We start from the raw sequence: 54,952 nt of genomic DNA, 5'->3' as shown, positions 1-54,952 counted from the left end.
TCCACCTCGCTGACGAACAGGTCGCTGTCGCCGACCAGGGCGCTTGCGAACGGTGCTTCGTCGGTAATGAAATTCTTCATCACCGCGCCGTTCATCACCGTCGGCTTGCGGCCGCACGCATGGAGGATCCAGCCGATCATGCCGGTAACCGTCGACTTGCCGCTGGTCCCGCCGACAGCGACGCTGTGTCCCGCCTGATTGAGGAGCTTTGCGAGCAGCTCCGGGCGGCGCATTTGTGCAAGGCCGAGATCATTGGCCCGAACGACATCCGGCACGGTGTCCTCGACTGCCGCGGAGGTCACCAAGGTCTCTCCCGGCCTCAGGCCCGATCCGTCCTGCGGAAACAGGTCGATGTCGAGCGAGCGGAGATAATCGAACTTGGGGGCGGTGCGGCCAGCGTCGAGCGACCGGTCGGAACCGGCGACCTTGGCCCCGGAAGCCCGGAGGATCGACGCTAGCGGAAGCATTCCGCTGCCACCGATTCCGCAGAAGAAGTAAGCCTGTCTGTCCATGCCCGCGCCCTATTGGGCGAAGCCGCCGATGGCTAGTGGCAAGCCCCGCCGTCGGGCCATCCGGTCCATCCCGGGCCATGGACGACACGCCCCGGCTTCGCTCCGGTGTGCGTGCCGTCCTTGAGCACCTGGACTCCATTGACGAACACGTCGTTCACGCCGGTGGCGAGCTGGTGCGGCTTGGCATAGGTCGCATTCTCCTTGATCGTCGCGGGATCGAAGACGACCACGTCGGCATAATAGCCGCGCCTCAGCGCGCCGCGGCCGCGGATCCCCAGGTTGGTCGCCGGAAGCCACGACAGTCGGTGGATCGCGTCCTGCAGGGTCGCAGCCTTTTCGTCGCGGACGTAGTGGCCGAGCAGGTGCGCGACATTCCCGTATGCGCGTGGGTGCGTGCTCGACTTTAGGAACACGCCCTCCGGAGCAGGCGCTTCCGCGTCGGAGCCGAAGCTCATCCACGGCAGGCCGACCTCGCGCTTCACATTGTCCTCGCTCATCAGGAAATAGATGGTCCCGACGCGGCTGTTGTCTTCGCTGACCAGCTCGATGGCCGTCTCCTCGGGGCTCTTGCCGCGCATCTTGGCGACTTCAGCGAGCGTCTTGCCGGTCAGTGGCTTGAGCTTGGGGTTCTTGAACGACACCAGCAGCACGTTCTCCGCTCCGCCGGAGAGGATCAGGAGGTTCTCCCACTCGTTCGTGGGGGTGCGCATCTCCTCGATCACTCGGGCGCGGACCTTCGGGTCCTTCATCCGCTTGATCCACGCTTCAAGGCCGCCGCTCTGGACCCAAGTCGGCATTGCCGCATCGAGGCCGGTTGCTCCCGCGGTGTAGGTATACATGTCGGCGGTAATGCGCTGCCCCGAGGCTCGGGCCGCTTCGACTCGGGCGATAGCAGCGTCGAGCTTGTTCCAGTTTGGCTTTCCTGCCTGCTTGAAGTGATAGATTTCCGCCGGAGCGCCGGAATCGCGGCTGATCTGGATCAGTTCGTCGATCGCCTCGATGAGCTTGTTAGCCTCGGACCTCATGTGGCTGATGTACATCCCGCCGCACTTGCCAGCCTCGGTCGTGATCGCCGTCAGCTCCGGAGTCTCCGCATAGGTGGCCGGCGCGTAGATCAGCGACGATCCGACGCCCAGGGCTCCGTCCTTCATCGCCTGCCGCACAAGCGCCCGCATCCGCTCGAGCTGCGCCGGCGTCGGGTCGACGTCCTTTTCGCCAAGCTCGTGAACCCGGACAGTCGTCGCGCCGATGAAAGAGGCGACGTTGGGCGAGATTCCGCGTTTGGTGATCCAGTCGAGATATTGGGCGAGGGTGGTCCACCGGATCGGATATTTTATGTCGCCTTGGCGCTTGAGCGCATTGGCCTTCATTTCGGGCGTGAGAGGACCCATCGAATCGCCTTCGCCGAAAACCTCCAGGGTCACACCCTGGTCGATGTCGCTGAGCGCCCTTCCATCTTCGATCAGGCTCTCAACTGCCCAGCTCAACATGTTGATGAAGCCGGGAGAAACAGCTTCACCGGTAGCGTCGACGACCTTCGCCGCGCTGCCGGGCGCGCTGGGCCCGACGTAAACGATCTTGTCGTCCTTGATCGCGACGTCACCGACGAAAGGCTGTCCTCCCGACCCGTCGTAGATCGTGCCTCCGCGGATCAGCACGCTGTAATCGCTGCCCGCGGGCTGCGGCTGTGCCGCCGACGCCAGGAGCAATGCTGCGAACCCAATTCCCGTTGCTGCTGCTTTCTTCACTTGTGTCGCCTCCCCAACTCGGGCGAAGCTGCACTATCTGGCGAGGCAACGCCACCGGGTTCGGGGGGTCAATGAGAATTGCGGTCGTAGCGCCAAGCAACCAGCTCAGCCGGGAGGCGGCGGCCAAGGTGGAGGCGTTGGTTAGGGAGCGCGGCGATTCCGAACTGTTCGTCCACCCGCAATGCTTTCTCAGCGCCGGCCATTTTGCTGGGACGGATGACCAGCGGCTCCAGGCACTTCGCGAAGTCATGGCCGATCCCGCGATCGACGCGATCTGGTTCGCTCGCGGCGGCTACGGCTCGAACCGCATCGCCGAAGCGGCGGCCCGCGACTTTCCGGACACGGCGCGATCCAAGCTGTTCATGGGTTACAGCGACACCGGCTTCCTGCTCGCCGCCTTCCACAAGGCCGGACTGCGGGTCGCTCACGGCCCGATGCCGCAGGATTCGCTTCGCAAAGGCGGCGAGCAGGCGGTGAGCCGGGCGCTCGACTGGCTAGTTCGCCGCGACTCTTCGGCGCTTGAACCTCGCCTCCAGCCGCCGGCGATGGCCTTCAACCTGACGGTCCTGTCGAAGCTGCTCGGAACGGTGCTCGAGCCTGAATTCGCCGGTGTCGAGCTGCTCATCGAGGAAGTGAGTGAGCATCACTACCGGATCGACCGCCTGATGTTCCACATAACCTCGAACCCGAACGTTCGCCGGGTTGCCCGGATTCGCCTCGGCAGGGCCTCGGACATCCCCGAAAACGATCCGCCATTCGCGCATGACGAGCAGGCGATCGTCGCTGACTGGTGCAGACGTTCGGGCATCGAATTGGGGGAGCCGGCGGACATCGGCCACGACAGCGCAAACAGGGTCGTTCCGTTCGGCCGTTTCGCCGACTGACTACAGAGTGGGAATCGCCATTGCCAAGAGGGGCGCTTTGCGCTCTACAAATAGCAGAACAACAGGAGGGCCACATGGCACAAGGGACTGGTCGTAAAGCAGGGGGCGGGTTGGCCCGTCCGGTTCAACCTTCGGCGGATCTCGCGAAGATTACCGGCAACGATCCGCTGCCGCGCAGCCAGGTCGTTTCGAAGGTGTGGGATCACATCCGCAAGAACAACCTGCAAAACCCTCAAAACAAGAGGGAAATCGTTGCGGACGCGACGCTGAAGCCGATTTTCGGGGGCAAGGATCGGGTCAGCATGTTCGAGATGAACAAGCACCTGTCGAACCATCTCAAATAAGCTTCAGACCCACTGGAGCATGAGGGACTCGCGAGCGATCGCGGGTCCCTTTTTCTTTGGAGGCGACAGCGACTCGGCTTGGCCGATCAGCCTCTCCATAGGCCGTCGAGCCTTTCTCGGGTCACCGGATAGCCGATTCCCTCCGGAATCGTGATGAAATTCTCACCGCCAATCTCCTCGACCCAGGGGGTGATCGGCTCGATCGCGTGAGCCTGCGCGTCCGCGCGGAGGGCCTCGAAGCTTTCGTGCAGCGCGATCCGCTCCAGGTTGCGGCGGGTAGGGAAAATCAGCCTGGCATCGCCCACCCTGTCGCGCTCAAGCGCCTCGGCTGCGGTGATCCACGAGGCTCCGCTGCATTCGCCTTCCACTACTCGCGGTTCGCGAAGGGGAGCGGGCGCGCTGGCAAGGAAGAAGAGCGTGTCGAAGCGCCGCGTTGAGTGGAATTTCGGAACCCATCGGGCGAAGGGGATGAGCGAATCCAGCTCCAGCCTTAGTCCGTGGCGCTGAAGAAGCGCGCCGAACGGGTCGTCGGCGAGAAGTTCGCGCTGCAGCTGGATCGACAGCGTTTGGTCGGGAACCGGATCGAGCCCGGCCGGGATGGCTGTCTCCTCGACCGTTTCGCGAATTGCTGCGACAGCCGCGGCGGAGGCTTCGTCGGCGGCCAGGGAGCGGTCGCCGTCGTCGATCCTTCCTCCCGGAAACACCAGCGCTCCGCCGGCAAAGGCCATGCCCTGCGCTCGCTCGACCATGAGCAGCTCGGGCGCACTGTCTGGCCGCTCGCGCACGAGCACTAGCGTTGCGGCTGGTATTGCGGGGCTTTGGGTCAAGCGCCCGCGCTACATTCCCTGGATATTCTCGTCCGCGGGCGTTTCCGGTCCGGTAGCGTTGTCGAGCGCCTTGGCTTCCTGGTTGAGCTGCTCCGCTTGGTTCTCGAGCGCGGCGGCCTCGGACGCGACATTTGCGGCGTCGTTGGACAACTCGTCGAGGTTCTGCGCGTCGGTCGCCTGAGCCTCGTTGAGCTGGTCCTGGTTGCCGCGGTTGCAGGCGCCAAGCGCGAGCAGGCTGCAGGTGAGGGCGAGCAGAGTGGCTTTCTTCATTACTTTCCTCGTGCGTGAAGGTCTGGTGGACAGATAACAGCACGCGCCCGCCGATTGCCAGACCGCAACGCAAAATCGGTGGAATTCTTGTGATTTGCCTCCCGAATCCCTATCTCAGGGGGGTCGGGGCAACCCGGCTATGTCGGTAGACTGCTACGTGGAATAGGCATTTCGGACCCGGGGGGCAGTACCCCGGCGCCTCCACCACCAGCGGCACCTCTCGGAACGAGGGGCTGTTGCTGATGGGGGCGAAATAGGATCGACGAGTGTAATAAAGACGTGGTTGCCGATCGGATTGAGTCACCGTGACGGCTCATTTTCACAAGTGCCAACGACAACGAGGCACTCGCGATTGCCGCGTAACTGACGTCCTAACGGACTGACGTTACAAAGCTTAAGCGCGGTCGGACCCCACCGGGCAACAGAAGGGGATTCCAGCGGTTCGGAGGGCACCGGGCAACAGAAGCCCTCCACCTTTCCTTTCACTGCCAGTGGTGCCACGCTCCCGCGATCGTTTCGGGGGAGGATTTTCCATGCGCCACGTCGCCATCGCGGTACTTCTTGTCAGCTGCTCAATGCCTGCGTTGGCCGAGCCCACGCCCAAGGAGCAGCTGCTAGCGCCTCCGGCCGATGCCGCTCACTATGTGGTTGTTTCGACGGCCGGCAAGCACGGCGACGAATATGTGTGGACGCTGCCAGACGGGCGCCTCGCCTTTCGCGAATCCATCCTCCTTCGCGGCCTGACATTCGAAACCGACGAGACAATGCGGCTCGGTCCCGACGGGATGCCCGCTGACGTCGTCATCCGCGGAGTCACCCCGCAAGGCGATGCCGCCGAGACGTTCACGGTCGCCGGCGGGAAGGGGAGTTGGGTCAGCCCGGTCGACAAAGGCGGTGCGCCTTATTCCACCGCCAGCTATTACGTACCGCAAGGCGGGCCTTTCCTCGCCGTCGCTCCGCAGGTTGAGCGAATCCTCGCGGCGGGACAGGCGGGCCTGCCGCTCCTACCATCGGGCCGGGCCACCGCCGAGAAGGTCGCATCGCTCGATGTCGACGGGCCGCAGGGGAAGAAGTCCGTCGACCTGGTGCTGGTGAAGGGGCTGTTCCAGACGCCGCAGCCAGTCTGGGTTGAAAACGGCAAGTTCTTCGGCTCGCTGGTGGGCCTCGCTCTCCTGCCCGCCGGCTACGAAACCAACCTCGACAAGATGCAGGCGGCACAGGATTCCGCGATCGCGGCTCTCGCGCCCGCAGTCGCGAAAAAGTTTCTCACGGCCGAAGCAAGGGGCCCGGTGCTCTTCAGCAACGTGAAGATGTACGACGCCGAGAAGCGCGAATTCCTCGCCGGCCGTTATGTCCTCACCGCAAATGGCAAGATCGTCAGCGTCGGCGGCTCGGCCCCAGCCCAGCTCCCCGCGGGGACGCGCACCATCGAGGGCGGAGGAAAGACGCTGGTTCCGGGGCTGTGGGACAGCCACATGCACGTTGGCGACGATTTCCAGACGGTCAGCGAGCTTGCGATAGGAGTCACGTCCTGCCGCAACCCCGGCGGCCCCATTGAACTGGAGGTGTCGCAGCGCGAGCGGCGTCAGGCAGGCACACTGCTTGCGCCCGAATGCTGGGACTCGGTCATCGTCGATCAGAAGGGGCCGCTGGTAGCGCAGGGCAGCCTATCGGTCTCCAGCCTGGACGACACCTTGGCAGCGGTCCGCAAGATTGCAGACAACCACCTCACCGCGGTCAAGTTCTACACGTCCATGAAGCCGGAATGGATCGCTCCCGGCGCGAAGCTCGCCCACGAGCTGGGCCTTCACGTGCATGGCCACATTCCCGCGGGCATGCGCACGCTGGACGCGATCAATGCCGGCTATGACGAGATCACCCACATTTATTTCGCGACGATGCAGGCGATGCCGCAGGAGGTCGTGGACAAGGCAAACACCACCATTCGACTGATTGGGCCGGGCAAATATTTCAAGGACGTCGACCTCGACGCCGAGCCAATGAAGACTGTGATCGAGACCATGGCCAAGAAACAGATCACTCTCGACCCGACCCTGGTCGTGGTCGAAAACGTCCTCCTGGTGAATGCGGGTACTCCCGCGCCGGCCTATGCGCCTTACGTCGGGACTGTACCTCCAGCGGTCGAGCGCGGGTTTAAGGCCGGGCCGATCCCCTACCTTCCGGGCATGACCCGTGCCGATGCGCAGGCGAGCGTCGACCACATGGGCGAATATGTCGCAAAGCTCTATCACGCCGGAGTTCCCATCGTGGCCGGCACCGACGGCTATGGAGAGGAGATCTTCCGCGAGCTGGAGCTGTATGTGAAGGGTGGGCTCACGCCCGCCGAAGCGCTTGCGACCGCCACCATCATCCCGGCGCGCAACGTTAAGGCGGACAAGCGCACAGGCTCGATCGAGCCCGGCAAGGAAGCCGACCTTGTCCTGGTCGTCGGCGATCCCGAGAAGAATATCGGGGACCTTCGTCACGTCGACCAGGTGATGAGCGACGGTTATCTAATGGACGGTGACGCTCTTCGCGCGGAAGCTGGCTACACGGCGATGCCAAAGTAAATCAGCGCTTCCTGAGTTCGTCCCTGATCTCCTTAAGGAGCTCGACCTCGGTTGGGCCCGCAGCTTCGTCCGTGCGCCGGATCATCCGGGTCGCCAACCGCACCATCAGGAAGATGATGAAGGCGAGGATCGCGAAGTCGATCAAGACCGTTACGAACTGTCCCCAGCCGAGCACGGGAGCGCCGGCGGCCTTCAGGGCGGCATAGTCGCGAAGGCTGCCCTTGTACCCGTCCGGTATGGGTCCGAGCAGAAGGAATTGGCTGGAGAAATCGAGCCCTCCGAAGACGGCACCGACGACGGGCATGATCACATCCTCGGTCAGGCTGGTGGTGATCTTGGCAAAGGCCGCGCCAATGATGACCGCGACGGCGAGGTCGAGGACGTTTCCGCGGGCGATGAAAGCCTTGAAGTCGTTAAGCATCGTGCCCCCTTTTCAACGGCAATGGCGTTGAATGCGACATTGCCGCTATCTACCTATCGCGAACTTCGTTGTTCAGGGGAAATGAAATGCGCTTCCTTCAACGCCTCGGTTTTCTCGCTCCGCTCGCAGCCCTAGCCCTTGCCGGATGCGGCCTGAACAGCGTCCCGACCGCTGAGGAGCACGTGAATGCCGCCTGGGGCGACCTTCAGGCCGATTACCAGCGGCGCGCCGACCTCATCCCCAACCTGGTCAACACCGTGAAAGGCTATGCCCAGCAGGAAAAGTCGGTGCTGGTGCAGGTGACCGAAGCTCGTGCCAAGGCGACCAGCATCCAGCTCAACGCCAACGACCTAAGCGATCCCGCCAAGGTCCAGGCGTTCCAGAACGCGCAGGGCCAACTTGGCAGCTCGCTCGGTCGCTTGCTTGCGACCTTCGAGGCGTATCCGGACCTCAAGTCCAACCAGAATTTCCTGGCGTTGCAGGACCAGCTCGAGGGGACCGAGAACCGCATCAACGCTTCGCGCCGGGATTATAACGAGGCGGTGCGCCAGTATAACACCACCATCCGCACTTTCCCCGACGCCGTCGGCGCAAAGATTTTCTATGGCGCGAAGCCGAAGGTGCCGTTCGAGGCCGAAGCGGGATCGACCAAAGCGCCCGACGTGAACTTCAACACTGCCGGCTAAGGTGACTCGCCTCCTCGCCGTCCTCTGGCTGGCGCTGGCCATGCTGGCCTCGCCGGCGTTGGCGCAGCACTTTCCCCCAAATAATGGAAAGGCGGTCGTCGATCAGGCGAACCTTCTTTCGCCTGAGCAGGAGCTCGACCTCGAGTCGAAATCCGAGGCGCTGTTTGCCCAGACGGGGCGCGCACTCGTCATCGCGACGGTCAACGGCCTGGAAGGCTATCCGATCGAGGATTATGCCTATCGTCTCGGCCGCGCCTGGGGGATCGGCGGCAAGGAGAAGGACGAGGGCGTGCTCCTCCTCGTGGCGCCCAATGAACGAAAGGTCTGGATCGCCACCGGCTATGGGGCCGGAGGCTTCATGACCGACGCGATGGCCGGAGTGATCACTCGAGAGGAAATCCTCCCTCATTTCAAGCAGACGCCGCCGGATTACGGCGGTGGAATCGAGGCGGGGGCCGCCGCGATCGTGAAGCAGATGAGCTTGCCGCCGGATGAGGCGGGACGAGCCGCGGCCGAGGCTCAGAACCGGGAAAAGGCCCGCAGCCAATCCGGCGGGGGCGCAATTCCCGTCATCTTCTGGATCATGATCTTCGCTTTCATCATGCTGTCGATGTTCCGACGCGCCGGCGGCCGTCGGTACCGAAGCACCCGCCGCGGCGGGATCAGCCCCTGGATCGTCCTCTGGGGTCTCAACGAAGCGGCACGAGCATCGCGAGGTCGCTCCGGCTGGGGCGGCGGTGGCTGGGGCGGAGGCGGCGGTTTCGGTGGCGGAGGAGGCGGAGGCTTCGGCGGTTTCGGGGGCGGCTCGTTCGGCGGCGGGGGCGCTGGCGGTTCATGGTGATGCAGATGACCGAGGCTGACCACGACAAGGTCAGCAAGGCAATCGCGGCGGCGGAATCGACGACGGACGGCGAGATCGTCGCGGTCGTCAGCCAGCTGAGCGATTCCTATCACGACGTCGCGCTCCATTGGGCGGTCGCGGTGATGATCCTGGTGCTCGCCTGGGCAGCTTGGCGGCCGGACTGGCTGACATGGTGGTTCGACCAGCTGTTCGGCGGGTGGAGACCGGAGCCGACGCTTGGCGAGCTTCTGACCCTGCTGATGGTCTGGGCCGTGCTGAAGTTCACCGCAAGCCTCCTCATCCTCAAGTGGATGCCGCTTCGCCTCGCTCTCACGCCGGGAGCAACCAAGCACCGGCGGGTTCGTCGCCGGGCGGTCGCCATCTACAAGGCGGCTGCGGAGCGGCGGACCGAGAATCGGGCTGGAATCCTCATCTATCTCTCAACCGGAGAGCGTCGGGCCGAGATCGTCGCGGACGAGGCGATCACCAAGGTAACCACGCCCGAAACATGGGGAGAGGCAATGGCGACTTTGCTCGCCGACGTCCGCGACGGACGCCCGGCCGACGGTATCTGCGCGGCGATCCAGCAGATCGGCATCGTCCTGGCCGAGCACTTCCCCAAGACTTCCGCCAATCCCAACGAGATTCCGGACAAGCTGATCGAGTTATGACTCCGGACAGTGACGCGCCGCTCGAGACCATGTGGGCCGGCAAGTACATCAGCGTCTTCAAGCGCGGGCGCTGGGAATATGTCTCGCGCACCGGAAGCACCAATGCGGTCGTCATCCTTGCCGAGCATGAGGGCAAGGTGATCCTGATCGAGCAATATCGCGTGCCCGTCGGGGGACGCTGCCTCGAGCTTCCCGCCGGCCTGGTCGGCGACGAGGACGAGCATGCGACCGTCGAGGGCACCGCGGTCAAGGAGCTTGAGGAGGAAACCGGCTTCACCTGCGACCGAGTGGAGCGGCTGGGCGAGTTCCACAGCTCGCCCGGAATGGTCGCGGAAAGCTTCACGCTGGTCCGCGCCCATGGAGTGCGCCGGGTGGGTGACGGCGGCGGCAACGAGCACGAGGACATCACAGTCCATCTCGTTCCTCGCGACGAGATCCCGGAGTTCATCCGCCAGCGGCGCGACGCCGGCTCTGCGGTGGACGTGAAGCTTCTGCTGTTCCTGGATGCCTAGCGAGGCTCAGGCGGCGTAGGTCGTCCGGCCGCCGGCGACGGTTCGAACGACCTTGATCGCGTTGATCTTTCCCGGGTCCACCGAATGCGGATCGTCGGAGAGCACGACGAAGTCCGCCAGCTTCCCCGAAGCGATCGAGCCTTTCAGATGCTCCTCGTGCGAATTGTACGCGCCGTTCCAAGTGTAGACGCGCAGCGCGTCGTCGACGCTGATCTTCTGGTTTGCGCCCCAGGTCTCGCCGTTCCAGCCCGTTCGCGTAACCATTCCCTGGATTCCCATCAGCGGTGAGAATGGGCCCGGAGGAAAGTCGCAGCCGCCCGCGACCTTGATCCCGGCGTCGAGATAGGAGCGGTATGGCATCATGCGGCGCATCATCGCTTCGCCGTAGAACTTGAACTTGTCGGGGTTGAAATAGGCGTAGCTGGTGAACGGGGCAGGGACCGCGTCGAGCGCCTTCATCCGGGCGATCAGCCCATCGTCCGCTAGTGTAGCGTGAGTGAACTTTGGCCGGACATCGCGCCGGGGGAAAAGCTTCGCGGCGCGCTCCAGCGACTTGAGGTACATGTCGATCGCGATGTCGCCGTTGGTGTGGCAGTTGGGCTGAATTCCAGCCCGCCACACTCGCTCGACCCATGAATCCAGGTCGGCCTGAGTGGAGGTCACATTGCCGTAATAGGGTGGCTTGCGTCCCGGGTAGCCGGCTCGGATCGACATCGTGCGCTCGGAAAATGATCCGTCGACCGTATGCTCGGATGTGGCGCCAAGCCGGATCCATTCGTCGCCGAAGCCGGTTCGCCAGCCGTTGGCGATCATCGCCTCGATCATCGGTTGGTCGGCTTCGTAACTGACCCTGTGGAGGAGCTGGCCGTCCGCCCGCACTTCCATCAGCGCGGAGAAATTGCCGCCCTCGTGGTGCACCCCGGTGAGGCCGAAGCGGGCGAACTGTTTCGAGATGTGGGCGAGACCGGCCTTGGCGCGGGCGAACTTCTCGGCGTCCGAGAACTGCGGCCATTTGCCCGCCTTCCACATCACGTCCTGCGCGGTATCGGTAACGCGGCCATTGAGCTCGCCCGATTCGTCATGGTCGAAGGTGCCCCCGAAGGGCTGCGGCGTGTCCTTGGTCACGCCCGCGAGCTCGAACGCCTTGCTGTTGAAGAAGACGGTGTGGCCGCCCCGATGGGTGACCGCCACGGGGTGAATGGTCGACACGCGGTCGAGGTCGGCGCGTGTGATGAGCCGCCCATCCTTCACCTTTGTGTCATCGTAGAAGAACCCCTGGACCCATTCGCCGGGCGGAGTCTTCGCGGCGCGCTCCTTGAGCTTGGAGACGATCGAATCGATGGTCACGAACTCGACGTCGAACGGGTTGCCGACCAGCACGTCGTAAAGCAGCGTCTCTCCGTCGGCGTGGAGGTGGCAGTCGATGAAGCCGGGCACGACGGTCATACCCTGGGCATCGAACAGCTCGGTTCCAGGCCCCGACAGCCCGGCAATTGATTCGTTCGATCCGACCGCGATTATGCGGCCGTCGCGAACGGCGAAGGCCTGGGCCGTCGGTGCCATGGGCTCCATCGTGTAGACCCGCGCGTTGCGGACGATCAGGTCGGCAGTTCGGAGATCTCCGACCGCTTTAGCAGCGGCGCTCGCCCCTGCGATCGTCGCGGCGGCGCCTCCCAGAACTGCCCTGCGGCTCAAATCCATCATTGCAGCTCCTTCGAGGAATCCGCGATCGCCGTCCGGAGCTTGTCGACCAGCTCGTCGATCTGAGCTTCGGAAATGATTAGCGGCGGAGACAAGGCGATGGTGTCGGCGGTGACCCGCACCAGCAGGCCAGACGCGAACGCACGGCAGAGAACGTCATAGCCGCGGGCGCCCGGTCGGCCCGCGAGCGGTGCAAGCTCGACCGCCCCGACGAGGCCGATGTCGCGGACGTCGATGACGTTCGGCGACTGGCGAAGCGAATGGATGGCGTCCTGCCAGTAAGGTTCGAGCTCGCGGGCACGGTCGAAGAGCTTCTCGCGGCTGTAGATGCCGAGCGTCGCTATCATTGCCGCTGATGCTGCCGGGTGACCCGAATAGGTGTAGCCGTGGAGGAGCTCGATCGCTCCCGGCGGGCCGTTCATCAACGCGTCGTGCACCTCGCCGCGAACTGCCACGGCCCCCATGGGAATCGCTCCGTTGGTCAGCCCCTTGGCCATGTTCAGGACATCGGGCGTGACCCCGAAACGCTGCGCCGCGAACGGGGCGCCGAGACGGCCGAAGCCGGTGATGACTTCGTCGAATATGAGCAGGATGCCGTGTTCGTCGCAGATGGAGCGAAGCCGTTCGAGATAGCCAATGGGCGGCGGAAGCACTCCGGTCGACCCGGCCATGGGCTCGACCATCACCGCGGCGATCTTCTCGGCACCATGCTCGGCGATGACCCGCAGTAGGTCGTCGGCCAGCTTGGCGCCGTGCTCCGGCTGCCCGCGGGCGAAGGCGTTACGCTCCAGATCGAGCGTGTGGCGGATGTGGTCCACTTCCCGGAGCAAGGGTCCGAAGGCGGCTCGGTTGTTGGGGATCCCGCCGACGGAGAGGCCGCCGAAATTGACTCCGTGATACCCGCGCTCGCGCCCGACCAGCCACACCCGGTTGGGCTCGCCGCGAGCGACATGATAGGCGCGGGCGATCTTCAGCGCGGTGTCCGCGGCCTCGCTCCCCGAATTGACGAAGAAGATACGGTCGAGGCCATCCGGAAGGATCGCCTTGAGCGCCTCAGCTGCCTCGAACGCGAGGGGATGACCCATCTGGAACGGCGGCGCATAGTCGAGATGGCGGAGAGCCGAGCCGACCGCGTCGGCGATCTCGGCGCGTCCGTGGCCCGCATTGACGCACCACAGGCCAGCGGCGCCGTCGAGCACCTGCCGTCCGTCGGGTGTGTAATAGTGCATGCCCTCGGCGCGCTCGAGCATACGAGGTGCCGCCTTGAACTGCCGGTTGGCAGTGAACGGCATCCACCATGCCGAAAGGTCGATTTCGCCCCCGCTCATCGCTGGCGATGCTGGCAGGTCGATCAGTGCGCGTCCAGCCGCGCCCTCATCGCTTCGGCAAAGGCGAGATCGGCTAGCGGCTCAAGCGGCTCTGTTCCTCGATTTTTGAGCAGGCTAAGGCGGGGTTCAGTTCGCAACTACTAACAGCCGTTTAGTCGAATGCCGCCTTGTCACGGCGAAGGCGCCGTTTACGCGCTCATCTATCCATATTTTCGGAGTGGGGACTTCATGAAGGTTTTGATGTTGGCCGGAACGGCGCTCGCGGCGCTGAGTGCAAGCGCGGCATCGGCTGATGCCACCACCGAGGCTGCCCCGGCGGCGGCGGCCGCCCAGGCTTCGGCCGTCGCGCCGGACAATATCCTGCTCAAGGATTGGAGCGGGCCGTATGCCGGCGTTCCTCCGTTCGACAAGGCCACTCCCGCGCTGTTCCCGCCGGCGCTTCAGTTCGCAATCGACGAGCAGAGCCGCGAAGTGCAGGCGATCGCCAACGACCCCGCGGCGCCCACCTTCGCCAACACCGTCGAAGCGCTGGAGAAGACCGGCGAGCGGCTCGACCGCGTGCTGTCCGTGTTCGGAGTGATGACCAGCAACATGGCCACGCCGGAATATCAGGCGCTGGACAAGGAATGGTCGCCCAAGCTGTCGGCCGCCTTCGACGCGATCACGCTCAATCCAAAGCTCTTCCAGCGGGTGAAGACGCTTTACACGAGCAAGGCGACGCTTGGCCTCGATGCGAAGCAGGACCGGCTCCTCACGCGCCTCTATGACAGCTTCGTTCGGCGCGGCGCCAATCTCGACCCGCAGCAGAAGGAGCAGCTGTCGAGCTACAACCAACAGCTCGCGACGCTGTTCGCCGAGTTCAGCGAGAAGGTGCTGGCCGACGAGAGCACCTATATCGCTGCCAATGAGAAGGAGATGGCGGGGGTCCCGGCCGACGTGAAGGCTGCGATGAAGGCTGCCGCCGGAAAGCAGAACCTGCCGGCCGGCGTCTATGCGATCAAGAATACCCGCTCAGCCGTCGATCCGATCCTAACCTTTGCCGACAATCGCGCGCTTCGTGAGCGTGTGTGGCGGGCGTTCGTCAATCGCGGCGACAATGGCGGCGCCAACGACACGAACGCGACTATCGCCAAGATCGTCAAGCTTCGCTCCGACCGCGCAAAGCTGCTCGGCTTCAAGGATCATGCCGACTGGCGGATGCAGGACACGATGGCCAAGACGCCCGATCGCGCCATGGACCTGATGGTGAGGGTCTGGCCGGCGGCGGTCCAGCGCGTGAAGGAGGAAGTCGCAGACCAGCAGGCTCTGGCCGACAAGCTCGGGCACAAGATCACGATCGAGCCCTGGGACTATCGCTATTACCAGGAGAAGGTCCGCAAGGAGAAATACGACCTAAGCCAGGAAGAGCTGAAGCCCTATTTCGAGCTCAACAACATCATCAACGCCTCCTACTGGGCGGCCGGCGAACTCTACGGGCTCGACTTCAAGGAGATCACCGGCACCGTCCCGGTCTGGAAGGACGATATCCGCGTTTGGTCGGTCACCGACCGCAAGACCGGCAAGCAAGTCGGCGTCTTCTACCGCGACGATTTCGCAGCGGAGGGCAAGCGCTCGGGCGCGTGGGCGACGACCTATCGAAGCCGGGCCGGCCTGCTCGGCGATGACATCGTCCTGGGGTCCAACAACAACAATTTCGTGAAGCCCGGGCCGGGCGAGCCGGTGCTGATCAGCCTCGACGATTCCGAGACGCTGTTTCACGAGTTCGGTCACGCGATCCATTACTTCCTGTCGAACGTCTATTATCCGAGCCTTGGCGGGTCGCAGCGCGACTTCGTGGAATATCCGAGCCAGGTGAACGAGAATTGGCTGCTGACACCGGAAATCCTGCAGCGCTTCGCCAAGCATCATGAGACCGGGCAGCCGATGCCCCAGGCTTTGGTCGACAAAATCCAGAAGGCGCAGACCTTCAACCAGGGCTTCGCCACGGTCGAATATCTGTCGTCGGCGCTGGTCGACATGATGCTCCATCGCGACGCCGACGGCGTTCTCGATCCGGATGCGTTCGAGAAGAAGGCGCTGGCCGAGATCGGAATGCCGAAGGAGATCGTGATGCGGCACCGGCTGCCGCAGTTCAATCACCTGTTCTCGTCCGACTCCTATTCGGCCGGCTATTATTCCTACCTGTGGTCGGAGACGATGGACGCCGACACCTGGGCGGCGTTCGAGGAGGCCGGTAGCCCGTGGGACAAGGCGACGGCCGAACGCTTCGCGAAATACCTGTTGTCGACCGGCAACGAGACCGATCGCGCCGAGGCCTACCGCCAGTTCCGCGGCCGCGACCCGGACGTGAAGGCGCTCCTCAAGCGCCGCGGATTCCCGGTGGACTGAACCAGCGAGGGCGCGGCCTAGAGTCGTGCCCTCTGCGCTTCGGCCCAGGCGAGATCGGCCAGCGGCTCGAGCTTGCTCGCGGTTTCGACGGCGTGCGCAGAGGAGGCTGTGCCGCGCGCGATCCGTCCGCGGATTCCGTGGAGGATGGCCGCCAGCCGGAAGAGGTTGAACACGACGAGATAGTCCCGGTTCGGCAAATGATTCCGGCCGGTGCGTCGGCAATAGGCCGCGACATATTCCTCTTCGGAGGGGATGCCGAGGGGCTCGAGATCGATTCCCGCCAGTCCGGCGAACAGATTGCTGGGCATCCGGTACATCAGCAGATGGTAGGTGAAGTCTGCCGCGGGATCGCCGAGCGTCGACAATTCCCAGTCCAGCACGGCTCGAACCGCCGGCTTCTCCGCGTCGAAGATCATGTTGTCGCAGCGAAAGTCGCCGTGGACGACGCTGGAGCGGCCGCTGTCGGGCGGAAGATGCTTCCCGAGCCAGTCTACGAGGCGGTCCATGGTCTCGATACGGCCCGCCTCGACGTCGCCGGCATATTGCTTCGACCAACGCGCGACCTGACGCTCGACGAACCCGCCCGGCCGGCCATAATCGCCGAGGCCGATCGCCTGCGGATCGAAAGCGTGGAGCCGGGCGATCGTCGAGTTCATTGAATCAAATGCCGCGGCGCGCTCGTCACGGCCAAGACCCGACAGCTGCGCTTCCCAGAAGATCCGGCCCTCGACCATGTCCATCAGGTAGAAAGCCGTGCCGATGATGCCTTCATCCTCGCAAAGCGCGAAGACCCTGGCGACGGGAAAGTCCTTGGCGCCGAGCGCCGCGAGGACGCGATATTCGCGGTCCACGGCATGCGCCCCCGGAAGAAGCTTCCCCGGCGGCTTGCGCCGAAGGACATAGGAACCGCTGGGAGAGTCGATGCGATAGGTAGGGTTCGACTGGCCGCCCTTGAACTGGCTCACCCGGATCGGGCCGGTGAAGCCCGCGACATGCTGTTCCATCCAGCGCTCGAGCGCCGCCTCATCGAAGCGCGCGCGGTCGCTGACGGGCATCGTGCCGCTATTGGCCTTCGTCCTGTCCACTTACCCACATGTATCGATGAACCGCCTCCTGTCACGCGCGTTGGCGAGACATGCCTCGCCTGATCCACCTGTCGGACCTCCATTTCGGCGCCCACGACCCGCGGCTGGTCGAAGGCGTCGAGCGCAAGGTCAAGGAAGCCGCCCCAGACCTCGTCGTGATCAGCGGCGACTTCACCCAGCGCGCCCGAACCGAGCAGTTCCAGGACGCCTGTCGATTCCTCGAGCGGCTCCGCGACGCGGGCCACGAAGTGCTTGCGGTTCCAGGCAACCACGACGTTCCGCTCTACGACGTGTTTCGGCGCTTCCTGTCGCCGCTCACTCGCTACATGCGCTACATCGACGACACGCTCTGCCCGCTTCAGGAAATCCCGGGAGCAACCGTGCTCGGGATCAACACCGCGCGGTCGCTGACGTTCAAGGATGGGCGGATCAGCGAAGAGCAGATGACCTTCATCCGCCAAACCTTCGACCGCACCGATCCGCAGGCGACGCGGATCCTCGTCACCCACCATCCCCTATTCGCGCTCCAGGTCGGCGAGGGGATGACGCCCGCGGTCGGGCGGAGCGAGCTCGCGCTCGACGCGATCGGCGACGCTGGCGTGGACATGCTCCTTGCCGGACACAATCACCACGCGTCGATCCACAATGCTCGCGAACTGGTGACCAGGGCAGGGCCGTCACTGGTGATCCAGGCAGGGACCGCGACCTCGACGCGGGTTCGAGAGCAGCAGCAGAGCTTCAACCGAATCGACATCGACGGCCCGCGAGTTACCGTCACCGTCGAGAGCTGGAACGGATCCGACTTCGTCGCAAAGGACGCCCAACCGTACGAGCGCGACGTGGACCATTGGCACCTCGCCGCGGCCCGCGCGGACGAGCCCGCCCACTAGAACCCGATCTGAGCCTGTCCTAGAGCGCCCGGCATGATCCTGGGCTTCGATACGGAAGACTTCGTCAGGCGGGCACTTGCCGAGGACCTCGGCAAGGGGGGCGACGTCACCTCGGCCGCAACCATTGCCGAAGACGCCCGGTTCGGCGCCGAGCTGAAGGCTAGGGAAACAATCGTCGTCGCCGGCCTCGACCTCGCTGCCGAATTCTTCCGTGCCATGGATGAGGCCGTCGTGATCCATCAACTGGCGAAGGACGGCGCGCTGATCGAAGCCGGCGAGCCGCTGATGCGTCTCAAGGGGAATGCGCGGGCAATGCTCTCCGCCGAACGGTCGGCGCTGAACACGCTCCAGCACTTGTCGGGAATCGCGACCCTTACCCGGCGCTACGTCGAGGCCATCGAGGGGACGCGCGCGGTTCTGCTCGACACGCGCAAGACGATCCCCGGCCTGAGGGCGATCGAGAAATATGCGGCTAGGATGGGCGGCGCCGAGAACCATCGGATGCGGCTGGATGACGGAGTGCTGATCAAGGACAACCATGTCGCGGTCGCCGGTGGCGTCGGCGCGGCTGTGAGCGCGGCCAAGGCGGCCGACACGGGCCTCGAAGTCCAGGTCGAGGTCGACCGGATCGAGCAGATCGAGGAAGCGCTTTCAGCCGGTGCCGACCGGCTGCTCCTCGACAATATGGATCCTCAAACGCTGAAAAAGGCGGTCAAGATGGTTGCTGGGCGCGTACCGTTGGAAGCCTCGGGGGGCGTTCGCCTGGAGACCATCCGTGCCATCGCCGAAAGCGGCGTCGATTACATCTCGGTGGGCCGGATTACCCAGTCCGCCCCGGCGGTCGACATCGGCATGGATTACTCATTCGCCCCACGTAACAATACCGATTGAATTTAACGCGCTAGGGGCGCAGCACGCTCTCGACTCGGCCGAGACAGGCGGCCGCGAGTCCAGTCAAGGAGTCGTGCTATGAGCAGGATCCTCAAAACAGCATTTGCGATAGCGCTGCTGCTGGTTGTCCCGGGAGCCGCGGAGGCCCAACGTCACGGCGGCGGTGGAGGTGGTCACGGAGGAGGCTGGGGCCACGGAGGAGGGGGAGGAGGTCACGGCGGTGGCTGGGGCCACGGAGGAGGCGGCGGTCGTCATGGCGGCTGGAGCCACGGCGGCTGGGGCCACGGCGGCTGGGGCCACGGTCACGGCCATGGTCACGGCTGGGGCTATAGCGGAATTGGAATCTCGCTTGGCTATTACGCGCCTTATTACGGCTACGGTTACGGCTACTCCTATCCGGCCTACGGCTATTCCTACGCCCCTTATGCCTATGCCTACGGTTATCCAGGCTACGGTTACCCGGGCTACGGTTACCTGCCTTACGGCTATTCCGCCTATAGCTACCAGCCGTACGGATATGCGCCTTACGGCTACGGCTATCACGGCGCCTATGGTTGCGCGAACCCGGCCGCCGGAGCAGCGGTTGGCGGCGTCGCCGGGGCAGCGCTCGGGGCTGCGGTCGCAGATAGCGGGCACCATTATGGGAGCGGCGATGCCGCTGCCGGGGCCATCGTTGGCGGCGCGATCGGCGCCGTAACCGGCGGAGCAATTGCTGCAGGCAGCTGCTGAGCCGACACACTCCTGGATGACGGCACCGGAGCGCTGAGTGGCGACTGGCGTCCTAACGGCAGATTTTTGGAGCAATCCGAAGGGCGTGCTTATATAGGCCCCGCAAACGTCCGGGAGGCTTGTTCGTGTTCAAGGGCCTGAAGCCCATTTCATATGCTGGCCGCGAGGTCTGGCCGCTCATCGAAGGCGGCAAAGGCGTCAGTGCGACGAACCATGCCAGCTCCGGCGCCTGGGCCGCTGCCGGAGGCATCGGCACCGTCTCGGCCGTCAATGCCGACAGCTATGACCCGGAAGGGCGGATCATCCCGCAAATCTATCAGGGGCTGACCCGGCGCGAACGGCACGAGGAGCTGATCCAGTACGCCGTGGACGGAGCCGTGGCGCAGGTGCAGCGCGCCTATGACATCGCCGGCGGCAAGGGCGCGATCAACATCAACGTCCTTTGGGAAATGGGCGGCGCCCAGCGCGTGCTCCACGGAGTGCTGGAGCGCACGAAGGGGCTTGTCGCGGGAGTCACCTGCGGCGCGGGCATGCCTTACAAGCTGAGCGAGATCGCCGCTTCCTACGGCGTGAACTACCTCCCGATCATCAGCTCCGCGCGCGCCTTCAGCGCTCTGTGGAAGCGCGCCTATCACAAGGCGGCCGAATGGCTTGCCGCCGTGGTCTATGAGGACCCCTGGCTGGCTGGCGGCCACAACGGTCTTTCTAACGCCGAAGACCCCCGCAAGCCGCAGGACCCTTACCCGCGTGTGAAAGCGCTTCGTGAGACAATGCGCGAGAATGGCATCGCCGACAGCGTCCCGATCGTGATGGCGGGCGGAGTCTGGCGGCTGGACGAGTGGGAGAACTGGATTGACAATCCCGAGCTCGGCCAGATCGTCTTCCAGTTCGGAACGCGTCCGCTTCTGACCCAGGAAAGCCCGATCCCGCCCGAATGGAAGGCCCGGCTGATGGACCTGGAGGAAGGCGACATCCTCCTCCACCGTTTCTCGCCGACCGGATTCTATTCCTCCGCTGTCCGCAACCCGTTCCTCCGCAACCTCGAGGCGCGGTCGGACCGGCAGATCGCCTTCACCAAGGAATCGCTCGGCGACCATCATTTCGAGCTCGACGTCGGGCTCAACGGCAAGAAGAATTACTGGGTCACCAAGGGCGACCTGCAGCATGCCCGCGAATGGTATGCCGCCGGATATACCGAGGCGATGAAGACGCCCGACGAGACTTTGATCTTCGTCGATCCCGAAGAGAAGACCCATATCCGCAGGGACCAGGCGGAATGCATGGGCTGCCTGTCGCAATGCGCCTTCTCGTCCTGGGCGGACAATGAGAAGAACACGACCGGCCGCCTCGCCGACCCGCGAAGCTTCTGCATCCAGAAGACTTTGCAGGACATCGCCCACGGCGGCCCGGTCGACCAGAATCTGATGTTCGCCGGCCACTCTGCCTATCGGTTCAAGAGCGACCCCTTCTATTCCAACGGCTTCGTCCCGACCGTGAAGCAGCTGGTCGACAGGATCCTGACCGGCGCGTGATGTCCGCACGGGGGTTGCTCACCGGCTTGTTGGTTTTGGCTGCGGCGACGCCCGCGCTCGCCCAGGACAAGCAGCCGCCCTACTGGGCTTCGATCGCGAGCGGGCAGGCGATGACCCGCAACGGGCCGGCGCGGACATACCCGGGCAAGTGGCTCTACCAGCGGCGCGATCTTCCGGTGCGCGTGCTCCAGAAATATGAGAACTGGCGGCTGATCCAGGACCCGGACGGAGAAAAGGGCTGGATGCTCGTCACCCTGCTGAGCGACCGGCGGACGGCGCTGATCAAGGCCGGCGATCCGCGTGGCATCCATACCAAGCCCGACCCGGCGAGCCCGGTGCGTTATCGCGCCGAAGCGGGCGTGGTGGGCCAGATCGATCATTGCCGCTCGGGCTGGTGCCGGATCCACTTCGGAAGCCGCACCGGCTACGTCCAGACGAGGGACCTGTGGGGCGTGGAAGCGAACGAGGTCGTCGACTGAACGAAACCGAGGGGAGGCCAGGGATGAAATTGCCGATCGCACTTGCAGCCGGAGCACTGATCATGACCAACCCCGCGGATGCCGCTCCAACCCGTCCAGTGGTCGAACATTACGGAAACCCGACGATGAACGGGCAGCGGCTGCCCTTCTCGCGCGCCGTCCGCGTCGGCGACATCCTCTATCTTTCGGGCGCGATCGGCCGCGGTCCCGACGGCAAGCCGCCCGAGGGCATCGAGGCTCAGACGAAGGCGACGATGGACGACATCGGCGAGACGCTGAAGCTCGCGGGCCTCGGCTTTCGCGATCTGTTCCATTGCACCGTGTTCCTCAGCGACATGAAGAACTGGGCCGCGTTCAACCAGGTCTATGTGACCTACTTCCCGGACGGCCCCCTTCCGGCGCGCAGCGCGGTCGGAGTGAATGGGTTGGCGCTAGGTGCTTTGATGGAGATCGAGTGCCAGGCGTATGCGGGGAAGAAGTAGCTAGGCCAGCTCCACCGCCATCGCCGTTGCTTCGCCGCCGCCGATGCAGAGGCTGGCGACACCGCGCTTGCCGCCGGTCTGCTGAAGCGCTGCCACCAGCGTCGTCAGGATGCGCGCCCCGCTGGCGCCGATCGGGTGGCCGAGCGCGGTTGCTCCGCCGTTGACGTTGATCTTCTCGTGCGGGATTCCGATGTCGCGCATGGCGATCATCGCGACGCAGGCGAATGCCTCGTTGACCTCGAACAGGTCGACGTCGCCGACGCTCCAGCCGGCCTTCTCCAGCACCTTGTTGATCGCCGGAACAGGGGCGGAGGTGAACTTCGACGGCTCCTGCGCATGAGCGGCGTGGGCGACAACGCGGGCGATCGGCTTTGCGCCCAGCTTGTCCGCGATGCTCTGGCGGGTCAGCACCAGTGCGGCTGCGCCATCGCTGATCGATGAGGAGGTTGCGGCGGTGATCGTCCCGTCCTTGGCGAAGGCGGCCTTCAACTGCGGGATCTTCTCCGGATTGCCCTTGCCGGGCTGCTCGTCGACGTCGACCGTGACTTCGCCTTTTCGGGTGGTGACGGTGACGGGCGCGATCTCTTTCTCGAAGCGGCCGCTGGTGATCGCGTCGTTAGCGCGGCGAAGGCTCTCGATCGCATATTCGTCCTGCTGCTCGCGCGTGAACTGATATTCGCGAGCCGCGTCCTCGGCGAAGGTGCCCATCGCGCGGCCCTTGTCGTATGCGTCCTCGAGCCCGTCGAGCATCATGTGGTCGTAGACCGTGTCATGGCCGATGCGCGCGCCGGACCGGTACTTCTTGGACAAATAGGGGGCGTTGGTCATGCTCTCCATTCCGCCTGCGACGATGACATCGGCCGAGCCGGACTTGAGCATATCGGTGGCGAAAATCGCCGCCTGCATCCCTGAGCCGCACACCTTGTTGATCGTCACCGCTTCGGCCGAGCGGGGGAGGCCCGCGCCGAGGGCGGCCTGCCGAGCCGGTGCCTGGCCGAGGCCGGCCGGAAGCACGTTGCCCATGAACACCTTGTCGACCTGGTCGCCTGATATCCCGGCCCGCTCGACTGCAGCCTTCACAGCCGTCGCGCCCAGCTCGGTCGCCGAAGCGCCGGCAAGCGCGCCCTGGAAGCTGCCCATCGGGGTGCGTGCGTAGGAGAGGATGACGATCGGGTCGGTGGTGTCGGCCATTGCTTGCTCCGGGTGCGAATTGTTGCACTGCACATAAGGACGGTCGGTCGCTTGTTCAAATCCTCGGGGCGGTGCTACGCGCTCCCCCAACAGGAGAGCTCAATGACCGACACCGGCCTCGACTTTGGTCTCGGCGAGATGGCCGACACGATCCGCGAGACGACCGAGCGATTCGCTCGCGAGAAGATCGCTCCGATCGCCGCCGAGATCGACGAAAAGGACGAATTTCCCGTGCAGCTCTGGCCGCAGATGGGCGAGCTGGGGCTCCACGGCATCACCGTCGAGGAGGAATATGGCGGGCTCGGGCTCGGCTATCTCGAGCATGTGATCGCCCAGGAGGAGGTGGCCCGGGCGTCGGCGTCGGTGGGCCTCAGCTACGGCGCCCACTCCAACCTCTGCGTCAACCAGATCCGCCGCTGGGGCAATGACGAGCAGAAGAAGAAATATCTGCCCAAGCTGATCAGCGGCGAGCATGTCGGGGCGCTTGCGATGAGCGAGTCCGGCGCAGGCTCCGACGTCGTCGGGATGAAGCTGAAGGCCGAGAAGAGCGGCAACGGCTATCGACTCAACGGCACCAAGTTCTGGATCACCAACGGAAGCCACGCCGACACATTGGTCGTCTACGCCAAGACTGGCGAGGGCAGCCGCGGGATCACCGCGTTCCTAATCGAAAAGGACATGGACGGCTTCTCGCCCGGCCAGAAGCTCGACAAGCTCGGGATGCGCGGATCGCCGACCAGCGAGCTGGTGTTCGACGATTGCTTCGTCCCGCCGGAAAATGTGCTCGGCGAGGAGAACAAGGGAGTCGAGGTGCTGATGAGCGGCCTCGACTACGAGCGGACCGTGCTCGCCGGAATCCAGATCGGAATCATGCAGGCGTGCCTCGACGTCGTCCTTCCCTATGTCCGCGACCGCAAGCAGTTCGGCAAGCCGATCGGAAGCTTCCAGCTGATGCAGGCGAAGGTCGCCGACATGTACGTCGCGCTCAACTCATCGCGCGCCTACGCCTATCAAGTCGCCAAGGCCTGCGATGCGGGCAAGACCACGCGCTACGATGCAGCCGGCGCGATCCTCCTCGCCTCCGAAAACGCGGTGAAGGTCGCCAACGAGGCGGTGCAGGCGCTCGGCGGCGCGGGCTACACCAAGGACTGGCCGGTCGAGCGCTATTACCGCGACGCCAAGCTTCTCGACATCGGCGCCGGCACCAACGAGATCCGCCGGATGCTCATCGGTCGGGAGCTAATCGGGGCCTAGCCCCAGATCTTCACCCGTTTCTCCGGCGGCAGGTAGAGCTTCTGCCCCGGCTGCACGTTGAAGGCCGGGTACCAGGCGTCGAGGTTGCGCACCGTCACGGCGCGGAATTGCTCGGGCGCGTGGCCGTTGGTGAGGACGATCTGCCGCAGAGTCTCAGGCCGCGACTTGACCGCCCACGCCTGGCCGTAGGCGAGGAAGAATCGCTGGTCGCCGGTGAAGCCCTGGAGGACCGGCGCTTCCTTGCCGTTCAGCGAGGCGCGGTACGCATCATAAGCGGCACCGAGGCCGGCGACGTCGGCGATATTCTCGCTGAGCGTCAGCTTGCCGTTCACGTGAAGGCCGGGAAGCGCTTCATACTGGTCGAACTGACTGGCCAGCGCGTCACCCGCTTGCTGGAAGCGCTTGAAGTCCGCCGGAGTCCACCAGTTGCGCAAGGCTCCGCTGGCGTCGAATAAAGCGCCGCCATTGTCGAAGCTGTGACTGATCTCGTGCCCGATCACCGACCCGATCGCGCCATAATTGAACGCGGCGTCAGCGTTCGGATCGAAGAAGGGTTTCACCAGGATCGCCGCCGGGAAGTTCAGCGCATTCTGCACCGGCAGGTTGACCGCATTGACCAGCTGCGGCGGCATCCACCACTCCTTGCGGTCCATCGGCTTGCCGATCTTCGCGATCTGGTGCCGATACTCGGCGAGCGCAGCATTCTTCTGGTTCGCGTAGGCATTGTCGGCGGTGATCTGCAGGCCCGAATAATCGCGCCAGGTGTCTGGATAGCCGACTCCGACGACGATGTTCTGGACCTTCTTCAGCGCTTCCTCCTTGGTCGAAGGCGCCATCCAATCGATCGCCTGGACCCGCTTGGCGAAGGCGGCCTTGATGTTTTCGACCATCGTCTGGATTTCGGCCTTCGCCGAAGCCGGGAAATATTTGTCGACATAGGCCTTGCCGACCGCGTCCTGCAGGGCGTTGCTGGTCGCGTTGAGCGCCAGCTGGTCGCGCGGCCGCTGCTGCGGAGTGCCGGCCAGCTCGGTGCCATAGAATGCGAAGCGAGCGTCGCGGATCGGTTTCGGAAGAACGTTCCCCTGCTGGTTCAGGGTGTGGAAGGCGAGCCAGTCCTTCCAGTTCTCAAGCGGCTCCGAACCCACCAGCGCGGCAAGCTTCGGGATCGACTCGAAATGATAGGCGTCGAACTTCTGAACGCTTCCGAGCTGGGCGGCGCCGAGAAGGGCGGCCCAGTCGATTCCCGGAGCCTTCTGCTCGAGCTGTGCGCGGGTCCATACCTGCGCTCCGTTGGCGAAGTCCTCGCTCTGCTCACGGGGTTCGTGAGCCTTCGCGATCTTGGTCTCCAGGTCCATGATCCGCCCGGCGGCGCCTTCGGGATCGGCGTAGCCCGCGGCCTTCAGGATGGTCGCGATATAGGTGCGGTACTTGGCCCTGGTGTCGGCCATCTTGGAATCGCCGCCGAGATAATATTGCGCGTCGGGAAGGCCGATCCCGCCCTGCATCAGGTACGGGAGCTGTTCACCCGGCGTCGCGAGCCCCTGGCTGACGAAGACGCCGAAGAGGTTCTCTGTCTGATAGTTCGTCGCGTTCAGCGGGTCGGTGTCCGCACGAATCGTGCCGCCGATAGCCGCGCTGAGCTGGTGCTTGTCCGCGATCCGGGCGATGGCGTCGAGATCGGCCTTCGCCGGAGCAAGTCCGGCGCGGTCGATCGCGTCGGTGTTGAGGTACGCCTTGTAATAATTAGCGATCAGCGCCTCGTTGCCGCCGGTCGGGTTCGATTTGAGGATATCGGCGAACAGCTCGCGGCTGTTTTTCTCGCGCTGCAGGTCCGCGATGTAGAAGCCGCCGATGCGCGAACGGTCCGCCGGGATCTGCGTGTTCTTGACCCAGCTTCCGTCGGCATAGGTGAAGAAGTCGTCGCCGGGCTTGACCGACTTATCCATCCAGCTGGTCTCGATGCCGATGTCGGTGCCTTGCTTCTGCTCCTGCGCCTGGTTCTGCGTGGGGCTGGTGTTGCACGCGCTGAGCGCCAGGGTTGAGGCCACGGCCAACAAAAGTGCTCGCTTCACGAACGTCCTCCTTCTGCTTTGCAATGGCTGCCGCACGGGCTAGGCGAACGGCAGGGCAATTCTACTAACGGACTTGTGGAGCGGATGAGCGCGCCGAAGATCGAAACGAAAATCGATAGCGGTGGCGAGGAATTTCGCTCCCGTTACGACCATAATCGCGCGCTCGTTGAAAAGTTGCGAGCGGATGTCGCGGATGCCGCGAAGGGCGGTTCCGAGAAGCACCGCGAACGCCACGTTTCCCGAGGCAAGCTGCTGCCGCGCGACCGCGTGGAGCGACTGCTCGATCCCGGCTCGCCGTTCCTCGAGATCGGCCAGCTCGCCGCCTGCGACATGTACGAAGGCGAAGTGCCGGGCGCAGGCCTGATCGCCGGCATCGGCCGGGTTTCCGGCAAGCAGGCGATGATCGTCTGCAACGACGCGACGGTGAAGGGCGGGACCTATTATCCGCTCACGGTGAAGAAGCATCTGCGCGCTCAGGAGATCGCGGAGCAGAACCGGCTGCCGTGCATCTATCTCGTTGACTCAGGCGGGGCGAACCTTCCCCACCAGGCGGAGGTTTTCCCCGACCGCGATCACTTCGGGCGGATATTCTACAACCAGGCCCAGATGAGCGCGAAGGGCATCGCCCAGATCGCCTGCGTGATGGGGAGCTGCACTGCCGGCGGCGCCTACGTTCCGGCGATGAGCGACGAGAGCGTCATCGTGAAGGAGCAGGGGACGATCTTCCTCGCCGGCCCGCCGCTGGTGAAGGCGGCGACAGGCGAAGTCATCAGCGCCGAAGACCTTGGCGGCGGCGACCTTCACGCGCGCAAGAGCGGCGTCGTCGACCACCTCGCCGAGAATGACGAGCATGCGCTGACGATCGTTCGCGACATCGTTTCCACGCTCCAGGACGGCAGCGGGGCGGACATCGAGCTTCGCGAGCCGCGGCCGCCGGCGTTGGATCCGGACGAGCTGTACGGGATCATCCCTGAAGACGTTCGCGCGCCGTACGACGTTCACGAGGTGATCGCTCGAATCGTCGACGGGAGCGAGTTCCACGAGTTCAAGCCGCTCTACGGCAGCACCCTTGTCTGCGGCTTTGCGCACATCTGGGGAATGCCGGTCGCGATCCTCGCCAACAACGGGATCCTGTTTAGCGAGAGCGCGGTCAAAGGCGCGCATTTCATCGAGCTCGCCGCGATGCGGAAGACGCCCTTGCTGTTCCTCCAGAACATCTCCGGCTTCATGGTCGGCGGGAAATATGAGGCGGAGGGCATCGCCAAGCACGGCGCCAAGCTCGTGACCGCGGTCGCGACGGCACAGGTGCCGAAGATCACGGTGCTGATTGGCGGAAGCTTCGGCGCCGGCAATTACGGAATGGCCGGCCGCGCCTACGGCCCACGCTTCCTCTTCACCTGGCCCAACAGCCGGATCAGCGTAATGGGCGGCGAGCAGGCGGCGAGCGTGCTCGCGACCGTCCACCGCGACGCTGACAAATGGACTCCGGCGCAGGCGGAGAAGTTCAAGCAGCCGATCCGTGATACCTATGAGGCGGAAGGCAACCCCTGGCACGCCACCGCGCGGCTGTGGGACGACGGAATCATCGATCCGGCGCAGACTCGCGACGTTCTCGGCCTCGCCTTCGCCGCTTGCCTGAACGCGCCGATCCTCGAGCGGCCGTCCTTCGGCGTGTTCAGGATGTAGCGACTGATGATGAAGTCGTTGCTCATTGCCAACCGCGGCGAGATCGCGTGCCGTGTGATCCGCACGGCGCGTCGGCTCGGTATCCGCACCGTCGCCGTCTATTCCGACGCCGACGCCAAGGCGCTGCACGTGCGCATGGCGGACGAGGCGGTGCACATCGGGCCGTCGCCGGCGCGGGAAAGCTATCTCGTCGGCGAGAAGATCATCGAGGCGGCCAGGCAGACTGGCGCCGAGGCGATCCACCCAGGCTACGGCTTTCTTTCGGAGAACGCCGATTTCGCCCAGGCAGTCATCGACGCCGGGCTGATCTGGGTCGGGCCGAAGCCGGACAGCATCCGCGCGATGGGGCTGAAGGACGCGGCCAAGAAGCTGATGGCGGAGGCGGGCGTACCCGTCACCCCTGGGTATCTTGGTGAGGACCAGGACTCGAAGCGCCTCAAGAAGGAAGCCGACGCAATCGGCTATCCGGTGCTGATCAAGGCGGTCGCGGGCGGCGGCGGCAAGGGGATGCGCAAGGTCGACCGCGCCAAGGATTTCGAGGACGCGCTTGAAAGCTGCAAGCGCGAGGCGGCCTCGAGCTTCGGCAACGACATCGTACTGCTGGAAAAGTGGATCGAAAGCCCCCGCCACATCGAAGTGCAGGTGTTCGGCGATAGCCACGGGGATGTCGTCCATTTGTTCGAGCGCGACTGCTCCCTCCAGCGCCGCCATCAGAAGGTGATCGAGGAAGCGCCGGCGCCGGGGATGGATGAGGCGACCCGCAAGGCGGTGTGCGGCGCGGCCGTTCGCGCGGCGCAGGCGGTGAAATACGAAGGCGCAGGGACGGTCGAGTTCATCGCCGACGCATCGGACGGACTCAAGCCGGACCGCATCTGGTTCATGGAGATGAACACCCGACTCCAGGTCGAGCATCCGGTCACCGAGGAGATCACCGGCGAGGACCTGGTCGAATGGCAGCTACGGGTTGCCTCGGGCGAGAAGCTGCCGAAGAAACAGGACGAGCTGACGATCAGCGGCCACGCGATCGAGGCGCGGCTCTACGCCGAAGACCCGGCGAAGGGGTTTCTGCCCAGCGTCGGACGGCTCGACCATTTCGACCTCGGCGACGACGGGCGGATCGAAACCGGGGTAGAGGAGGGGGATGCAATCTCACCCTTCTACGATCCGATGATCGCCAAGCTGATCGGACGTGGCGACAGTCGCGATGAGGCGATCGACGACCTCGCGGCAATTCTTGACGGCGTCGAAGTCTGGCCGGTCAAAACGAATGCCGGCTTCCTGTTCAATGCCTTGGTTGCTCCGGAATTCGGCGATGCGGAAATCGATACCGGATTCATCGAGCGGCACATCCAGGATCTGGTTCCGGACCAGGAAGCTGACGATGGCGTGTGGCAAGGCGCTGCTGCTGTCGCGTGGCTAGCTGGCGAAGCATCTGCGCCGCTTCCGGCGATTGCCGGGTTTCGGCTCAATGCGCTGGAGAGCGCACGTGTCGCACTCTACGGCCCCGAGGGCTCCCGAACGATCGAGCTTGAAGGGGAACTGCCTTCGCTCTCCGGCTTTGCCGAAGAGGATAGGGTCGTCGTCTTCCGTGAGGGCCAGGCGTTCGAATTCGGGCTCGCCGTACGTGGAACCGTTGGCGCCGCTGCTTCCTCGGGGACGATCACCGCACCGATGCCGGGCAAGGTCACGTCGGTAGAAGTTTCGCAAGACGAAAAGGTTACCAAAGGGCAACGTTTGCTAACGTTGGAAGCAATGAAAATGGAGCACGGCCTAACCGCCCCGTTCGACGGAACCGTCGCCGAGCTCAACGCGAAACAGGACGCGCAGGTAAGCGAAGGCACCGTGCTCGCTCGCATCGAACCACAGGAGACAGAATGAATATCGAAGGCATTTCCGCAGTCGTGACCGGGGCGGCCTCAGGCCTTGGGGAAGCGACCGCGCGCGAGCTCGCACGGCGCGGAGCAAAGGTCGCAGTGTTCGACCGCGACACGGAGAAGGGCGAGAAGGTCGCCTCGGAAATCGGCGGGATCTTCTGCGAAGCCGACGTGACGAGCGATGAGAAGGTCGCGGCAGCCTTCGCGAAAGCGCGCGAAGCCCACGGGCAGGAGCGGGTGCTGGTCAATTGCGCGGGCGTCGCCAACGCCGCGAAGACCGTCGCCCGTGACAAGGAAACCAAGGCTCCGAAATTCTACCCGATGGTGCAGTTCGAGCTTGCCATCCAGATCAACCTGATCGGCACCTTCCGCTGCATCGCTCATTCGGCGTTTGGCATGGTCAACCTGGACCCGCTCGAGGACGGCGAACGCGGTTGCATTGTCAACACCGCCTCGGTCGCGGCTCAGGACGGGCAGATCGGCCAGGTCGCTTATTCCGCATCGAAGGGCGGCGTGCTCGCCATGGCCTTGCCGATCGCCCGCGACCTGATGAACGACGGCGTGCGCGTGAACACCATTCTTCCAGGCATCTTCAAGACCCCGATGGTCGCCATGATGCCGCCCAACGTCCAGGAAGCGCTCGCCGCTCAGGTGCCCTTCCCGAAACGCCTGGGCCAGCCGGAGGAATATGCGAAGCTTGCCTGTTTCATGGTCGAGAACTCGTACATGAATGCGGAAAGCGTCCGCCTCGACGGCGGGATCCGGATGGCGCCTCGTTGATCGCTGACGAAAGGCGACTCCTCGACGACATCGCCGTCGCTGCCCGCGAGGCGGGGGAGGCAATCCTCGAGCTGGTCCGCCGCGGCTTCGAGGTCGAGCGGAAGCAGGATTTGTCGCCGGTCACAGAGGCGGACCGCGCGGCCGAGTTGATCATCCTCGCTGCGCTCGCCAAGGCCGCGCCCGGAGTGCCGGTCGTCGCCGAGGAAGAGGTCGCCGCCGGCCGTATTCCTGCGACCGGAGATCTCTATTTTCTGGTCGATCCTTTGGACGGAACGAAGGAATTCATCCGCGGCGGTGACGATTATACCGTCAACATCGGGCTGATCTCGGAGGGCGCGCCGCTGCTTGGGGTGGTGTTCACCCCGGCCCGCGGAACCGTCCACGCGGGGCTGGTCGGTGAGGGCGCGTGGATCGAGGATGGCGATGGGCGCCGGCCGATCGAGACGCGGGAGCGCGGCGAGGCGATCACAGCCGTCGCTTCAAAGTCGCACTTCAACCAGCCGACCGCAGACTATCTCGCCGAAGCCGTCGGCGAGTGCGACTATACCGCCATCGGCTCGTCGCTGAAGTTCTGCATCGTCGCGGAAGGCAAGGCGGACATCTATCCGCGCCTGTCGCCGACCAGCGAGTGGGACACGGCAGCCGGACATGCGGTGTTGCTCGCTGCGGGGGGCAGGGTCGACGGCCCGGATGGCCAGCCGCTGCATTATGGGAAGCGCGCGTTCCTCAACCGGGGATTCGTGGCAACGTCAGGGTGGAGGGCGCCGGCCATCGGTCCGTTTCTCGAGCCCTTCTCAGGCGGCGGAGACGTCCCGGAAGGGGTTTAGGGATTCAGTTCCGGGCCGGGCTGGAATCCGAGCTTTTGCAACCAATCCGGATCGATCGCCAAACCACCGATTTGCAGTCCGCGGAGCGAATCCAACTCCTGCCTTGCGGCCTCGAGGCGGCCGTAAAGTTCGCGGGCCTCAGCCGACGTGGATTCTCGTGTTCCTAGCTGCCAGGCGAGATGCTGCGCACCGTCGATCGCCTCCGCCAGTTGCGCGAACCACTCCGCGCGCAATGCGGCAATCTGTTCCATCTCTTCCCCCCGGAAGTAGGCTCCCCGCCTGGATTATCTATAGCTTAAATTGCCTTAGCTGCGGTGGGGGACTGGTCCATTTTGGAGCCGAAACCGTCTGACTTTTCTCCAGTCCGCGGGTTAACTAAAGTGAACTGCTCGGTTTTGCCTGCCAGGAGAATGGCGATGGACGCTTTGGTGACCGAGACTGCTTTGACCTATGGCGGGCCGGCCCCGCTGCTCGTTGCGGCAACTAGCGAGGCGGCGCTTCGGCGGGCTCGCGAGACAGCCTCCGCCTTGGGGATGCGGGCGACTTGCCAGGTCGGGATCGCCGCGGCTCGCCAGCGACTGAGCCAGCAGGCGGCAACTTCCGGCATCTGGATCGAGCTCGACGGGGACGCCGGTGAAGAGCTGGATCTGCTTCTCGACGAGGTCGAGGATCGTGCCGCCGGCCGCCGTTTCGCGGCGGTAGTATCGCTCACATCGGACCTGATTGATTCGGTTTCGTCGCGCATGTTCGACGGCGGAACGGATTTCCTCATCGATGCCGACCAGCTGGAACGGACCACATCGCTCGCCACGGCGACGGCGTTCGCGAATACTCCCGAACGCGCCAACGACGTATCGCGGGACCCCGGCGCCGAGCGCCTCCGGCAGCTGAGTGACGAGGTGAGCAGGATCGCGGCGACGCTCGCCCGTTTGTCGACCGTTCCCGCAGCTCCGGACGGCGAGCTTCGGAAGCCCGTCGAAGGCGATGTTCCGGACGTTTCCGTCGAAACGGTCCGCTCGGTTATCCGCGCCCGGCGGCTTCGCGAGCGTTTCTTCGCCGCGGACCTTTTCGCCGATCCCGCCTGGGACATGCTTTTGGACCTGCTTCAGGCGGAAATCGCGCAGCTTCGAGTGCCTGTCTCGAGCCTGTGCATCGCTGCCGCCGTGCCGGCGACGACCGCGCTTCGCTGGCTCAAGAGCATGACCGACAAGGGGCTGTTCGTCCGCCGTGCCGACCCGCATGACGGACGCCGGGTGTTCGTCGAACTCTCGCGGGAGGCCAGCGTCGCCATGCGGCGCTACTTTGCCGAGGTCGGCAAGGCAGCCGTGATTTGACAGTGGGGAAAACTGCTGTGTCATCACCAGCAAAAGTTAGATATATCATACAGCTCAGTCAATACAGAAAGTTAGAAAAGTCTGAATTGATGTAGCTCTCTTCGAACTCGATAGTCTCCGTCATGGGGCCGGCCGAAGACAGCGCGATTTATCGCGACCTAATGCGGCTGAAACCCGACGGGCTGACACCCAATGCATGGGCGGTGAGGGCAGGGGTCAGCCGAACGGTCTGGGCCGACATGCGCCGGCATGGAAACCCGTCCCGGCGAACGCTCGAGAAGCTGCTTGTCGCCGCCGGCTCGTCTGTAGCCGAGTTCGAAGCGCTGCGGATCGGCCCGGAGCCGAGCCGTGCTCCAGCAGGTGAGACGAGCGGCGTCGGGGAGACCCAGCGACGCGGTTGGGGCCCGGCGCCGCTTCCAGCCTTGCCGCTGGTCCATTCCCAACACGGCGGAGAGTGGGGAGGGGCCGGTAGCCGGATCGAGCTGATCGAGGTGCGCCATGAGGAGACCGTTGGCACTCTTCCGCGGCCGGCGGCTCTCGCGGGAGACAATAGAGCCTACGCAATCACCATCGTCGGCGATTCCATGTGGCCGCGGTTTCGGCCGGGGCGTCGGGTGGCCGTCTCTCCTCGCTCACCGGCAGCCATCGGGGACGACGTCCTGGTCGTGCTCGGTTCCGGCACGGCAGAGGAAGGGACCGATCTTGTACTGATGAAGGAATTGGTTGCGCGCACCGGCACCTTTATCGAGTTGCGGCAATTCAATCCCGACAAGCTGTTCAAGGTCGAGGCATCAGATGTGCGCTCGATCCACAGGGTTCTGGGCGAATTGTTTTGACGTGCGGATGTCGAGGATTTCGCGACATCGCACTGGCGCTGGTGGGCGGTGACGGGCTCGAACCGCCGACCCTCTCGGTGTAAACGAGATGCTCTACCAACTGAGCTAACCGCCCGCGCCGCTTCACTGGGGACGAAGGCCCGAACCGTCAAGCGTGGCTAAAGCCGGATCCAGCCAAGAGCGAGAAGCAGAAGCAGGGAGACGCCTGCACTGATCAGGAGCGACAATAAGCAACCGACACGGTTCGAAAAGAACAGGAACATGGCCTACTCAACACGCGTGCCCGCTACAGGCTCCGCACCAGCTTGACTGCCATCGCAATCCAGGGAGGATTCGCCACGACCTGCTGCCTGCCGCCGGCTTCGAGCGGAAGGATCTGGAGCCGTTCCTCGTCCCGGTTGATCAGCCGGCCGAACAGGAAACGGCCGACGGGGCGGGGGACAAGTACGTCACGGTTCAGCGCACGCCCGAAATCCTCCGGCTGCAGGGTTTCGCACCACAGCTCGTCGCCTGCACGATAGTCGCCGACTCCAGCAGATAGGGTAACCGCGACGGCGCCCTGCTTGGGGCGCGGCGCGACGACGATCGAGCTTCTCTTCGGCGCGTGCGCACCGTTGGCCCCGACGACTGCGGCGACGGGCATGTCGGCCTCGTCGCCGCCGCCTTTGACGAGGTCGGATGCATCGACTCCGAGGGCGTCGGCGATGCGGTTGAGCCACACGAGCGAGACGGTTCGGGTGCCCGTCTCCAGCCGCCCGATGGTCTGCGGAGTGGTGGGCGGGTCGCAAGCACGCGCGACATCGTCCAAAGTCATGCCTCGCGCCCTTCGAACCTCGCGAATCCTGGTAATCACCCGCACCCCCCTTGAACCAATGTGGTTTCTCTCTGTCCTACAGTTTCTCCGCTGTGGCAAGGCTTCGGCGAATCGCGAGTCGGTAGGGAGCATGGAATGACGAAGCCAAGGAGCGGGCAGATGCTGGTGGAGCGGGCCATCGGAAGGGACGGCGAGATTCTGCGTGGCAACCGCCGCCGCGGGGTCCGCTCGGTAACCGTCAACGCGGTCGAGTCGCCTCTGGGCTGGCTGCTTGCCCGTGGCATGGTCACCCGCCGCCAGTTCGACGCCGGCGAGCAGCTGCGCAGCGATTGGGAGCGCGGCGGGCTGTCCGCCAGGGTGACGATGCAGTGGGACGCGGCGCCGATCGGACGCCAGCGCGGCGGATCCGCTTCCGGTCCCGACCTCATGGCCGGCCAGATCGATGCACGCCGCCGCTTCGAAGGAGCAGTAGCGGCCGCGGGGCCCGGCCTCAGCGACATATTGTGGCGCGTCGTCTGTTCGGGCGAGGGGATGCGCGAGGCGGAAACCGCGCTTGGCTGGCCGGCGCGCGCGGGCAAGCTGGTCCTTGTCCTCGCGCTTGACCGAATCGCCGATTACTATCGTATCGCCTAGCGGCCCCTCTGGCCCGTCTTGCGGGCGTTCGAGCCCATTCCTGTCGTTCGCCCGGTCATCATGGCCTGCCTGCGTCCGCGTTCATGGTCACGAAGCGTGGGGTCGCGAAGATTGTTGCGGCTTTCGTTCCTGCCGCTGTTGGTGCGCATCATTTCCTCCAGTGCTAATACACGACCAACGGCGCAGCGTGTGTTTCTCTCCGCGAGCCGTCCCGCCAGGGAAAGGATTGCCCGCATGATTCTCTACGGTTCGTCGATGTCGCCTTACGTGCGGAAGGTGATTGCCTATGCGGCCGAGAAGGGGATCGAGCTTGACGTACAGCCGACCGGGCTTGGTGATCCCAACCCGGAATTCCGCAAGGCGAGCCCGTTCGGGAAAATGCCGGGCTTCGTCGACGGCGACTATTACCTCGCCGATTCGAGCGCGATCATCCATTACCTTGAGGCGAAGCATCCGCAGCCGGAGTTGATTCCAGCCGACCCGAAGCTGCGCGGAAAGTGCATCTGGTTCGAAGAGTTCGCCGACACGATTCTCAGCGGCTGCGGCGCCAAGATGTTCTTCAACCGCGTGGTCGCTCCGATTTTCCTGCAGAAGCCGGGCGACCTCGAAGCCGCCGACGCCGCCGAGCGCGAGGAATTGCCAAAGGTGATGGATTATATCGAGAGCATTGCGCCCGGCGGGGACGGCTATCTGGTCGGCGACGGCCTGAGCTTAGCGGACATTGCCGTCGCAAGCCCGTTCGCGAACCTTCAGCACATGAAGGTCGAGCTCGATTCGAACCGCTGGCCGAAGGCCGTGGCATTCACCCAGCGCATCCTGTCGCGACCAAGCTTCGCGCCGTGGGTGGCTCGAGAGAGCGCGTTCCTCGAGAAGACAGCCGCATAAAAGAAACGCCGCGCCCGGTGAGGGGCGCGGCGAACCTTGGCAACTATCCACGGCTTACGAGCTGCGGTCGCTGCTTCCGTCCGTGCCTTCCTCGTCATCGGGGGCGCCGCGGCCCTGCTCGGCGAAGTTCTGGTCCGAAGAACGCTGCTGGCCTTCCTGCAGATATTCGCTCGAATCGCTGCCCTGCGAGCCGACGAAGCCGCTTCCGCTTCCGCCGCCCTGCGAGCCTTCGGGGCCGACATCGCTCGACTGGCCGCCCTGCTGGCCGGTGCGGTCGGCTAAGCTGGTGTCACTCTGCGATCCGCTCGAGCCTTGGCTCATGTCGCCGCTCTGGCCCATCGATCCGCCGGAGCTGACAGTGTTCGACTGGTCGCTGCCCTGCGCGAATTCGCCCTGCTGGCCCTGCTGGCCCTGCTGGCCGAGCGGTTGCTGGGACTGCTGCCCGGTCGGGTTCTGGCCCTGCTGAGCGGTTGGGTTCTGGCCCTGCTGTCCAGTCGCGTTCTGGCCCTGCTGGCCGAATTCGCGGCCTTCGTCCTCGGATTCGCGTCCGATGCCGTCGCTGTTGTTGGTTTCGTCAGCCATTTCCGTTCTCCTCGTAAACTCGCCCCGCGAACTGCTCGGGAGAATCAACATGAGTCGGACAGCCTCGTTCCGCCGCCGTTATCGGCGATGCGACGAACGGACGGCGGAGAACCGAATTTGCGACGAACTGACGGTCAGGCCTGCTCTTCGTCCTCGGCCGCGGGCCCTTCTTCGACCTGCGCGTCGGCTTCGGGCTCGTCGGCGGCCTCGACCGTCTCGACGGTTTCCGCCTCGGCGACCGAAGCTTCGCCGGCCTCTGCCTCGCCCTCGGGAGCGTCAGCGCCAGGCTGAAGGTCTTCGGCTGCCAGCGGAGCGGCCTGATCCTCGAACATCTGCTTGATGACGTCGATACCCTGAGCCTGAAGCTCGGCTTCCTCCGGCGAGCGCGCGACGTTCACGTGGACGGTCACCGCGACTTCCGGGTGAAGAGCGATCTTCACCTCGTGCATTCCGATCGCCTTGATCGGACGAGCGAGGACGACCTGGCTCTTGGTCACGGTTGCGCCGTCGGACTCCAGCGCCTCGACGATGTCGCGGGCCGAAACCGATCCGTAAAGCTGGCCGGTGTTGGATGCCTGGCGGATCAGCTGAACCGTCTTTCCATCGACCTTCGTCGAATCCTTTTCGGCAGCCGAACGCCTCTCGGCATTGTCGGCTTCGATCTTTGCGCGGTTGGCCTCGAACAGCTTGCGGTTCGACTCGTTCGCACGAAGCGCCTTCTTGTTCGGAAGCAGGTAATTGCGGGCGAAGCCGTTCTTGACGTTGACGACGTCGCCGATGTGGCCGAGCTTTTCGACCCGTTCGAGCAGGATGACTTCCATGTCGCTGCCGTCCTTATTTCACGAGATAGGGAAGAAGGCCGATGTGGCGGGCGCGCTTGATCGCCTTGGCAAGTTCGCGCTGCTTCTTCGATGAAACCGCGGTGATCCGCGAAGGCACGATCTTGCCGCGCTCGGAAATGAATCCCTGGAGCAGCCGGACGTCCTTGTAATCGATCTTTGGCGCGTCCTTGCCGGAGAAGGGGCAGGACTTGCGGCGGCGGAAGAATGCGCGGGCCATTATTCGACCTCCTCATCACGGGCTCGGAAGCCGCTGCGCTCACCGCGATCTCCGCGGTCGCCACGCTCTCCGCGCTCGCCACGTCCGGAGCGCTGCTCGCGCCGCATCATCGCCGACGGGCCTTCCTCATGCGCATCCACGCGGATGGTCATGAAGCGGATCACGTCCTCGTTGATGTTGGTCTGGCGCTCGAGTTCCGCGACGGCCGCCGGAGGGGCGTCGACGTCGAGCATCACGAAATGCGCCTTGCGGTTCTTTGCAATCCGGTAGGCGAGGGACTTGAGGCCCCAGGTCTCGGTCTTGACGACCTTCCCGCCATTGTCGGTGAGGATCTTTGTGGCGTTTTCCGCGAGCGCGTCCACCTGGGCCTGGGCCAGGTCCTGACGCGCGAGGAAAACATGCTCGTAGAGCGGCATGCTTCTTCTCTCTATTGGCCGATCGCTGACGCCGCCCGATGCGACGCCCCTCCGGCTGTCTTTAAAAACAACTGGGGCACAGGCGAAGCCTGCACCCCATCGCCGCGCCCTATGACGAATGAAGGGCGAAAAGGCAAGTCGCCCAAGGCACTTGGTTTGAAGCGCCCGTGCCGCCCGACTCTGTGTCACATATGCAACAGACTTTGATGGCCAGTAGAACACAGCGTGTTATTTTTGAAACTAATTGGCCGCGGCTCTGTTGCAGCCCGCGAGGGATCACACACAAAGGATAGATAATGCGAAAATATCTTCTGGTCGCCGTTGCGGCGGCCGCTATCGCCACGCCTGCGCTCGCTCAGAGCTCGGGCCCGTACGTCGGCCTCGAAGGCGGCGTTCTCTTTCCCAAGTCCACCAACGTCGACGCGACGGTAGATTTCACCGATCCGGCGCTTCCGACGACCACTTTCAACAACGTCTTCTCGGTGAAGCACAAGACCGGTTTCGATGTCGATGCGATCGCCGGCTACGATTTCGGCATGTTCAGGCTCGAAGGTGAGCTTGGCTACAAGCGGGCGAAGAACGATTCGCTCCGCCTAAGCCCGGGATTCGTTGCCGCATATGAAGACGCAACGGGAGTCACCCTCGCGAACACCGACTTCGACCTGAATAACCACACGACGGTCGTCTCGGCGATGGTCAATGGCCTGCTCGATTTCAACATCGGTGGAGTTGGCATCTACGGCGGCGGCGGCTTCGGTCGTGCCCGGGTCAAGATGCTCGGCGACCGTGACAGCGCCTGGGCCTATCAGGCCATCGCGGGCGTTCGCATGCCTGTGACCGCCAACGTCGATCTGGGGCTGAAGTACCGCTACTTCCGCACCGGCAAGCTCGACTTCAACGACAATGCGACTCTGACTGACGCGGGCGTTGCCTTCAACAGCAGCGACCGATTCAGCTCGCACAGTCTGCTCGCGAGCGTGATCTACAACTTCGGTGCTCCGGCGATGCTTCCGCCTGCGCCGCCTCCGGTGGCCGTCTCCGCGCCGCCGCCAGTTGCGCCGGCGACCCAGACCTGCGCCGACGGCACGGTGATCTTGGCAACGGACATGTGCCCGCTGCCGCCGCCGCCGCCGCCCCCGCCGCCGCCGACGCCCGAGCGTGGCTAACGACTAGACAAGCGTCGATCTGAAACTCTGGTCCGGGCACCCGCCCGGGCCAGTTTTTCTTATCTGGAGCCGGACGGCCTGCTAAGAAGCCTCATGGCCACGCACCTCCGCACGATCGAATCCGCGTCAGACGCGCTCGAGAATTTGAGCCTTCCCGGCTGGCTCTATTTCGATCCCGAGTTCTTCGAGGCCGAGAAGAAGGCCTTTCTTCGCGCCGCTCCGCAAGTGGTGTGCCACGAGAGCGAGATCGCGAAGCCGGGCGAGTGGCGGTCGATCGACTATCTTGGCGAGAGCGTGATCGTCATCCGCGGCGACGACGGCCGAGCTCGTGCCTTTTCCAACGTGTGCAGGCATCGGGGCTCGCGACTCGTCGACGGGACCGGCGGCTGCGCCAAGGTCCTGACCTGCCCCTATCACGCCTGGAGCTATGCCCGCGACGGCCGCCTGGTCGGGGTCCCACACCGGCATGAATATCCCGGGCTTCGGACCGAGGATCATGGTCTTTTCCCCGTCGCGCTCGAGAATTGGCACGGCTTCCTGTTCATTACGCTTGAGCCGGGAGCGCCGTCGGTTGCGGAAATGATGGCGCCCTACGAATCCGAGGTGGCGCCGTATGGCTTCGAGGAATTGCGGGCGATCGGGCGCGTCACGCTCCGGCCGAGGCCGCTCAACTGGAAGACCATCGCCGACAATTATTCCGACCATCTTCACATCGCCGTCGGCCATCCCGGCCTGACGCGGCTGTTCGAGCGGAATTACCGCATCGAGGCCAACGATCATGTCGACCGGATGGAAGGCGATTTGGTCGAGAAGCCGTCCGCCAATCCCTCGGAGCGAGCTTACCAGAAGTTCCTGCCCGAGGCGGAGCACCTGCCATCGTCGCACCGACGCAAGTGGCTCTATTACAAGCTGTTCCCCAACGTGGCCTTCGACATCTACCCGGACCAAGTCGACTTTATGCAGTTCCTTCCGGTGAGCGGCGGCGAAACCGTGATCCGCGAGATCAGCTACGCGCTTCCCGACGAGCGGCGCGAGATGACGGCCGCGCGCTACCTCAACTGGCGGATCAACCGGCGGGTGAATGCCGAGGACACCGAGCTGATCACGCGCGTCCAGCTGGGCATGCAAACTCCCAGCTACGAAGCGGGGCCGCTTGGGACCAGCGAGGTCTGCCTGAGAAGCTTCGCAAGGAAGCTCCGCGAGCTCATTCCCGAGGCGCGCCTTCCGCAACCTCCGGCACCGGGATGGTCGAAGGCTTCCTGAAGAAATAGAGCACGCCGCCCGCGGCCAGCAGGGCGAGCGACAGGAGGAACGCCTCCAGGCCCGAGCCGTAGAAAGCGTAGACGACGAAGACGAGCCCGACGGCTGCCGCAATCGTGGTCAGCGGCCTCCTGTCCTTGATTGCCGCCGCGATCGCTGCAGCCGAATAGAGGTAGAGGACGGCGTCGGCCGCGAGCAGGGTAATGAAGGTGAAGAGTTGAGTCGTCCCCTTGGCTGCGTTGAGACCGAGGAGGATGAACCCCAGCACTACGCCGGCCAGCTGCGCGACCCAGGGCGCATTGTAGCGGTTCGTGCGGTCGAAGATCGCCGGCATGTCGCGCCGCAATGCCATCGAATAGAGCATCTCACCCACGGCGAGCAGGGCGGCATTGAGGGTTCCGAGCGCGCTGATTCCCATGGCCGCAGCCGCGAGGATGGCCGCGGTGCCGCCCCAATAGGTCCCGATCGCCTCCGGAAACGGGGCGATCGATTTGGCAATCGCCGAATTGGGCATGATCAGGCTGAGCGACAGGGTGACGAGCAGGTAGAGAACGGCAATCGCCGCCAGCCCGAAGAGGAGCGAGCGCGCGAGGTTCTTCTCCGGCTCATGGATCTTGCCGACCGGCGACATCGCGAACTCGAAGCCGGTTAGAGCGAAGAGGCACAACGCCGAGGCGGTCGCGATATTCCCGAAAGTCGGCGGGGGAACGTTGATGGGATGTACCGGCCCGCCGCTCGCGCCCAGCATCGCTGCGATGGCGATGACGGCGGCCAGCGGCAGGACTTTGATGAGAACGGTGACGATTGCGACTTCGCCCGTCGCCCGGATGCCGCGTAGGTTGATGAGCGCGAAAATCGTCGTGAACAGGAAGGACATGACGACAAGGTGTCGTGCGACGAGGGGAAAGGCGGTGCCGAGTGCCGCCGAGGCGGCGAGCGCGACCGCCGGAATTCCGACCCAGGTCGAGCACCATGTCATCCAGGTGACGATGAAACCGACGCCCGGGCCGAGCTCATGCTCCACATAGGCCTGAAGGCCGCCGCCGTCGGGGCTGACGATGCGCGACGCGCAATAGGCCATCGCCATGATTCCGATGCCGCTGATCAGCCAGCCGATCGGAACGCTTCCGCCAAGCGGTGCAAGAGCGATCGGGAGGTAGAATATGCCCGACCCGATGACGCCGCCGATCACCAGCGCGAGAGTCATCCACGGGCCGAGCATTCTCGGCGTGCGTTCCTCGCTCATCTTCTCTCCCCAACTTGGCAAGCGGCGCTCGCCAGCCTAGTCGCCCCGCCAGTTCCATAGCAAAGCGGGTCGAGAATGCGCGCATTCCTTTTTCCGGGGCAGGGCAGCCAGGCAGTCGGCATGGGATCGGCGCTCGCCGAGGCGAGTCGGGCGGCCCGCGACGTGTTCGCCGAGGTCGACGAAGCCTTGGGCCAGAACCTCTTCCGGCTCATGAAGGAAGGGCCGGACGACGAGCTGAAACTGACCGAAAATGCGCAGCCCGCGATCATGGCGCATTCAATGGCTGTTTTCACCGCGCTGACCAAGGAAGGCGGAGTGGGTCTCAAGAAGGCGGCGCAGTTCGTCGCCGGGCACAGCCTGGGCGAATATTCGGCGCTTTGTGCGGCAGGCTCGTTCGACCTTTCCACCACTGCCAAGCTGCTCAAGCTGCGCGGCCAGGCGATGCAGCAGGCCGTTCCGGTGGGGCAGGGTGCGATGGCTGCCCTGCTCGGTGCGGACCTGCCAATGGCTCGCCGGATCGCCGAAGCGGCAGCTCAGGGCGAGGTCTGCACCATCGCCAACGACAACGACCCGAGCCAAGTAGTGATTTCCGGGCACAAGGGCGCGATCGAGCGGGCAGTCGAGATGGCCAAGGAGATGGGCGCAAAGCGGGCGGTGCTTCTGCCCGTGTCCGCGCCGTTCCATTGCCCGCTGATGCAGCCTGCGGCCGAGGCCATCAGCGATGCGCTCAGCTATGTGGTGCTCGAGGACCCGGCCGTGCCGGTGTTCGCAAACGTCACCGCGCAGCCGGAAACCGACCCCGACACGATCCGTGGGCTCCTGGTCGATCAGGTGACCGGCATGGTCCGCTGGCGGGAAAGCGTCGGCAACATGGCCGATGCCGGAGTGGAAGAGTTCGTCGAGCTTGGCGGAAAGGTGCTGGGCGCGATGGTCAAGCGCATCGCTCCCGACGCGAAGGTGACGAGTGTCGTGACGATCGTAGACATCGAGGCGCTGACGAAGGAGATCGCATAGATGTTCGACCTTTCAGGAATGACCGCGCTCGTGACCGGCGCTTCGGGCGGACTTGGAAGCTCGATTGCCAAGGCACTTGCGGCGCAGGGCGCGCGGCTCGCGGTGTCCGGAAGCAATGTCGAGAAGCTGGAGCGATTTCGCGAGGAGCTTGGTGGTGGGCATGTCGCCGTCGGCTGCAACCTGTCGGACGGCGCTGCAGTCGACCAGCTGGTCCCGTCGGCGGTCGACGCTCTAGGCGGCAAGCTCGACATCCTCGTCAACAATGCCGGAGTGACCCGCGACAACCTTCTCATGCGGATGAAGGACGACGAATTCGAGGAGGTCATTCGCATCAATTTGGAGGCCGCGTTTCGGCTGATGCGCGCTGCGGCAAGGCCGATGATGAAGGCGCGTTATGGACGGATCATCTCGATAACCTCGGTCGTCGGAGTCACCGGCAATCCGGGCCAGGCGAATTACGTCGCGTCAAAGGCCGCGCTGATCGGCATGACGAAGGCCGTGGCGCAGGAGCTTGCGAGCCGCGGTGTAACCGCAAACTGCGTCGCTCCGGGCTTCATGACCTCGGCGATGACGGACGCACTAAACGAGCAGCAGCGCGAGGGAATCCTGTCGCGGATTCCGGCCGGGCAGATGGGAACCGGTGACGATATCGGTGCCGCCTGCGTCTACCTCGCCAGCCGCGAGGCGGGTTATGTCACTGGGCAAACGCTTCACGTGAACGGCGGAATGGCGATGCCCTGACGATCGACCTTCGAAGCGGCAGCGCAAGCATGATCGCTGCGATGATGAGGCCGAGCGGAAAATAGGTGAACTCTGCGATCCGGCGCGCGGCGAGCGGCGCGATCCAGACGAGCGCCATCAGTGAACGGTCCCACGGGAGGAAACCTTTCTCCTCACCGTCGCGCCACAGCCAGGCAAGGCCGAGCCCGAGGACGACGAAGTCGTAATCGAGGACATAGGGCGTGGAGAGGACGACTGCGGCCGTGACCGCTGCGTTGCGTAGGCGCGCGTTGTCCCGAAGCGCCAGGAACAGAGCGCCGGCGACCGCCGCCGCAGTCACTAGCGACTGAACCGCGTATGCGAGGGCGATGCTTCCACCCCACATCCGCACCGCGGAAAAGGGGCTCATGATCTTGTACCAGCCGGTTCGGCCCTGCTCGAGGACGACATCGCGGGTCAGCGGCAGGCTGTCGAGAAACGCCTGCCAGACCGGCCAGCCCCAGAAGAGGAGGGTGGCGGCCACCAGCAGCCCGGCCGAAAGGCAGGCGCCGGCGATCGCCCGCCAGTTGCGGGTGACCAGAAGGAGAGGCGGGATCACCAGCGCGAGCTGCGGCTTGTAGATGAGACATCCGAGAAGCAACCCCGCAGCAAGCGGTTTGCGCTCCAGTAGAAGCAGCCCTCCGCCGAGCAGGAAGGCCGTCAGGAAACCGTTGTGTCCGTGAGTGACGCAGATGAGCGTCACGGGCGCTGCGACCACGAGCAGCACGGTCTCCCATCGCGGCACCAGCCGCCGCATGAGGGCGGCAAATGCGCCGAGCGACGCCGCCTGCCAGACAAGCAGCGCCGGAAGGTAGGGAAGCAGGGCAAGCAACGAGGCGACCAGCAGGAACGGCGGCGGATAATGCCAGCCGTACAGGTCCACCGTCGTGCTGTGGTGGATCTGCTGCTGCACCGCGAAATGCTTTGGCCAGGACCAGACGTCGGCGGGGTGGCCGCCGAGCGCCATCTTCCCCGCCGCCCACACCTGGGAATAATCGGTGCCGAGCGGCCGGCCCATCGGATCGAGGGTTCCGTGGCCGAAGCCGAACAGCCAGACGAGCGATACCAGCGAGGCGACAGCGGACATTGTCGCGATTGCGATCACTCGCTCGCGAGTAAGCCAGCTGCCGTTTCGAAGCCCGTCCACCGAGGCGCTGTTGCCATCTTATGGTTAAGAAATCGGCAGCAGCGCCAGCCTTGTCGTCGCTTGAACGCCACCTATATCGACGAAGAAATTCAAGCATTCGGCCACTTCTCGTGAGGGCCGAGACAGGGGACGAGAGGGAATATGGCGAAAGTAATCGGCATCGACCTGGGCACGACCAACAGCTGCGTCGCCGTGATGGAAGGCGGCAAGCCGAAGGTTATCGAGAATAGCGAAGGCGCGCGAACCACGCCTTCGGTCGTCGCTTTCACGAAGGACGGCGAGCGTCTGATCGGCCAGCCCGCGAAGCGGCAGGCGGTCACCAACCCCGACAACACAATTTTCGCGGTGAAGCGCCTTATCGGCCGCCGCTTCGACGACCCGATCACCAAGAAGGACACCGAGCTGGTGCCCTACAAGATCGTCAAGGGATCGAACGGCGACGCGTGGGTCAACGCCGGCGGCAAGGACTACAGCCCGTCGCAGGTTTCCGCCTTCATCCTCCAGAAAATGAAGGAAACCGCCGAGGCCTATCTTGGCGAGACGGTCACCCAAGCGGTGATTACGGTTCCAGCCTATTTCAACGACGCACAGCGGCAGGCGACCAAGGATGCCGGACAGATCGCCGGCCTCGAGGTCCTTCGCATCATCAACGAGCCGACCGCGGCCGCTCTCGCCTACGGGCTCGATAAGCAGGACGGTAAGACGATCGCCGTCTACGACCTTGGCGGCGGCACCTTCGACGTTTCGATCCTCGAGATCGGCGACGGCGTGTTCGAGGTGAAGTCGACCAACGGCGACACCTTCCTCGGAGGCGAGGACTTCGACGCGAAGATCGTCGATTATCTCGCCGACAGGTTCAAGCAGAAGGAAGGCATCGACCTTCGCACCGACCGGCTCGCGCTTCAGCGCCTGAAAGAAGCGGCCGAGAAAGCGAAGATCGAGCTGTCATCGGCTTCGACGACGGAGATCAATCAGCCCTTCATCACCGCCCGTATGGAAGGCGGCGCGACCACTCCGCTTCACTTGGTGGAGACGATCACCCGCGCCGACCTGGAGAAACTGGTCGCAGACCTTATCGACCGGACGCTCGAGCCGTGCCGGAAGGCGATCAAGGACGCCGGAATCGACGCCAAGGACATCGCCGACGTCGTTCTCGTCGGCGGAATGACCCGAATGCCGCGCGTTCGCGAGGTGGTGAAGGAGTTCTTCGGCAAGGAGCCGCACACCGGCGTGAACCCGGACGAGGTTGTCGCCATGGGCGCCGCCATCCAGGCCGGCGTCCTGCAGGGCGACGTCAAGGACGTCCTCCTTCTCGACGTCACTCCGCTGAGCCTCGGCATCGAGACACTCGGCGGCGTGTTCACCCGGATGATCGACCGCAACACGACCATCCCGACCAAGCGCAGCCAGGTCTTTTCGACCGCCGACGACAACCAGAGCGCGGTGACGATCCGGGTGTTCCAGGGTGAGCGCGAAATGGCCTCGGACAACAAGATGCTCGGTCAGTTCGACCTGGTCGGGATCCCGCCGGCTCCGCGCGGAGTGCCTCAGATCGAGGTCACGTTCGACATCGATGCCAACGGCATCGTCAACGTGTCCGCCAAGGACAAGGGCACCGGCAAGGAACAGCAAATCCGGATCCAGGCTTCGGGCGGCCTTGCCGACGAAGACATCGAGAAGATGGTCAAGGAAGCCGAGCAGTTCGCCGAGGAAGACAAGAAGCGGAAGGCTGCGGCCGAGGCCAAGAACAATGCCGAAAGCCTGATCCACACCACCGAGCGCCAGCTTTCCGAGCATGGCGACAAGGTCGAGCCGGCGATCAAGACCGAGATCGAGACTGCCCTGTCGGAGGCCAAGGCGGCCGTCGAGAGCGGCGATCCGGATCAGATGACCGAGAAGACCAACGCGCTGACGCAGGCGGCGATGAAGATGGGCGAGGCCATGTACAAGGCGCAGCAGGCCGAGACCGAGGCCGCCGCCGGGCCCGATGCCGGAACGTCGCCACCCGAGGGCGAAGGCGCGGCTTCGGACGAAGAAGTCGTCGACGCGGAATTCTCCGAAGTCGACGAAGAGAACAAGGGCTAGTGCCGGTGCCGGCTCACGCGCCGGCACCTAGTAGGCGTGCCGGGGGACGATGATGGCTGAGCAGGATTATTACGAGCTGCTGGGCGTTTCCCGCGGCGCGGACCTGCACACGATCAAGGCCGCCTATCGCAAGATGGCCAAGGAGTGCCATCCGGACAAGCATAACGGTTGTTCGGAAAAGGAAGCGCACTTCAAGGCGATCAGCGAGGCTTACGACTGCCTTCGCGACCCGCAGAAGCGCGCCGCCTACGACCGCTTCGGCAAGGCGGCCTTCCAGAACGGAGCCGGAGGAGCCCAGGACCCGTTCGGGGCGGCCGGCTTCGAAGGCTTTTCGGACATCTTCTCGTCCATCTTCGGCGAGTTCATGGACCGAAACGGCGGCGGACGGGTCAATCCGGCACGCGGCGCCGATCTCCGTTACGACCTGGAACTCAGCTTGGAGGAAGCGTTCGCCGGCAAGGAGGCGACGGTCACGGTCGACGCGCTCTCGGCTTGCGAGACCTGCGGCGGGCGCGGGTGTACGGCGACCGAAAATTGCGCGCGCACCTGTGGAACCTGCGGAGGAATGGGCAAGGTCCGCGCCCAGCAGGGATTCTTCGTTGTCGAGCGCGGCTGCCCGACCTGCCGCGGTAGCGGCGAGGTCATCGCCGACCCTTGCCGTGCCTGCGAGGGCGAAGGGCGGACGATCAACAAGCGAAAGCTGACCGTAAAAATCCCCGCCGGAGTCGACGAGGGCACCCGGATCCGGGTTGCCGGCGAAGGCGAGGCGGGCGTTCGCAATGCGCCCAACGGCGACCTCTACATCTTCGTGCACATGAAGCGGCACCCGGTTTACGCCCGCGAAGGCACGACGCTGATCGCCGATTGTCCGGTGACCTTCACAACAGCCGCTCTCGGCGGGACGATCACGCTTCCGGGCCTCGACGGCGCGAAGGTGGAGATGAAGGTGCCGGCCGGCGCCCAGTCGGGCGAGCAGCTACGCCAGCGCGGCGCCGGAATGAGCGTCCTCAACGGGCGCGGGCGAGGCGACCTCGTCGCTCGAATCATCGTAGAAACGCCGACAAGAATGAGCTCCAAGCAAAAGAAATTGCTGGAGGAATTTCGTTCAACAGAGACAGGCGATGAATGCCCGGCGGCGAAAGGCTTTTTCGGCCGCGTTCGCGATATGCTCGGCGGCTGACGCGGCGGGATTTTCCAAGCGCACCAAATCTTCTAGTCGTGCTCCCAACGGGAGGGTTTCGATGCGCCTCGCATTTCTGGTTTCGTTTGCCGCTCTAACCGCCGCTCCGGCTGCGGCGCAGGACTTCTCCAAGGTCGAGATCAAGGTTGAGAAGCTCGCCCCCGGAGTTGCTGTCCTGTTCGGCGCCGGCGGCAACATTGGCCTGTCCTACGGTGAGGACGGCAATGTCGTCATCGACGACCAGTTCGCTCCACTGACCGACAGGATACTTGCGGCGATAAAAACCGTCGATGCCGATCCGGTGCGCTTCGTGATCAACACCCACTGGCATGGCGATCACACGGGCGGGAACGCCAATCTCGGTCGCGCGGGCGCGGTCATACTGGCTCAGGACAATGTGCGGACAAGGCTGATGAGCGATCAGGTCGTCCGCGGAGACAAGGTCGCGGCTTCGCCCAAGGAGGCGCTGCCGGTGATCACTTATTCCGACGGCGTGACAGTCCACCTGAACGGGGACGACCTGAAGGTCGTCCACGTCGCCCACGCCCACACTGATGGCGATTCGCTCATCCGCTGGACCAAGGCCGACGTGCTGCACATGGGCGACGCCTTTTTCAACAAGATCAGCTTTCCCTTCATCGACCTCGATTCCGGTGGGTCGATCGACGGCGCCATAGCCGCCGCGAACAAAGGGCTCGACCTGGCAGGGACGACAACGATCATCGTGCCGGGCCATGGCCCGATCGCTACTCGGGCTGAGCTGGCCGCCTATCGGGAAATGCTTGTCGACATCCGCACCAAGGTCGCCGCCGGCATACAAGCCGGTCGCAGCCTCGCTGAAATCCAGGCCTCGAAGCCGGCGGCGCCTTATGGAATGCCCGACGGCTTCATCAAGCCGGATGGCTTCGTGGAGACGGTCTACAACAGCCTGAAGAATCCCCCGAAGGACGCGCACTAGGCGCGACCGAACACCCGCTCGAATATCGCGTCCACGTTCTTCAGGTGATAATCGAGGTCGAAGAGCGCTTCGAGTTCCGAGGCGGAGAGCCGCGACGTCACCTCCGGATCGGCCTTCAGTAGGTCCAGGAGCGACAGCTGTCCGTCGCTTTCCCAAACCTTCATCGCATTGCGCTGTACCAGGGAGTAGCTGTCCTCGCGGCTGAGGCCTGCCTGGGTCAGCGCGAGAAGCACGCGCTGCGAGTGGACGAGGCCGCCCATGCGGTCGAGATTCTTCATCATCCGCTCGGGGTAGACGAGCAGCTTGTCCACCAGTCCGGTCAGGCGGGCGAGCGCGAAATCGAGCGTGATCGTCGCGTCCGGGCCGATGAAGCGCTCGACCGACGAATGCGAGATGTCGCGCTCATGCCAGAGAGCGACATTCTCCATCGCCGGAATCGCGTAGGAGCGCACCATCCGCGCGAGTCCCGTGAGGTTCTCGCTGAGGACCGGGTTGCGCTTGTGCGGCATCGCCGAGCTGCCCTTTTGGCCGGGCGAGAAAAACTCCTCCGCCTCCAGCACTTCGGTGCGCTGCAGGTGACGGATTTCCGTCGCCAGCCGCTCCATCGATGAGGCGATGACGCCGAGAGTCGCGAAGAACATCGCGTGGCGGTCGCGCGGGATCACCTGGGTCGAGACGGGCTCGGGCTTCAGCCCCAGTTCCCCGGCGACATGCTCCTCGACGCGCGGGTCGATGTTGGCAAACGTGCCCACCGCGCCGGAGATTGCGCAGGTGGCGATGTCCTCGCGAGCCGCTGCAAGGCGGTCGCGATTGCGGTCGAACTCGGCATAAGCCTGCGCGAGCTTCAGCCCGAAGGTGACGGGCTCGGCGTGGATTCCGTGGCTTCGGCCGATCGTCGGGGTCAGCTTGTGCTCGAACGCCCGCCGCTTCAGCACCTCAAGCAGCTGGCCGAGGTCGGCGAGAAGGATGTCAGCGGCCTGCTTCAACTGAACCGCGAGAGCTGTATCGAGCACATCGGAGCTGGTCATTCCCTGATGGAGCCAACGCTTCTCCGTGCCCAGCTTCTCGCCGGCCCAGGTCAGGAAGGCGATGACGTCATGTTTCGTGACCGCTTCGATCGCGTCGATTGCCGGGACGTCGATGTCGCCCAGGGCGTTGCTGTCGTACGCAGCGCGGATCGTCTTGGCGTCCTCGGCGGGGATCATCCCGATCCTGCCCATCGCCTCCGCGGCGAAGACCTCGATCTGCCACCAGATGCGATAGCGGTTCTCGGGCGACCAGATCGCGGTCATTTCGGGGCGGGAATAGCGAGGGACCATGGCCGATGCGGCTAGCAGGGAAGCCGCGGACCTTCAAATCGGCCTGGGTGCTATCGAAAGGTTCACAGGCGGACGAAGCCCCGCGGCCAATGGTCTTCGTCAATTTCGTATCGATGGACCGTGAAGCTGTCCGGATCCTCGACGAAGCCGGGCAAAGCCTGCGCTCTCTGCGCGGCTTCCTGCGCCCTTGGTTCGGAGGAATAGATGCCGATGACCTTCACCTTCCCGGTGTCGGGCGGACTGTGAAGGACGACGAACAGTGGCTCCACGAAGCCTATCGCCCTGCGCTCTCGGCGAGTTCCGTCATCATTTTTGACAATGCGCCGCGGACGGTCTCGATCGTGTAGGGATCGCCCGGGTCGGTGCCGCCAGTCCTCGCGAAGTGGGGCGGTTCGCCCATCCTTCGGCCCCATTCGACATCGGCTTCGCGCACGAGCTCGGCCAGGACGTAATCGGAAGACAATGTCCGCTCGCAGTGCTCTGCCAATGCTTCGAGAGGTGCGTCGAGATGGGCGAGCAGCTCTTCGCTTCCCCTCAGGCGGCGATGCAACGAAGCCTGCAATGCGCCGTCGGGATCGGGGAGGTTGCTCCTGAGCCAGGTTCCGATCTCCGTCTCCGCTTGCAGAACAGGGGAGACAGGCGAAGCTCCCTTCATTGCGCCGGGGCCTGCCATCCTGGCTATCGCTTCCGTCGGCGTGAACGAGCGCGCCTGGCTGATCTCTCGCTCAATCTCCTCGTCGCTTGCGGAGCGATGCTTGTTCGTGTCGTCGGGCATGGGCATTTTCGTCCATCTGCACACGCTTCGACCTATCCGGTGACGATGATCCAAAGGTATCGGGTAATCCCCGATGGACCGGCTGGCAGGCCACCCGTAGGCCGACGGAATTACGGCCAACCCATCACACTTCAGCAAGCGATCGCACTCGCACCGACAGCCGGCCCAAAGGCGTCCAGGGGCATCTCGACCGAATCCGGTCCACGTCCTCGAACCTGCAGCTGAGAGCGATGCCGCCCCCCTTACGATCGAGGAATTGGAGGTCGGACTGCGGATGCTGGATCAGATCGATACCGATCGAAAGAAATTCTGGGAGGTCAACGGGCCCGCCTTCAAGGAAACCGTCCGGCTCGCGATTCGCGAGACTTCCGAAGCGCTCCTCCTTCAACGGATGCCGGCCACTTTGCGGACCGAGCTGGAAGGACAGCTCGAATGGCTGAAGAGCTATCTCGAGCAGGACACTTGCCGGGCAAGTCACACCGCGCAGCCCTTCGCCGGAGATGGCCGCCCTCGCGGAGTCCCCTCCGCACTCAATTGAATTGGCACTTCTTCAAGCGGCAACGAGCGCCGCTGTGCTTCGGGCGATGACTCGCTCTTCGTCCGTCGGGAGCACCCAGATCGGCAGGCGGGACCCCGAGGCCTCGATCCGCATTTCCCCTTTGCCGTTTGACGCCTCGTCCAGCGCCGCGCCGAGCCAGGTACACCCGCCAACGACCTCGCTTCGCGTTTTCACGTCGCGCTGACCGATGCCGCCGGTGAACACCAGCCCGTCAAGGCCGCCAAGAGCGGCCGCGAGCGATCCGATCTCCCGGGTTATCCGATAGACGAAGAGGTCGATCGCCTCGCGCGCCTCCGGCTCTTCCGAAGCGCGAAGGGTGCGCATGTCCGATGAAATGCCGGAAACGCCGAGAAGCCCCGATTGCTTGTACAGCAAAGCTTCGAGCTTTCGGGCGTCCATGCCGCGCTCGTCCATCAGGTAAATGAGCACGCCGGGATCGATCGCCCCGCAACGCGTTCCCATGACCAGTCCGTCGAGCGCGGTGAAGCCCATGGTGCTCGCAACGCTACGCCCGTGATGGATGGCGCAAAGACTGGCGCCGTTACCGAGATGCGCGACGATGATCCGCTTGTCGGCCATGTCCGGGTCGAGCTCGCGAAGCCGGCCGCTTACGAACTCATACGACAGGCCGTGGAAGCCGTATCTCTTCACTCCGGAGTCGCTGAGTTCCCGCGGCAACGCAAAGGCTTGCGCAATGGGGGGCTGCGCTTGATGGAAAGCCGTGTCGAAACAGGCGACCTGCTCGATGTGCGGCGCTGCGGTTCGGATTGCTTCCATGGCGACCAGATTGTGCGGCTGGTGCAGTGGGGCGAGGGGGCAAAGACCTTTCAGTGACGCAATTACCTCGTTGGTCACGATTACCGGTGCTGTGAAACTCGTCCCGCCATGTACGACTCTGTGACCGACGCCCGCGATCGGCTTTCCGCCGAGCAGCCCGATCGCCGTCTTGAGAATGATTGACGCGCCGGCGCGGTGATCGATTTCCTTCGGATCCCACTCGTTTTCCAGAACCCGTTCGCCCGCCGGATCGGTGACGGTCAACCGAGGAGCGACGCCAATCTGTTCAAGCTGCCCGGCGAACAGCTGCGGAAGGTCGGGTCCGTCGTCGAACAGCGCGAACTTGATGCTCGACGAACCGGCATTCACGACTGCGATGCATTCGGCCACGTCGGCGACCTACTGGATGGCTGCCGACGCGGAAGCCCGGCGCGAGGCTGCGACCAGCTGGGCGACTGCGCATGATGCGAGGCGAGCCGTTTCGCTGTCGGCGCGGCTGGTCAGGATGATCGGCACCTTCGCGCCAAGGACGATCCCGGCGGAATCGGCGTCGGCGAGAAAGGACAGGCTTTTTGCCAGCATGTTGCCGGCTTCGAGGTCCGGGACCACGAGGACATTGGCCCGGCCCGCCACCGGCGACGCAATCTTCTTGATTGCCGCGGCCTCAGTGCTGATCGCATTGTCCAGCGCCAGCGGGCCATCCAGCAGTGCACCGGTGATCTGGCCGCGATCGGCCATCTTGCACAGCGCCGCCGCCTCCAGCGTCGACGGAACGTCCGGATTGACGCTTTCCATCGCGCTCAGGATCGCGACCCGCACCTCCTTCGAGCCCAGCGCGTGGGCCAGGTCGATCGCATTCTGGGTGATATCGACCTTGGCCTTGAGGTCGGGCGCAATGTTCACCGCGGCGTCTGTGATGATCAGCGGCTGGTCATGGCCCGGCACATCCATCACGAAACAATGGCTGATCCGCCTCGCCGTGCGCAGTCCGGTGTCGCGCTTGACCACAGCGCCCATCAGCTCGTCGGTATGAAGGCTGCCTTTCATCAGCGCTTCGGCGCGGCCCTCGCGAACGAGCTCGACGGCCTTGCTCGCCGAATCCTCGCTGAACTTCGCATCGACGATCTCGAAACCGCTGATGTCGATCTTGTGGTCCGAGGCAACGGCGCGAATCCGCTCCTCCGGCCCGACCAGGATCGGCTGGATCAGCTTCATCTTGGCCGCCGCGGCCGCACTTTCCAGCGACACCTGGTCGCAAGGGTGGGCAACGGCCACCTTTATCGGCTCGTGCTTGGCGGCCTTCGCAATAAGGCTATGAAACCTGTCATGAGTGTTGCGAGCGATTGGACGCTCGACCTCGAGCACCGACATCGGCGACCTCCCGCTTGGATCGGAAAGCCCGAAGCATAGGCGGCAGTTGGTAGCCGTTAATCCGGATATGCCCTGACGCGCGGCCGAAATCCGGCCGGTGGGAGAGCCTTGACCAAAAAGTCCTCAGCAATTGGATCGACGCGTCTTGGGGGTAACTCCCGATAGGCCGCCGCAAGCCTGCGCCTATCCTTCAAACATCGACGAGAGCGAGCGTCGGAGCAGTGGGGAGCACTGCCCGAAGTCTCTTCTCCGTGCACGGGAGAGTAAGATGGACAGCGAGACTCGCAATCCCACCGCGCCGGTGATTCCGGAGCTCGACTATTCCGAACCCCCGACCGGCTCTGACCGCCGGGCGTTCATGGTGCGCAGCGCCATGGCCACGGCCATCATCGCGGTTGGCGGCACGATCAATCCGCTGTTCGCGCAGACTCCGGCCAATGCGCAGCCGGTCAAGCTCGACCCGAACCTGAATGTGGTGAAGCAGTCGAAGGGGCCGGTGATGACCCTGGTCGACGAATTCTACAAGGTCGGTCCCGGACCGTCCTCGTCGCACACGATCGGCCCGATGCGGATCACCTACGACTTTTACCAGCGGGCGATCAAACTGCCGCAGGCGGAGCTCGACCAGGCGACGGCACTCAAAGTCCATCTCTACGGCAGCCTAAGCGCGACCGGCAAAGGCCATGGCACGGAACGGGCGGCCCTTGCGGGGCTGATCGGTCATGAGCCCGCGACGATCGACCCGGTTGCCGTTCTCGACAAGATGCAGGCCGAGCCGGACAAGGTTTACCCGGTCAAGCTCGGAACCAAGACCATCAACGCGTCGCTCAAGGACATCATCTATGACGCGACCAAGGGCGATTTCCCGCACGCCAACACGATGACGGTCAAGTTGATGGCCGGCGACAAGGTCTTGCTGGAACAGGAATATTATTCGGTCGGAGGCGGATTCATCGAGTGGAAGGGTTATGCACCGCCCGAGAAGCACGCTCCGAAATATCCCTACGAAACGATGGCTCAGGTCATCGACTATACCAAGCGTGACAATATCTCGATCGCCCAGCTCGCAATGGCGAACGAGACGTCGATTTCCGGGCGCAGCGAAGCCGAGATCAACGCCTTTCTGGACAAGATTATTGGCGCGATGCGTGCAACAGTGAAGACGGGTCTCGCCGCCCCGACGTCCACTTTGCCCGGGCCAATCAAGCTCAAGACGAAGGCCGGGGACGTCTTCAGAAGCGCTCAGGCCGAGGCGATACCTGCCCGCAAAGCCATTGGAATGGTGTCGGCCGCCGCACTTGC

At 64.3% G+C, this 54,952-nt stretch carries 55 protein-coding genes, 1 tRNA gene and 1 other RNA gene (2 of these 57 running past the window's edge); 33 read left to right on the top strand and 24 right to left on the bottom strand.

Going from position 1 to position 54,952, the window contains the following annotated elements:
* Both LZ519_RS03705 and LZ519_RS03700 read right to left on the bottom strand, forming a co-directional pair.
* Nucleotides 1–512: the start of a UDP-N-acetylmuramate--L-alanine ligase gene (locus LZ519_RS03705; protein WP_249867376.1), read on the bottom strand. The gene continues 877 nt to the left of window position 1, outside the view; the window shows 512 of its 1,389 coding nt (coding positions 1–512); the start codon lies at nt 510–512; its stop codon lies off the left edge, out of view.
* Between the two features lie 32 nt (nt 513–544).
* Nucleotides 545–2,260, bottom strand: coding sequence for an N-acyl-D-amino-acid deacylase family protein (locus LZ519_RS03700; protein WP_249867375.1), 1,716 nt, complete (start codon nt 2,258–2,260; stop codon nt 545–547).
* 71 nt (nt 2,261–2,331) lie between these two features.
* Between LZ519_RS03700 and LZ519_RS03695 the strand changes: the two genes are divergently transcribed.
* Entirely contained in the window at nt 2,332–3,144 is an 813-nt protein-coding gene (locus LZ519_RS03695) for an LD-carboxypeptidase (protein WP_249867374.1), read from the top strand.
* 74 nt (nt 3,145–3,218) lie between these two features.
* A complete protein-coding gene (locus tag LZ519_RS03690) occupies nt 3,219–3,488 on the top strand; it encodes an SWIB/MDM2 domain-containing protein (protein WP_249867373.1) in 270 nt (89 codons plus the stop codon).
* 86 nt (nt 3,489–3,574) lie between these two features.
* Here LZ519_RS03690 and LZ519_RS03685 read toward each other — a convergent pair whose 3' ends face one another.
* A complete protein-coding gene (locus LZ519_RS03685) occupies nt 3,575–4,273 on the bottom strand; it encodes an NUDIX hydrolase (RefSeq protein WP_249867372.1) in 699 nt (232 codons plus the stop codon).
* Between the two features lie 51 nt (nt 4,274–4,324).
* Entirely contained in the window at nt 4,325–4,585 is a 261-nt protein-coding gene (locus LZ519_RS03680; RefSeq protein ID WP_249867371.1) for a hypothetical protein, read from the bottom strand.
* 83 nt (nt 4,586–4,668) lie between these two features.
* On the opposite strand from LZ519_RS03680, the gene ssrA reads away from it, so the two are divergent.
* Both ssrA and LZ519_RS03670 read left to right on the top strand, forming a co-directional pair.
* Nucleotides 4,669–5,021, top strand: a transfer-messenger RNA (tmRNA) gene (gene ssrA, locus LZ519_RS03675).
* Nucleotides 5,022–5,118: 97 nt separating this feature from the next.
* Nucleotides 5,119–7,155 carry an amidohydrolase family protein gene (locus LZ519_RS03670; RefSeq protein WP_249867370.1) on the top strand — a complete coding sequence of 679 codons (2,037 nt, stop codon included), beginning with the start codon at nt 5,119–5,121 and terminating at the stop codon, nt 7,153–7,155.
* 1 nt (nt 7,156) lies between these two features.
* Here LZ519_RS03670 and mscL read toward each other — a convergent pair whose 3' ends face one another.
* Nucleotides 7,157–7,576, bottom strand: coding sequence for a large conductance mechanosensitive channel protein MscL (mscL, locus tag LZ519_RS03665; protein WP_249867369.1), 420 nt, complete (start codon nt 7,574–7,576; stop codon nt 7,157–7,159).
* 86 nt (nt 7,577–7,662) lie between these two features.
* Between mscL and LZ519_RS03660 the strand changes: the two genes are divergently transcribed.
* From LZ519_RS03660 to LZ519_RS03645, 4 genes are read left to right on the top strand one after another with little or no spacing between them, the layout of a single operon-like run.
* On the top strand, nt 7,663–8,262 hold the full coding sequence (locus tag LZ519_RS03660) for a LemA family protein (protein ID WP_249867368.1): 600 nt from the start codon (nt 7,663–7,665) through the stop codon (nt 8,260–8,262).
* A gap of 40 nt (nt 8,263–8,302) precedes the next feature.
* Nucleotides 8,303–9,103 carry a TPM domain-containing protein gene (locus LZ519_RS03655; protein WP_249868852.1) on the top strand — a complete coding sequence of 267 codons (801 nt, stop codon included), beginning with the start codon at nt 8,303–8,305 and terminating at the stop codon, nt 9,101–9,103.
* Between the two features lie 5 nt (nt 9,104–9,108).
* The gene (locus LZ519_RS03650) at nt 9,109–9,774 is read left to right on the top strand and encodes a TPM domain-containing protein (protein ID WP_348539377.1); all 666 of its coding nucleotides are present in this window, start codon (nt 9,109–9,111) and stop codon (nt 9,772–9,774) included.
* Nucleotides 9,771–10,286, top strand: coding sequence for an NUDIX hydrolase (locus tag LZ519_RS03645; RefSeq protein ID WP_249867367.1), 516 nt, complete (start codon nt 9,771–9,773; stop codon nt 10,284–10,286). The genes LZ519_RS03650 and LZ519_RS03645 overlap by 4 nt, the downstream gene beginning before the upstream one ends.
* Before the next feature lie 6 nt (nt 10,287–10,292).
* Here the strand turns inward: LZ519_RS03645 and LZ519_RS03640 are convergent, their stop codons facing one another.
* Nucleotides 10,293–11,990, bottom strand: coding sequence for an amidohydrolase (locus LZ519_RS03640; protein ID WP_249867366.1), 1,698 nt, complete (start codon nt 11,988–11,990; stop codon nt 10,293–10,295).
* Complete coding sequence (aptA, locus tag LZ519_RS03635) at nt 11,987–13,315, bottom strand: omega-aminotransferase AptA (protein WP_249867365.1); 1,329 nt, start codon at nt 13,313–13,315, stop codon at nt 11,987–11,989. The genes LZ519_RS03640 and aptA overlap by 4 nt, the downstream gene beginning before the upstream one ends.
* A gap of 228 nt (nt 13,316–13,543) precedes the next feature.
* Here aptA and LZ519_RS03630 point away from each other — a divergent pair, with 228 nt between their 5' ends.
* On the top strand, nt 13,544–15,703 hold the full coding sequence (locus tag LZ519_RS03630) for a M3 family metallopeptidase (protein WP_249867364.1): 2,160 nt from the start codon (nt 13,544–13,546) through the stop codon (nt 15,701–15,703).
* 17 nt (nt 15,704–15,720) lie between these two features.
* Here LZ519_RS03630 and LZ519_RS03625 read toward each other — a convergent pair whose 3' ends face one another.
* The gene (locus tag LZ519_RS03625; protein WP_249867363.1) at nt 15,721–16,758 is read right to left on the bottom strand and encodes a phosphotransferase; all 1,038 of its coding nucleotides are present in this window, start codon (nt 16,756–16,758) and stop codon (nt 15,721–15,723) included.
* Between the two features lie 80 nt (nt 16,759–16,838).
* Between LZ519_RS03625 and LZ519_RS03620 the strand changes: the two genes are divergently transcribed.
* The 6 genes from LZ519_RS03620 to LZ519_RS03595 all read left to right on the top strand — a co-directional run bounded on the left by LZ519_RS03620 (nt 16,839) and on the right by LZ519_RS03595 (nt 21,791).
* A complete protein-coding gene (locus LZ519_RS03620) occupies nt 16,839–17,678 on the top strand; it encodes a metallophosphoesterase family protein (RefSeq protein WP_249867362.1) in 840 nt (279 codons plus the stop codon).
* Nucleotides 17,679–17,711: 33 nt separating this feature from the next.
* Complete coding sequence (nadC, locus tag LZ519_RS03615) at nt 17,712–18,569, top strand: carboxylating nicotinate-nucleotide diphosphorylase (protein ID WP_249867361.1); 858 nt, start codon at nt 17,712–17,714, stop codon at nt 18,567–18,569.
* 78 nt (nt 18,570–18,647) lie between these two features.
* Nucleotides 18,648–19,298 (top strand): hypothetical protein, encoded by a 651-nt coding sequence (locus tag LZ519_RS03610; protein ID WP_249867360.1) that lies wholly within the window; start codon nt 18,648–18,650, stop codon nt 19,296–19,298.
* Between the two features lie 125 nt (nt 19,299–19,423).
* Nucleotides 19,424–20,830: an NAD(P)H-dependent flavin oxidoreductase gene (locus LZ519_RS03605; protein ID WP_249867359.1), complete on the top strand. Its 1,407-nt coding sequence runs from the start codon at nt 19,424–19,426 to the stop codon at nt 20,828–20,830.
* Nucleotides 20,830–21,309, top strand: coding sequence for an SH3 domain-containing protein (locus LZ519_RS03600; protein ID WP_249868850.1), 480 nt, complete (start codon nt 20,830–20,832; stop codon nt 21,307–21,309). Before LZ519_RS03605 ends, LZ519_RS03600 begins: the two co-directional genes overlap by 1 nt.
* A gap of 23 nt (nt 21,310–21,332) precedes the next feature.
* A complete protein-coding gene (locus tag LZ519_RS03595; protein WP_249867358.1) occupies nt 21,333–21,791 on the top strand; it encodes a RidA family protein in 459 nt (152 codons plus the stop codon).
* Here LZ519_RS03595 and LZ519_RS03590 read toward each other — a convergent pair whose 3' ends face one another.
* Nucleotides 21,792–22,982: an acetyl-CoA C-acyltransferase gene (locus tag LZ519_RS03590; protein WP_249867357.1), complete on the bottom strand. Its 1,191-nt coding sequence runs from the start codon at nt 22,980–22,982 to the stop codon at nt 21,792–21,794.
* A 102-nt stretch (nt 22,983–23,084) separates the two neighbouring features.
* Between LZ519_RS03590 and LZ519_RS03585 the strand changes: the two genes are divergently transcribed.
* Complete coding sequence (locus LZ519_RS03585) at nt 23,085–24,236, top strand: isovaleryl-CoA dehydrogenase (RefSeq protein WP_249867356.1); 1,152 nt, start codon at nt 23,085–23,087, stop codon at nt 24,234–24,236.
* On the opposite strand, the gene LZ519_RS03580 is transcribed toward LZ519_RS03585, so the two are convergent.
* Entirely contained in the window at nt 24,233–26,308 is a 2,076-nt protein-coding gene (locus tag LZ519_RS03580) for a M13 family metallopeptidase (RefSeq protein WP_249867355.1), read from the bottom strand. The genes LZ519_RS03585 and LZ519_RS03580 overlap by 4 nt on opposite strands.
* A gap of 84 nt (nt 26,309–26,392) precedes the next feature.
* Between LZ519_RS03580 and LZ519_RS03575 the strand changes: the two genes are divergently transcribed.
* The 4 genes from LZ519_RS03575 to cysQ are packed head-to-tail and all read left to right on the top strand — an operon-like array spanning nt 26,393 to nt 31,475.
* Nucleotides 26,393–27,994 carry a carboxyl transferase domain-containing protein gene (locus LZ519_RS03575; RefSeq protein ID WP_249867354.1) on the top strand — a complete coding sequence of 534 codons (1,602 nt, stop codon included), beginning with the start codon at nt 26,393–26,395 and terminating at the stop codon, nt 27,992–27,994.
* A gap of 6 nt (nt 27,995–28,000) precedes the next feature.
* Nucleotides 28,001–29,872, top strand: a complete 1,872-nt coding sequence (locus tag LZ519_RS03570; protein WP_249867353.1) for an acetyl/propionyl/methylcrotonyl-CoA carboxylase subunit alpha — start codon at nt 28,001–28,003, stop codon at nt 29,870–29,872.
* Entirely contained in the window at nt 29,869–30,648 is a 780-nt protein-coding gene (locus tag LZ519_RS03565; protein WP_249867352.1) for an SDR family oxidoreductase, read from the top strand. Before LZ519_RS03570 ends, LZ519_RS03565 begins: the two co-directional genes overlap by 4 nt.
* Entirely contained in the window at nt 30,645–31,475 is an 831-nt protein-coding gene (cysQ, locus tag LZ519_RS03560; protein WP_249867351.1) for a 3'(2'),5'-bisphosphate nucleotidase CysQ, read from the top strand. The genes LZ519_RS03565 and cysQ overlap by 4 nt, the downstream gene beginning before the upstream one ends.
* Here the strand turns inward: cysQ and LZ519_RS03555 are convergent.
* Entirely contained in the window at nt 31,472–31,726 is a 255-nt protein-coding gene (locus tag LZ519_RS03555; protein ID WP_249867350.1) for a hypothetical protein, read from the bottom strand. The genes cysQ and LZ519_RS03555 overlap by 4 nt on opposite strands.
* 165 nt (nt 31,727–31,891) lie before the next feature.
* Here LZ519_RS03555 and LZ519_RS03550 point away from each other — a divergent pair, with 165 nt between their 5' ends.
* Nucleotides 31,892–32,809: a MarR family winged helix-turn-helix transcriptional regulator gene (locus LZ519_RS03550; protein ID WP_249867349.1), complete on the top strand. Its 918-nt coding sequence runs from the start codon at nt 31,892–31,894 to the stop codon at nt 32,807–32,809.
* 122 nt (nt 32,810–32,931) lie between these two features.
* Nucleotides 32,932–33,645 (top strand): S24 family peptidase, encoded by a 714-nt coding sequence (locus tag LZ519_RS03545; protein WP_249867348.1) that lies wholly within the window; start codon nt 32,932–32,934, stop codon nt 33,643–33,645.
* Nucleotides 33,646–33,684: 39 nt separating this feature from the next.
* Here LZ519_RS03545 and LZ519_RS03540 read toward each other — a convergent pair.
* Nucleotides 33,685–33,760, bottom strand: a tRNA-Val gene (locus LZ519_RS03540).
* A gap of 171 nt (nt 33,761–33,931) precedes the next feature.
* Nucleotides 33,932–34,498, bottom strand: coding sequence for a helix-turn-helix domain-containing protein (locus LZ519_RS03535; protein WP_249867347.1), 567 nt, complete (start codon nt 34,496–34,498; stop codon nt 33,932–33,934).
* A gap of 96 nt (nt 34,499–34,594) precedes the next feature.
* On the opposite strand from LZ519_RS03535, the gene LZ519_RS03530 reads away from it, so the two are divergent.
* Complete coding sequence (locus LZ519_RS03530) at nt 34,595–35,092, top strand: DUF6456 domain-containing protein (RefSeq protein WP_249867346.1); 498 nt, start codon at nt 34,595–34,597, stop codon at nt 35,090–35,092.
* A 234-nt stretch (nt 35,093–35,326) separates the two neighbouring features.
* The gene (locus LZ519_RS03525) at nt 35,327–35,977 is read left to right on the top strand and encodes a glutathione S-transferase family protein (RefSeq protein ID WP_249867345.1); all 651 of its coding nucleotides are present in this window, start codon (nt 35,327–35,329) and stop codon (nt 35,975–35,977) included.
* 54 nt (nt 35,978–36,031) lie between these two features.
* Here the strand turns inward: LZ519_RS03525 and LZ519_RS03520 are convergent, their stop codons facing one another.
* From LZ519_RS03520 to rpsF, 4 genes are all read right to left on the bottom strand, one after another.
* Nucleotides 36,032–36,559 carry a hypothetical protein gene (locus tag LZ519_RS03520; RefSeq protein ID WP_249867344.1) on the bottom strand — a complete coding sequence of 176 codons (528 nt, stop codon included), beginning with the start codon at nt 36,557–36,559 and terminating at the stop codon, nt 36,032–36,034.
* Between the two features lie 134 nt (nt 36,560–36,693).
* On the bottom strand, nt 36,694–37,380 hold the full coding sequence (gene rplI / locus LZ519_RS03515) for a 50S ribosomal protein L9 (RefSeq protein ID WP_249867343.1): 687 nt from the start codon (nt 37,378–37,380) through the stop codon (nt 36,694–36,696).
* A gap of 13 nt (nt 37,381–37,393) precedes the next feature.
* Nucleotides 37,394–37,618 carry a 30S ribosomal protein S18 gene (gene rpsR / locus LZ519_RS03510; protein ID WP_249867342.1) on the bottom strand — a complete coding sequence of 75 codons (225 nt, stop codon included), beginning with the start codon at nt 37,616–37,618 and terminating at the stop codon, nt 37,394–37,396.
* Entirely contained in the window at nt 37,618–38,034 is a 417-nt protein-coding gene (gene rpsF, locus LZ519_RS03505) for a 30S ribosomal protein S6 (RefSeq protein WP_249867341.1), read from the bottom strand. The genes rpsR and rpsF overlap by 1 nt, the downstream gene beginning before the upstream one ends.
* A gap of 296 nt (nt 38,035–38,330) precedes the next feature.
* On the opposite strand from rpsF, the gene LZ519_RS03500 reads away from it, so the two are divergent.
* Both LZ519_RS03500 and LZ519_RS03495 read left to right on the top strand, forming a co-directional pair.
* Nucleotides 38,331–39,200 (top strand): outer membrane protein, encoded by an 870-nt coding sequence (locus LZ519_RS03500; protein WP_249867340.1) that lies wholly within the window; start codon nt 38,331–38,333, stop codon nt 39,198–39,200.
* Between the two features lie 93 nt (nt 39,201–39,293).
* A complete protein-coding gene (locus LZ519_RS03495) occupies nt 39,294–40,463 on the top strand; it encodes an aromatic ring-hydroxylating oxygenase subunit alpha (protein WP_249867339.1) in 1,170 nt (389 codons plus the stop codon).
* Here LZ519_RS03495 and LZ519_RS03490 read toward each other — a convergent pair.
* Nucleotides 40,405–41,706: an APC family permease gene (locus LZ519_RS03490; RefSeq protein ID WP_249867338.1), complete on the bottom strand. Its 1,302-nt coding sequence runs from the start codon at nt 41,704–41,706 to the stop codon at nt 40,405–40,407. The two genes, LZ519_RS03495 and LZ519_RS03490, sit on opposite strands and share 59 nt — an antisense overlap.
* 75 nt (nt 41,707–41,781) lie before the next feature.
* Here LZ519_RS03490 and fabD point away from each other — a divergent pair, with 75 nt between their 5' ends.
* Both fabD and fabG read left to right on the top strand, forming a co-directional pair.
* The gene (gene fabD / locus LZ519_RS03485; RefSeq protein ID WP_249867337.1) at nt 41,782–42,720 is read left to right on the top strand and encodes an ACP S-malonyltransferase; all 939 of its coding nucleotides are present in this window, start codon (nt 41,782–41,784) and stop codon (nt 42,718–42,720) included.
* On the top strand, nt 42,721–43,461 hold the full coding sequence (gene fabG, locus LZ519_RS03480) for a 3-oxoacyl-[acyl-carrier-protein] reductase (RefSeq protein WP_249867336.1): 741 nt from the start codon (nt 42,721–42,723) through the stop codon (nt 43,459–43,461).
* Here the strand turns inward: fabG and LZ519_RS03475 are convergent.
* Nucleotides 43,415–44,626, bottom strand: a complete 1,212-nt coding sequence (locus LZ519_RS03475) for a glycosyltransferase family 87 protein (protein ID WP_249867335.1) — start codon at nt 44,624–44,626, stop codon at nt 43,415–43,417. The two genes, fabG and LZ519_RS03475, sit on opposite strands and share 47 nt — an antisense overlap.
* A 141-nt stretch (nt 44,627–44,767) precedes the next feature.
* Between LZ519_RS03475 and dnaK the strand changes: the two genes are divergently transcribed.
* From dnaK to LZ519_RS03460, 3 genes are all read left to right on the top strand, one after another.
* Nucleotides 44,768–46,711: a molecular chaperone DnaK gene (gene dnaK / locus LZ519_RS03470; protein WP_249867334.1), complete on the top strand. Its 1,944-nt coding sequence runs from the start codon at nt 44,768–44,770 to the stop codon at nt 46,709–46,711.
* A 49-nt stretch (nt 46,712–46,760) separates the two neighbouring features.
* Nucleotides 46,761–47,891 carry a molecular chaperone DnaJ gene (gene dnaJ / locus LZ519_RS03465; RefSeq protein WP_249867333.1) on the top strand — a complete coding sequence of 377 codons (1,131 nt, stop codon included), beginning with the start codon at nt 46,761–46,763 and terminating at the stop codon, nt 47,889–47,891.
* A 61-nt stretch (nt 47,892–47,952) separates the two neighbouring features.
* Nucleotides 47,953–48,849, top strand: a complete 897-nt coding sequence (locus tag LZ519_RS03460; protein WP_249867332.1) for an MBL fold metallo-hydrolase — start codon at nt 47,953–47,955, stop codon at nt 48,847–48,849.
* Here LZ519_RS03460 and purB read toward each other — a convergent pair.
* The 3 genes from purB to LZ519_RS03445 form a co-directional block, all read right to left on the bottom strand.
* Complete coding sequence (purB, locus tag LZ519_RS03455) at nt 48,846–50,168, bottom strand: adenylosuccinate lyase (protein ID WP_249867331.1); 1,323 nt, start codon at nt 50,166–50,168, stop codon at nt 48,846–48,848. The genes LZ519_RS03460 and purB overlap by 4 nt on opposite strands.
* A 62-nt stretch (nt 50,169–50,230) precedes the next feature.
* Nucleotides 50,231–50,437, bottom strand: coding sequence for a DUF7336 domain-containing protein (locus LZ519_RS03450; RefSeq protein WP_249867330.1), 207 nt, complete (start codon nt 50,435–50,437; stop codon nt 50,231–50,233).
* Between the two features lie 5 nt (nt 50,438–50,442).
* A complete protein-coding gene (locus LZ519_RS03445; RefSeq protein ID WP_249867329.1) occupies nt 50,443–50,943 on the bottom strand; it encodes a hypothetical protein in 501 nt (166 codons plus the stop codon).
* A gap of 274 nt (nt 50,944–51,217) precedes the next feature.
* On the opposite strand from LZ519_RS03445, the gene LZ519_RS03440 reads away from it, so the two are divergent.
* The gene (locus LZ519_RS03440) at nt 51,218–51,481 is read left to right on the top strand and encodes a hypothetical protein (protein ID WP_249867328.1); all 264 of its coding nucleotides are present in this window, start codon (nt 51,218–51,220) and stop codon (nt 51,479–51,481) included.
* Nucleotides 51,482–51,493: 12 nt separating this feature from the next.
* Here LZ519_RS03440 and LZ519_RS03435 read toward each other — a convergent pair whose 3' ends face one another.
* Nucleotides 51,494–52,669 (bottom strand): acetate/propionate family kinase, encoded by a 1,176-nt coding sequence (locus LZ519_RS03435; protein ID WP_249867327.1) that lies wholly within the window; start codon nt 52,667–52,669, stop codon nt 51,494–51,496.
* A gap of 9 nt (nt 52,670–52,678) precedes the next feature.
* Nucleotides 52,679–53,650, bottom strand: coding sequence for a phosphate acetyltransferase (locus LZ519_RS03430; RefSeq protein WP_348539376.1), 972 nt, complete (start codon nt 53,648–53,650; stop codon nt 52,679–52,681).
* A gap of 268 nt (nt 53,651–53,918) precedes the next feature.
* On the opposite strand from LZ519_RS03430, the gene LZ519_RS03425 reads away from it, so the two are divergent.
* A protein-coding gene (locus LZ519_RS03425) for an L-serine ammonia-lyase (RefSeq protein WP_249867326.1) crosses the window boundary here: on the top strand, nt 53,919–54,952 show its 5' portion. Its footprint extends 559 nt past the window's final position; the window shows 1,034 of its 1,593 coding nt (coding positions 1–1,034); the start codon lies at nt 53,919–53,921; its stop codon lies beyond the right edge, outside the window.

The sequence above is a fragment of the Sphingomonas anseongensis genome (assembly GCF_023516495.1).
Classification (GTDB): Bacteria; Pseudomonadota; Alphaproteobacteria; order Sphingomonadales; family Sphingomonadaceae; genus Sphingomicrobium; species Sphingomicrobium anseongensis.
This window is presented reverse-complemented; position numbering and strand designations above follow the sequence as displayed.

What these genes read in the sequence shown, in the direction of transcription:
- mscL (WP_249867369.1), bottom strand. Translation starts at nt 7,576, where the DNA reads ATGCTTAACGACTTCAAGGCTTTCATCGCCCGCGGAAACGTCCTCGAC.
- LZ519_RS03555 (WP_249867350.1), bottom strand. Translation starts at nt 31,726, where the DNA reads ATGGAACAGATTGCCGCATTGCGCGCGGAGTGGTTCGCGCAACTGGCG.
- LZ519_RS03695 (WP_249867374.1), top strand. Translation starts at nt 2,332, where the DNA reads ATGAGAATTGCGGTCGTAGCGCCAAGCAACCAGCTCAGCCGGGAGGCG.
- LZ519_RS03550 (WP_249867349.1), top strand. Translation starts at nt 31,892, where the DNA reads ATGGACGCTTTGGTGACCGAGACTGCTTTGACCTATGGCGGGCCGGCC.
- LZ519_RS03590 (WP_249867357.1), bottom strand. Translation starts at nt 22,982, where the DNA reads ATGGCCGACACCACCGACCCGATCGTCATCCTCTCCTACGCACGCACC.
- LZ519_RS03520 (WP_249867344.1), bottom strand. Translation starts at nt 36,559, where the DNA reads ATGGCTGACGAAACCAACAACAGCGACGGCATCGGACGCGAATCCGAG.
- LZ519_RS03630 (WP_249867364.1), top strand. Translation starts at nt 13,544, where the DNA reads ATGAAGGTTTTGATGTTGGCCGGAACGGCGCTCGCGGCGCTGAGTGCA.
- LZ519_RS03530 (WP_249867346.1), top strand. Translation starts at nt 34,595, where the DNA reads ATGACGAAGCCAAGGAGCGGGCAGATGCTGGTGGAGCGGGCCATCGGA.
- LZ519_RS03680 (WP_249867371.1), bottom strand. Translation starts at nt 4,585, where the DNA reads ATGAAGAAAGCCACTCTGCTCGCCCTCACCTGCAGCCTGCTCGCGCTT.
- LZ519_RS03585 (WP_249867356.1), top strand. Translation starts at nt 23,085, where the DNA reads ATGACCGACACCGGCCTCGACTTTGGTCTCGGCGAGATGGCCGACACG.
- rpsR (WP_249867342.1), bottom strand. Translation starts at nt 37,618, where the DNA reads ATGGCCCGCGCATTCTTCCGCCGCCGCAAGTCCTGCCCCTTCTCCGGC.
- LZ519_RS03655 (WP_249868852.1), top strand. Translation starts at nt 8,303, where the DNA reads ATGCTGGCCTCGCCGGCGTTGGCGCAGCACTTTCCCCCAAATAATGGA.
- LZ519_RS03495 (WP_249867339.1), top strand. Translation starts at nt 39,294, where the DNA reads ATGGCCACGCACCTCCGCACGATCGAATCCGCGTCAGACGCGCTCGAG.
- LZ519_RS03595 (WP_249867358.1), top strand. Translation starts at nt 21,333, where the DNA reads ATGAAATTGCCGATCGCACTTGCAGCCGGAGCACTGATCATGACCAAC.
- fabD (WP_249867337.1), top strand. Translation starts at nt 41,782, where the DNA reads ATGCGCGCATTCCTTTTTCCGGGGCAGGGCAGCCAGGCAGTCGGCATG.
- LZ519_RS03490 (WP_249867338.1), bottom strand. Translation starts at nt 41,706, where the DNA reads ATGAGCGAGGAACGCACGCCGAGAATGCTCGGCCCGTGGATGACTCTC.
- LZ519_RS03625 (WP_249867363.1), bottom strand. Translation starts at nt 16,758, where the DNA reads ATGCCCGTCAGCGACCGCGCGCGCTTCGATGAGGCGGCGCTCGAGCGC.
- LZ519_RS03600 (WP_249868850.1), top strand. Translation starts at nt 20,830, where the DNA reads ATGTCCGCACGGGGGTTGCTCACCGGCTTGTTGGTTTTGGCTGCGGCG.
- LZ519_RS03545 (WP_249867348.1), top strand. Translation starts at nt 32,932, where the DNA reads ATGGGGCCGGCCGAAGACAGCGCGATTTATCGCGACCTAATGCGGCTG.
- LZ519_RS03570 (WP_249867353.1), top strand. Translation starts at nt 28,001, where the DNA reads ATGATGAAGTCGTTGCTCATTGCCAACCGCGGCGAGATCGCGTGCCGT.
- LZ519_RS03445 (WP_249867329.1), bottom strand. Translation starts at nt 50,943, where the DNA reads ATGCCCGACGACACGAACAAGCATCGCTCCGCAAGCGACGAGGAGATT.
- LZ519_RS03565 (WP_249867352.1), top strand. Translation starts at nt 29,869, where the DNA reads ATGAATATCGAAGGCATTTCCGCAGTCGTGACCGGGGCGGCCTCAGGC.
- LZ519_RS03440 (WP_249867328.1), top strand. Translation starts at nt 51,218, where the DNA reads ATGCTGGATCAGATCGATACCGATCGAAAGAAATTCTGGGAGGTCAAC.
- purB (WP_249867331.1), bottom strand. Translation starts at nt 50,168, where the DNA reads ATGGTCCCTCGCTATTCCCGCCCCGAAATGACCGCGATCTGGTCGCCC.
- LZ519_RS03670 (WP_249867370.1), top strand. Translation starts at nt 5,119, where the DNA reads ATGCGCCACGTCGCCATCGCGGTACTTCTTGTCAGCTGCTCAATGCCT.
- LZ519_RS03640 (WP_249867366.1), bottom strand. Translation starts at nt 11,990, where the DNA reads ATGATGGATTTGAGCCGCAGGGCAGTTCTGGGAGGCGCCGCCGCGACG.
- LZ519_RS03525 (WP_249867345.1), top strand. Translation starts at nt 35,327, where the DNA reads ATGATTCTCTACGGTTCGTCGATGTCGCCTTACGTGCGGAAGGTGATT.
- LZ519_RS03610 (WP_249867360.1), top strand. Translation starts at nt 18,648, where the DNA reads ATGAGCAGGATCCTCAAAACAGCATTTGCGATAGCGCTGCTGCTGGTT.
- LZ519_RS03575 (WP_249867354.1), top strand. Translation starts at nt 26,393, where the DNA reads ATGAGCGCGCCGAAGATCGAAACGAAAATCGATAGCGGTGGCGAGGAA.
- LZ519_RS03645 (WP_249867367.1), top strand. Translation starts at nt 9,771, where the DNA reads ATGACTCCGGACAGTGACGCGCCGCTCGAGACCATGTGGGCCGGCAAG.
- LZ519_RS03650 (WP_348539377.1), top strand. Translation starts at nt 9,109, where the DNA reads ATGACCGAGGCTGACCACGACAAGGTCAGCAAGGCAATCGCGGCGGCG.
- dnaJ (WP_249867333.1), top strand. Translation starts at nt 46,761, where the DNA reads ATGATGGCTGAGCAGGATTATTACGAGCTGCTGGGCGTTTCCCGCGGC.
- LZ519_RS03430 (WP_348539376.1), bottom strand. Translation starts at nt 53,650, where the DNA reads ATGTCGGTGCTCGAGGTCGAGCGTCCAATCGCTCGCAACACTCATGAC.
- LZ519_RS03500 (WP_249867340.1), top strand. Translation starts at nt 38,331, where the DNA reads ATGCGAAAATATCTTCTGGTCGCCGTTGCGGCGGCCGCTATCGCCACG.
- LZ519_RS03460 (WP_249867332.1), top strand. Translation starts at nt 47,953, where the DNA reads ATGCGCCTCGCATTTCTGGTTTCGTTTGCCGCTCTAACCGCCGCTCCG.
- fabG (WP_249867336.1), top strand. Translation starts at nt 42,721, where the DNA reads ATGTTCGACCTTTCAGGAATGACCGCGCTCGTGACCGGCGCTTCGGGC.
- nadC (WP_249867361.1), top strand. Translation starts at nt 17,712, where the DNA reads ATGATCCTGGGCTTCGATACGGAAGACTTCGTCAGGCGGGCACTTGCC.
- LZ519_RS03660 (WP_249867368.1), top strand. Translation starts at nt 7,663, where the DNA reads ATGCGCTTCCTTCAACGCCTCGGTTTTCTCGCTCCGCTCGCAGCCCTA.
- LZ519_RS03690 (WP_249867373.1), top strand. Translation starts at nt 3,219, where the DNA reads ATGGCACAAGGGACTGGTCGTAAAGCAGGGGGCGGGTTGGCCCGTCCG.
- rplI (WP_249867343.1), bottom strand. Translation starts at nt 37,380, where the DNA reads ATGGAAGTCATCCTGCTCGAACGGGTCGAAAAGCTCGGCCACATCGGC.
- aptA (WP_249867365.1), bottom strand. Translation starts at nt 13,315, where the DNA reads ATGAGCGGGGGCGAAATCGACCTTTCGGCATGGTGGATGCCGTTCACT.
- rpsF (WP_249867341.1), bottom strand. Translation starts at nt 38,034, where the DNA reads ATGCCGCTCTACGAGCATGTTTTCCTCGCGCGTCAGGACCTGGCCCAG.
- dnaK (WP_249867334.1), top strand. Translation starts at nt 44,768, where the DNA reads ATGGCGAAAGTAATCGGCATCGACCTGGGCACGACCAACAGCTGCGTC.
- LZ519_RS03620 (WP_249867362.1), top strand. Translation starts at nt 16,839, where the DNA reads ATGCCTCGCCTGATCCACCTGTCGGACCTCCATTTCGGCGCCCACGAC.